Raw genomic sequence first — 57,671 nt, forward strand, 5'->3', positions numbered from 1 at the left:
TTTGTATAAGTATCAGCCTGAGCGATTGGACTGAGTAAACTGAAGCTGGCAATTAGGGCTATTGGCAATAAGCACATTGGTTTCATGACATATCCTTATGACTGGAAGTTAATGGTGAACGCATTGATTTATTTAGTAAGATTCTAATTTCTTCTAATTTTATTTGTCTGCAAAGTTGTACTTAATCGTTTTTTCATTAAGCTGTATTGATTGTTCAGTTTAACATCATTAAGAAGTCTATGTCCTTAAGCGAAGATTCAAGAAAAGCATTAAAAACGATAAACGCTTTGATTCTAGATAAGCGTTTTTCAAAGGCAGATGAGTTGCTTCAACCTTTGGTTGATTTAGCTATCGAAGAAGCGTTATTGATGAAGGCTGACTTGTTGTTACAGCAATCGCCACAAATAGGCTTAAAGTACCTTTTTGAACTGTGCAAAGGGAATATTGCTGGTGCTAATTTTAAAGCCGCTTTTATATTGTATTTTCACCCTGAGGTGGGAGTGGACTTCCGACCATATCTGTTTAGTGCCTTCAAACAAGGCGATCACGCGGCAATTATTGCTGCTGCAAATTTGTATTTACAACAGGGCGTTGTTGCTAAAGCTAGTCAGATTTTAACGAAGAATCGTCATATTTCAGAGGTGAATCAGTTAACTGAGTCACTTGGTTTAATTTCTGACAATGAAGAAGCGTTATTAGACTTTAATGATATCCGTAGGGCTGACCTTTCTAAGTTAACGTATGAATCGGTAGCGCCTGAGATTAACTTATTTTATGTTGATGATTTCTTAACTGACTTTGAGTGTTTGTGGCTAAAAAACTGCGCACTGTGCGAGCTTAAGCGCTCTATGGTTGTTGATGGCGAGAGTGGCTCAAATATTGTGAGTAATGTTAGAACAGGCTCTGTGGCTCAACTAGCGCCTATTGCTAATGATTGGGTGCTACTTAACATTGAGATGAAAATCGCTGCTTATTTCAACATCCCTATCGAAAACGGTGAGTTAAGTAATGTTCTTAAATATGAGGTTGGGGAAGAATATAAGCCACATTATGATTTTTTCACCCAAACGATAAAGGCAGCGAACAAGCTTTAAAAGATGGCGGTCAACGATTCAAAACCGTTTTAATTTACCTTAATGATGTTGAGCAAGGGGGAGATACGCACTTTCCAAGGTTATCGAAATCGGTGCGAGCAAAACAAAAACGGTTGGTTGTGTTTAATAATACCGACAATAGTTATGGGCCTTTACCCTTATCTTTACACCAAGGAATGCCTGTCATAAAAGGTGAGAAATGGCTTTACTCAAAATGGTTAAGAGTAAAGCCGACGTCCTACCTAAAATGTTTACAACAATTACATGTACGTTAGGTAAGCGTCTTATCCCTGCCAACGTTTAAAAATAAGCGAAGTATTAATCCCGCCAAAGGCGAAGTTATTACTCATGACATAGTCAGTGCTGATAGAGCGAATTTCGCCTTGAATGTAATCTAACGGTGCACACTCAGGGTCAACTTCATCAAGGTTTAAGCTGGGTGCAAACCAATTTGCATTCATCATTTCTATACTGACCCAAGCTTCGAGTGCGCCGCATGCACCTAAGGTGTGCCCTGTATAGCTTTTCAATGATGATATAGGGGTATGTGAACCAAATACTGCGTAAGTTGCTTGTGATTCTGCAATATCGCCTCGATCAGTTGCTGTGCCATGGGCATTGATATAACCCACTTGCTCTGGTGCGATTGCAGCATCCTTTATAGCCAATCGAATCGCCACTTCCATTGTTTCTGCATTGGGTTGAGTGATATGCAACCCGTCTGAATTAGTGCCAAACCCAACGAGCTCCGCGTAAATTTTAGCGCCACGGGCTACAGCGTGTTCAAGCTGCTCAAGCACTAAGGTGCAAGCGCCTTCTCCAATAACTAAACCGTCGCGCTGACGATCAAATGGTCTTGGTGTCGTTGTTGGTGAGTCATTTTTCGTGCTGGTGGCAAATAAAGTATCAAATACTACAGCTTCTGTTGGGCAAAGTTCTTCACCGCCACCTGCAAGCATCAGTTTTTGCTGTCCAAACTTAATGGCTTCATAGGCGTAGCCAATTGCTTGGCTTCCTGAAGTGCAAGCGCTGCTTGTGGTATGCACTCGGCCTTTTAGGCCGAAAAATACGCCGACATTGACTGCGGTAGTATGTGCCATCATACGAATATAACTGGTGGCATTGATGCCGGACATATCGCCATGTTTCAGCATGTCACCAAAACCAATAATGGGGTCTGTACTGCCAGTTGATGAGCCGTAAGCGATGCCCATATCTCCTGATGACACAATCGGATCGTCGAGTAAGCCTGCATCTTCTAATGCAATTTCACTGGCACGCGTTGCCATGATTGAGACACGTCCCATGGAACGGGTTTTTTTCCGAGAGTAATGCTTGGGTTGCTCGAAATCGGTTATTGGCGCGGCAAGACGAGTATTGAGATTAGGGTATTTATCCCACTCAGTCATCGTGACCACACAGTTGTATTTATCTTGTAGCCGTTTAGCGATAGTTGGCCAGTCTTGGCCCAATGCTGAAATACCGCCAATACCTGTGATAACAACTCTATGGCTCATATCATGCCTCCATTGACCGAAATCACTTGGCGAGTAATGTAGGCTGCATCTTCAGACATTAAGAAATTGGCGAGCCCGGCGATTTCATTCACTTTACCCATACGGCGCATCGGTACGATTTGATTAACCATGTCCTTAGGGAAGTCGCTAACCATGTCGGTTTCAATTAACCCTGGTGCGATACAGTTGACGGTAATTTTGCGTTTGGCAAGCTCCAAAGACAGTGCTTTTGTCGCTCCGATAAGTCCAGCTTTTGAGGCGCTGTAATTCACTTGACCTCGATTACCAGCGATGCCAGAAACAGATGCCATAGTGATGATTCTACCGCCTTTACGTGCTTGGATCATTGGCATAATGGTTGGCTGAATGACATTATAAAATCCATCCAGGTTGGTGTGAATAACACTGTCCCATTCATCTTCTGTCATTGCCGGGAAAGCTGTATCTTTGGTGATTCCTGCATTTAAAATCACGCCGTAATAAGCGCCATGTTGTTCAATATCAGCTTCAATTTGCAGCTTCGCAGCCTGTCGGTCTGCTACATCAAATTGAATTAAACTGGCTTCGACACCCAAGGCTTGGATTTCTGATTGAGTTTGCTGTGCCGCTGCAGTGTTACTGTGAAAATGGATGGCAATATTAAAGCCTTGCGCTGCAAGTTTGAGCGCGATGGCTTTACCTATACCACGACTTGAACCTGTCACTAGGACTCTATTTGTTGTTGTCATTGTTTCTCCGTAGGGACTGCAGGTTTACATTAATCGTTGTGTTCATAGTACGCTCGTCACTGATATCGAGCCTAAGTCGATAAGGTTTCATTGATATAAGCTTGGGTATCTTGAGGCTGAAATACATTAACATTGGCTGAGGCAATGATTTCATTATCAAGAGTAATTTGACAATCGAACACCGCAAGTCCTGACGCTTCTTGATATAAACGAGTCACATCAACTTGATATGTGTTATTGAGCAGATACGTTGGCTGCATCATGCTCAGTTTACGGGTGCCCAATAAAAAGCCGACTCGAATTTTATCTTCAATAAGGTGCGCTTCTACGCCTGCTAATGCGGCAATACTTTGCGCCATGTATTCGATACCAACATAGTTAGGGACGCCATTCAATTGTTGACTGAAATAAGCGCTTTGCTCAGTGATCTCAACTTCAGTGGTGAGGCTATCAGGTTGATGTTTAATAATGCGTGTCACTAATATCATCGGTGCTTTATGAGGCACAAAGGCTGATATATCTTGCGATAGCAATGTTTCAGGAGCGATTTGCTTGGTCTGTTGCTCAGTCATTTTAATGCTCCGCTTTTGCAAAAATAACACTGGCATTACTACCGCCAAAGGCAAACGAGTTACTCATGATGAATGTGAGCTCGGCTGATTGTCCTGGAGTAACGAATGGCAATATCGGGTTATTCATGTCTTGTTGCTGATCCCATACGTGCGGCGGTAATTGTTGCTGCTGATTAGCGTCACTGAGCAATAAGTAACAAAAAGCCGCCTCAATGGCGCCAGCAGCGCCCAAACAATGTCCAACTAAGGGTTTTGTCGAGCTACATAAAGGGATGCTTGCCGCTTCGTTGTTATTGCTTGAATTAAAAACTTGCTGCATGGCTAAGGATTCCATCGCATCATTTTTAGGCGTTGCTGTACCATGCAAGTTAACGTAAGAAATTTGTGCAGAAGTGATACTGGCATCGGCAAGTGCTGCCTGCATTGCGCTAATTGCACCTAAGCCTTGAGGGTGGGGCGCTGAAATATGGTGAGCGTCTGATGACTCGCCAATGCCCGCTAAATAGACCTGAGATTTCGAGCGTGATTGCGCATCCTCCTGAGCTTTTTTCAGCACAAATAAGGCGGCACCTTCACCTATATTAATTCCATCACGGTGTTGGCTAAAGGGATTACATAAGCCTTTAGACACTGACTCTAAGGCATTGAAGCCGTTTAACGTTAATTGACATAAACTATCCACACCGCCAACAATAACAACGTCACATAAGTCAGCTAAAAGTAATCTCTTAGCACTAGCGAATACTTTGGCACTCGATGAACATGCCGTAGAAACTGTGTAACAAGGGCCGCTTAATTGATATAGCTGACGCAAAAAGTCGCTCGTGCTGCCAAGCTCTTGTTGGGCATAATGATAGCTAGGTGGAAATTCACCATGTTGTTGATGATAGGCAAGGGCTGCCTCGCCTTTCGAGATGCCTGATGTGCTGGTGCCTAGCACCACTGCCACTCTATCTGCACCGTATTGCTTTTTAGCGTGCTCGATATCGGCTGTTATTGAGGCTGCGGCTGTGTAAAGCAATTGATTATTACGACAATCAAATTGCGTCAATTCAGCAGGAATGTCCAAAAGGTTAGTATTATTAATGGCGCCGACTCGTGTGCTTGCATTAAACAGCAAGTCATCACGCAGCACCATGGCGTCAGTGCTTGCTGATAGCAAGTTTTGCAGCACGTCTTCACTGCTATTGCCTAGTGGCGTACAAAGCCCGATTTGTGTAATTGCTATGGCACAGCTCATAGTTAATGTTTCATCTCAAATTCAGTGATGTTAGAAAAGCCAGATAGCACTTTGCTGGCTCAACATTTTTGCATTATAGCAATGGCGTAATCACTAGGGTGATATTCGCGGCTGGAAAATGTAAGCTCACATTGGATTTCCAAGGGTTATCATCGGAGTAATCAATTGTAATCGCGTGTTTTTCATTCACCATTAACGCACTGCATCGTGGTTGTTGGCAATCAAAGTCAATCATTTCACCTTGATTAAAATAGCCATTGACCTGCTCATGAGGCCAATATATCAGCTGCATAATTGCCATTAAATACTCAGCTTTAAAATCTTCACCCATTAACACGTTCTGTTGGCTTAACACTTCATCGCCGTTATAGGTGACCGTAAATAATGGTTGTCCAATTGGAGCAAGGCCGACTAAGGCCATTTCTGAGGCGTCTAATGCAAGTTCTGTGAGTAGTTCGTGATGCTTTTCACCATGGGTAAAGCTAATCTTCTGAGTTAACACTTGCTCGCTATTGGAACTACTTTGTAACAAAGGTGCCAAGCAATAATTCACTTCTGGCGTCAGCTTTACGCAAGTTTGTCGCTGTAGCTGGTGGCTACAGCCTGTGGTTAACATGACGAGTAGTATTCCTATGACTGGCATTAATTGACGCATGATTAACTCGCTATCGTTTGTTCACGGCACAAATCAACAATCATATTGAGTCGGCGCTCTGAATCTTTAACAAAAGGGTTGTTCGTATCCCAAGCGTAGCCTGCGAGGATGGAACAAATCATTTGTTTAATGGTTTGATTAGGATCGTCGTAAAAAATCACATCTTGGAAGCGTCCGTCATACCAAGCTTGAACATAAGTTCTAAAGGTATTTACGCCAAGCATTAAGGGCTTGGCATAATCTTGCTCCCAATCAACTTGTTCGCCATCGAGCTGTTTCACTAATGTCGTTGCAGCCATTTGTGCTGACTGCATGGCAATGGTGACACCGGATGAAAATACCGGATCTAAAAACTCACCAGCATTACCTAATAGTGCAAATTGAGGCGTGGCTAACGTTGACACATTGGCTGAATAACCTTTTAACGTCGCACATTCTTGCACGACCTTGGCTTGGTTTAATAACGCTTTTAAACCAGGCTCTTCGTTAATCAGTTGCCATAATTGCTGCTCTAAATCACCTTGGTGATGTTCAATTAAGTGAGGCTCTGCGACCACCCCAATTGAGCAGCGGCCATTACTGAACGGAATAAGCCAATACCAAATATCTTTTTGTGTTGGATGGACGCTGATGAGAATTTTTTCTCTGTCAAAATTTGCATCAGTAATATTATCGTCAATATGAGTGAATATTGCACTGCGTGAAGGCAGGCTAGATGCTTGCTCAAGATCTAATAACCTTGGAAGCACTCGACCAAAACCGCTGGCATCAAGTACATATTGTGCCGTAATTTGATAACTGTTTGCTTGCTCATCGGTCACCGTTAGCACTGGTGAGGCATGTTGGTTTTCGCCTAAGTCGATAGCATTAACACTATGGCCATAGCGAATCTCTACCCCTTGCGATACCGCTGTATCTGCCAATATCTTATCAAACTGGCCTCGTTGTACCTGAAAGGTGGTGCCAGGACCGGGAGTAAATTTTTCAGTAAAATTAAAAGTCGTGTACTGATTATTTCGGCGAAATGCTGCGCCATTTTTAAATTGAAATCCCGCCGCTTCAACCGCTGGCAACATGCCGGCTTGTTCAATAAATTGCATGCAGCAAGGTAATAAACTTTCTCCAATAGAGAATCGAGGGAAGTGCTGCTTTTCTACAACCAATACGCGTTTTCCTTGCTGGTGTAATAAGCTAGCCGCTACTGCGCCAGAAGGGCCTGCGCCTATAATCACTACATCGACGTGCAGATGTTGAGTGTTTTCATCCATGCTAGTGCCGAATGGGTTACTTTCCATATTGGGTAACTTCTCTTGTTATGAAACTGATAAGTGGTGCGAGTAAAAAGGTAAACCCGATCCCAAACAACAATGTTAAGCCAAAATAATGTATCGCATTGGTTTGACTTAGAGCTAACAATCCAAAAGCGAGCAATGTTGAGCAAGCCGACATAAAGACTGCCATCATCACTCCATTAGCCCCTGCCTTCTTATGCGGTTTTACCGAAGCAAAAAATAAACTGTAATCAATTCCAATACCGAGCACTAAAATTAATGCCAACGCGTGGAACAAACTTAATGGCGAACCGACAATTCCCAAACTGGCTAAGGTCAGTAGAATGGAACTGACTGGAACCAGCACAATCGCTGCCGCCAATTTAAGACCAAATCTTACACTAAAGATAACAATAGCGATGGCGCAAACCAGGGCCAGCAATTGCAATGTAATGAGCCGAAACTGGCTCATTAATTGAGAAATTTCACCGACTTTATCTACTACAGTAATAGATAATTGGCTGTCATTAACTCGTTGTGTTAACGCTGTTAAATCATTAATCCCGCCGAGTAAGATAATACTGCCATATTGCTGGCTTTGAGAGTGTTCTGATGGTGCTAACCATAATGCCGCTAAATCATCACCTGCAATGTTAAGCACTGCGTTTGGTTCGATGAATTGGCTGCTTGCTTGCTCAAGCTGCTTGAGCAGCGCTGGTTTAATGGATTCATCGATTCCAAGGCCTGCAGTAATGTCATCTAAGTGCTGCAGGTAGAGTGCCTGATATGCTTGATAGTTTTGCTGCTGTTGCAACTTGCTAGGTAAATAGGGACTTAGGCTAACAAAGCTTTGTATCTCGTTTGCCTCTAGTGCTTGGGATAATAGTGATTGAGTCTGTTCAAGCTGAGATAATAAACCTTGTTCGCTATCAGCGCTGGCGAGAATAAACTGATTGTCAGTGCCACCACTCAGTATTTGCCTCAGCTGGTTTTCGGCTTGGACAATGCGATCAGGGCTTTGCTGTAAGTTACGAATATCATCATCGCTACTGAGTTGGGTAAAACCTAAGCCGATAAATAGAGGCATGCCAACTATCATCACTATCGCTGTTTTGGATAGCTTGCGATCAGTGGGGCTGATGATGATTGTATTTAACCAATTTAGGTAACGACTTGCCCATGATAATGCCTTAGTTGCGTTAGGTAAGCGATGATTGGCTAATAAAGGATAGGCAAACACTAGGGTTAAATAAGCACCAAACAGACCTGCAGCGCAAAAGATTGCGACTTGCTGCATGCCGGGAAAAGGGGTTAAACCAATCGCGATAAATGCGATGCTGCTGGTCACTAATGCCAGTGTTAATGCTGGCAATATTCGTTGAATGACTTGAGTGGCCGATTGGTTTTTTAACGCCATTTTTTCACAGTAAAAATGGAAGCTATAGTCGATTGCCACACCAATTAAGCTAGTACCGAATACCAGCGTCAGTAAGTGCATTTCGCCAAATAGGGCGAGTGTGGCCACTGTGGCAAATAAAAAGCCGCTAGAAAGGGTCACAACGGCTAGTGATAGCGGCATAACACTTCTAAAAGCGAACCATACTAACAGCATCACGCCAATTAAGGAGATGCTGCCAATGGTCGAAATCTCAAATTTGGCGGTTTCAGTTGCTGCTTGGGCATGAAATAAGGTGCCAGCTTGGATCGTGTTTATCTGAGGATATTGACGGCTTATCTCCGCTAAGCTGTCGGTTAGCACTCGGCTTTGATCTGCTTGCCCTTGAGGACTAAAAGCGCTTTGTACTCCTTTGGCAATCACAATAGCAACGGGTTGAGATTGGCTAGAACCAAGCAGTATTCCTTGTTCAGTGGAAAGCGAGTTGATTGGCGCGAGTGCCAGTAAATTATCAGGAAAAAGCAGTAGTGGGTCTTGCGTTAACAATGCGCTACTGGCAAAACCAAAACCGCTATATAGCTGTTGCTGCGCGGCAGTGAGCAGTCCTTGCCATTGAGGAGGCAATGGCTTGGGTGTGCTCGACGTTAATAAGGGCGAGCCTTGTGCTGTGATGCCAACTGTCGATCGTTGTTTTTCTGTCAGTAACATAAACCGCTTTGAGAAGTAGTATTTGCTCAAGGCTTGCATGGTATGACTATCGCCACTACGAACATCAGTAAAGACGCTTGGCTCTTGTTTTAGCTGGTTAATCAGCAGGGTTGCCGCATTAACCGCTTCAGCTTTGTTATCGGCAATTAGGCCGATATAAACTTGATCGGCTAAGCGTTTTTCTACACGGTTTAATGCCGTTTGGGTCAGTGGCGCTTCTGATATTTTAGGCAGCATCGCCAAAATATTACTTTGAATCGTCGCACCGGCTTGCCATAAATTTATCCCATATCCACTGACGACTATGATGAGTAAACACCAAACGATAAAGCGTGATAATGCGTGTTGTGGTGAGTTAAACCAGCTGGAAAGGCGTGACATTATTGACCCTCTGCCACGGATGGAGTGGGTTTAAGGTCAAATTGTTGTAAATCCATTTTGCTAAGGGTTGGGCTGACATGCACAAACTCGATAACGGTTTTATCTCCGCTTAATTGGTCTTTTTCGGCGATGGTTGGCTTTTCAGATAGCATGATAAGACGATGTATTTGCTGCTGTCCTTCGAGCACCATAGCCCCGATGGCTTTAGCAATTAGCGGGTCTTTGGCCACTAACCCCAGCTGCCAATATGGGTTGTGTTGGTCAATATTGGGGGCCATGTATAGATGAAAATCTTTAGCTAACTCATCAACATCCCCTGTGAGAAGACCTTGCATTAATTGCGGTAGTTGCTCTGCCATGGCTGAACTGGTTTGGTTTGCTGTTGTTTGTTGAATATTGCCAAAGCTGTCTTGTTGAAACAGGGTATTTTGCTTCAATAACAAGGTGCTTTTAAAAGGGGTTTGCTGTTGCCATAGTAAGCCAATATCTTGGCTAAACATAAACTGACCAGCACTTTTTAGTGGACGTTTTAACACCGCTAAATGGCGAGTTTGTTGAAACTGCCCCTTGGCTTGCGTCCCGAGTTGTAGTTGGCTCGCAAGATGGGTTAACTGCTCGTTGGAGGCGGTCGTATTAAAGAGAGTGACAACTTGCGCTGCGCTGAGTGCTGTTGGCTGTATTTTTTTAGGTACTGTATTAGCGGGTAGGCTTGTCTGTGTGGTGTCGCCGTCACTTTGCTCACTTGTTTGAGCTTGCTTAAGCTCAAAGCCATTCGTCTTGTCTGCGCCATTGCCATATGCGTAAGTTTGACCTACTAGCAGGAAAAATACGAGTACACAGTAAAAACAGCCTAGGGACTTCATGACGCACTCACCTTCAGTGATGATAATCGCTCACGTTCTTGAATGAGCTCATCATTGAGGCTTGATTCGTCCAGTAATGGCAGGATTCTCGCGCGAAATATATCCGGAGTAACGAAGCACAACTCTTCAGTGTTAATCTCAACGGCAGCCTGAATGGTATAGCCTTTGGTGATGCGCTGCTGAGTGTCAGCATCTTTAATTTGATAATTAATCCGTAATCGATTTTCCCATTCAACAATTGCGGCATGGACAATGAGCTTTTGATCAAAGGTGCTACTTTTTACATATTTAAGCTGGGTATCAACAATCGGCCAAGCATAGCCTGAATTCATCATTTGACGATAGTTATAGCCAAGTTCGTCAAGTAACTTACAACGGGCAACCTCGAAATAGCGTAAGTAGTTACCATGCCAAGTGATGCCCATAGAGTCGACATCATGAAAAGGCACTATCATTTCTAATTCAGTGCTAAAAATGGCTTTCATTGTTAACAGACCTCCCACTCACCGAGCTGAATCTTGCTAACAGTTTGACGCAAAACGGCTTCAAGTGGGCGATCTTCGGTTAATAATTCAAAGTCTGCACTGACTTGCTGAACGGTTTTCGCCAAAGAAGGGGTTAATGATTCTTCTGCCAACTCTTGTTGAGCAATTCGCAGGTGAATACCTTGAGTCATTGCGAGCAGTGCAGCAGCTGCGACTTGTTCAGTCAACTGTAATACTCGCATACAGTCTCGAGCTGCAATGGTGCCCATACTGACTTTGTCTTGGTTGTGGCATTCAGTTGAGCGTGAAAAAACACTGGCTGGCATTGTATTTTTAAGTGCCTCAGCAGTCCAAGCGGATACGCCAATTTGTACCGCTTTAAAGCCATGGTTAATGGATTGTCGTGCGCCAGTTGCTGCAGATAAATTAGCAGGTAACCCATTGTTGAATTTAGGATCCATGACTAAGGCCATTTGACGGTCAATTAGATCAGCTAAGTTAGCCACAGTGTTTTTCATTGAATCCATGACAAAGGCGATGTGGCCACCATAGAAATGACCACCGTGAAGAATATGCTCACCTTCACCATCGACAATCGGGTTGTCATTAGCACTGTTTAATTCAGTTTCAATAAACTGACGCATAAAAGGTAATGCATCTTGCAGTACGCCAATAATATGTGGAGCACAGCGAATCGAGTAGCGATCTTGCAGTCTGTCAGAGTTTCTTGGATGGGTATGGTGATTTAAATCTTCACGAATCCAGGTGGCAATTTGGTTTTGGCCTGGGTGAGGCTTAGCATCAAATAAAATATCATCAAAGTGGTTCGAGTTTCCTTTGAGCGTTAATGATGCCATGGCAGTGATACGACTTGATAATCGTGCCAAGTACTGAGCTCGGTCATACGCTAAACAAGCTAAAGCCGTCATAACCGCAGTGCCATTCATTAAGGCTAAGCCTTCTTTTGGTCGGAGGGTTAATGGCACAATATTTAGCTCAGCGTATACGTCTTTTGTAGCGCGACGTTGACCTTGATATGTCACTTCTCGCTCACCGACTAAAACGGCTGCTAAATAAGATAATGGGGTTAAATCACCACTTGCGCCTACCGATCCTTCTTCTGGTATTACAGGGCAAATGTCTAAATTCAGTAGTAGCTCAATTCGCTGTAATAACTCGTAAGTGACACCTGATTTACCAACAGCCAAGGAATTGAGACGACAAGCCATAATGGCACGCGACTGCATTGGCGAGAATATATCCCCTAAACCACAGCCGTGAAAACGTGATAAATGCAGCGGTAGCTCGTGGACTAAATCTAATCCGACTGTCACGGTACATGAGTCGCCATAACCGGTTGTTACCCCGTAAACCACACCTTCTTCATGTAAGAGACTATCAATAAAGCGTGCGCCTTTTTGAATGTACTCTTGGTATTGCTGGCTATCATTTAGCTTTACTGGTGCGCCTTTTGCGACACTGACAACTTGCTCTAAGCTAATAGATTGCTGACCGAAAGTGACCGTTGCCAAAGTTGCAGCTGAAGAAGTGGTTGATTGGCTCATGGTATTACTGTTCCTGCTTGAAATTGGGATTGCTTGAATGTGAGGGCGACGACAGCTCAGTCGAAGGTGTCACTTCTGTGGGGCCAGAATCTCTTTGGGAGTCTTCATCTCGGCGCCAAAAATCGTAAAAATTAAACCATTGCAATGGTTGTTGTGTCGCAAAGTGCTCAAGTCGGCGGCTATATTTTGTCGCCGCGTCAGCTAATCGCTCTGTTCGTCCTTTACGAGGCCCTTTTAAACTGTCTGACAAGTGTTCGACATGGACACGATAATGACCATGCTCTTGTAAACAAAACATAGTGTAAACCGGACAATCAAGTAGCCCAGCTAGAATAAAGGGGCCTTGTGGGAATGCAGCTTGTTGATCAATAAAGTCGTTATAAAAAACGCGACCGGCAGTATCAGATGAGGTGCGGTCTGCTGCGATAACGACTAATTCTCCAGCGGCAATTTTGTCTTGTAATAGCATCGCCGTGCTTGGTCCCAATTCATTGACTTGAATCAGATTTAAACCACTATTTGGGTTTAATTGTTTTAGCACGTTATTAAAGTTTTCTGCATGACTGGTCAGCACCATCACATTGACTTTGACTTGTTGCTGGTGGATAGAGATCGCGCGGCAAAGTTCAAGGTTACCTAAGTGAGACACCAATAATACAGCACCTTGGCCAGATGCCACTTGGTCTGCTAAAACGTGTCTGTCAGGAAAGTCTACCTGTGCCAGTTTAATACGATCGCACCATGCATCGATTCTATCCAGTGCCGCATTTCCAAAAGCAAAAAAGTGCTTCAGGCTGTCTCGCCAAGTAACAGGATCAGATAATTGTTCATGCTGCGGATGTTTACGCTTAACTCGACGTAAAAAGTCCATGGAGGCGTTTCTTGCGGTTACGCCAGTAAGGAAGAAGTAGCAAATCACAGGGTACATGATTGCTCTACAAAGCCAATGACCGCCTAAACGATAGCTGTCAGCAATGAGCTTAATTCCCCAATAACTGCCACGCTCCCCCATAGCTGACCAGTGCTTATTAGCGTTTTTTTGACAGAATTTGCGGCAAACGTTTTAGCATCCCGAAAAATAAGCCGGTATGCATTGCTGAAATACGGACATTATCTTTAATACCTTGAAAGTGACTAATGCCATCTTCAGGGTAAATCACCTTGGTAGAAATATGCTTGATTGGTACACCTTGCCAGTGCAGCTTGACCATGATTTCAATATCAAAGTCCATGCGCTCGCCTAGCGCTTGCTGTTTAAATAGCTGCTCTGTAGCAGCAAGAGGGTAAACCCTAAAACCGCACATTGAGTCTTGAATATCAAAACTCAGGGTTTCAACCCACACCCAAAAATGGGTGATATAACGGCCATATAAACGTCCTTTAGGAACTGACTCATCGTATTCGGGTTTGCCTGAAATCAACGCAAGAGGCTGTTCTGATGCAGCTTCAATCATGGCTGGAATATCATCTAAACAGTGCTGACCGTCGGCATCAATTTGCAAAGCATGGCTATAGCCATCTGCATAAGCTGCCCGCAGACCGGTGGTGACTGCTGCGCCTTTACCTCGATTAAAGGGATGCGTTAGTAAGGTTACCCAATCATACTTATCTGCTAATGATTGTAATAAATAACGCGTTTCATCATTACTACCATCGTTAACTAAATAACAAGGCAAACCTAAAGGTGCTAAAGCGATTAATGTGTCAGCAATGGCTTGTTGATGATTATAATTGGGAATAATCAGAGCCAGTTTCATGATTGGCTATCCTTATTGCATGTTGCAGAGGCCAAAGCTAATGCGATGCGGCCTGAAGCAAACCGTTTGTCACCATCACGATAACTAAAGGTTAATTTTGACTTGGCGGCATTATGGCTAATGAATAGCTCAACTTCAGTATCAGGTAACATTAATTGTTGAAACTTAAGCACTTCTAGCGTGGCAATGGTAGGCTCGTAACCAAATGCTTGGCAGCCAAGCTGAATTGCCCAATCAAGTTGGGTGACGCCAGGTAATACGGCTTGTTCTTCAAAGTGGCCTTTAAAATAATCTAACTCGGCAGACACAAAGATCCGCCAACAAATCTCATCTTCATTGCTGTGTTGCGCTAATATTTGGGGTAACGCTGATTTAATCATCATTGAATACTGCTAATAGATCGGTTTGTACACGCTTACCCTGTGCGTTAAGCGGTAATGTATCAGGATAGCGCCAGCGGCGTGGTAACGTGACTCGTTCGAACTGACTTAATAGATGCTTTTTAAGGTGATTATTGACACTTAATTTACCGGCATCATCAAGCTGCTCTAATCCTTCTTCAGATAAGCAAATTGCCGCACCTAGCATGATTCTTGGCTCGGTTAGCTGAACCACAGCAGCTTCTTTCACAAACGGATGAGTGCAGAGTAAGCTTTCCATTTGCGCTAGAGATAAACGTTTTTCTTCCACCTTTACGATGCGGTCGAGTCGGTGTAACAAGGTAAAACGGCCATCTTCAGCTAATTCAATCTTGTCATCACACTTCATCCATCCATTACTGGCAGGTAAATAGGGTGACTTGAGCATCAATGCGCCATCTTCATCATTCTCACATATCTCAACGCAGCTGAAAGGAAGCCAAGTTCTGTTTGGCTCCATTTGACGTCGATAGGCAATACCGCCAGTTTCTGTGCTGCCAAAGACCTCTATAGGGAACTGACCATAGCAGGTATGAATGTGCTGAGAGGCATCGTATGACAAAGGGCCACCTGAACTGAAAATCAGACTTGGTGCTAACTGTTGTTGTTCAAACTCTAAAGCTTCTGGCAAGCGTGATAATTGGGCAGGACTACTTATCAAGCATAAGTTCGGCATTAAGGCGATGTAGTAACTTAAGGTTTCAGGGTATTCAACGAGATCACTTAAAAACGGACGACTTGCAGCTAAAGGCCACAATATTTTGAACAACAAACCATAAATATGTTGATGTGAAACGGTAGAAATAACGCTGCACTGTGGCAGTCGAGATGCAAAGGTTTGTTCTAAAATGCTGACTTCAGCATCCAGTTGTTCAATTGACTTTGCAATGGCTTTAGGTTCGCCACTACTCCCTGATGTGAATAAAACTAACTCGCCAATTTTGCAGGTTTCAGGCCAAGATTTATTGGCAAGGCCGAGTTCTTTTTTAAGCAAGATAAATTGCTTAACTTCACTAAGAGGCTGATCTGAAATTACCCCATCAAAGGCATGGTTTAGCTCAGTTAGCGTGCCACCTTGGATATTAGCGGGCAAAACCACTTGCTTACCTGCAAGCAAGGCTGCACACATGCCTGCAGCAAATAAATCACTGGTTTCAGCTGCGAGTAACCAACGTTTGATTGGGCTGGCATTAAGTTGTTCAAATAGATGGGCAACATGGGCTGTAAACAGTGAACCCGTCACAATGTCATGATGATTGAAACTAATTAATTGTTGCGTTTTAGGGCCATTATGTAGCCAGTTTATCAGCAAGTTATTCATGTTTTTTCAACCAAAATTTGCGATATAACCATTCTCCACCGAGTAATAAACCCATGAGGATATAGGCAATGAATCCATTATAAAGCGTCCACCATTCAAGCGAGGCAAACTGTGCAGTGTAGAGCGCGAAACTGCCATTGATGATAAATAATCCACACCATAGACGGGTGACATTATTTAAATAACCAATGGCCGAATCAGGTAAATCTGGTTCTTTTAATCTGGCCAAACGTTCAATCATACTTGGGCCTTGTTTTAGTGAGTAACTAAATAGCCCTAGCATGGTGAGGTTTATCACCACTGGGTAGAACAGTAACCAATCATTGCGTTTAGCAATAAAGCTCGCAGCTGTGAGTCCAATGCCCACCAGTAGCGGCAGCGCCATAGACTTAAGTTGTTGCTTACTCAGCGCAAGTCGCGCAATTAATACAGCACAAAGCATTAATGCTATTGTGCCTGGTGGTAAGAACTGCAAACCTAAATACACCGCTATCGGGTAGCAAATAAGTGCGATGGCGGTGATAATTTGCAGTACTAGCACCATTAATCTTTCATTAAACCTTCAATCGCATTAACGACATCTTCAACTGTACGCACTGTTTTAAATTGTTCTGGTTGAATCTTTTTTCCGGTCATTTGTTGAAGCTTTATCACTAAATCCACAGCATCAATACTGTCTAAATCAAGTGTTTCATAAAGTGAAGCATCTAAGGTGATATCTTCTGCTTCAATTTCAAAATCATCGACTAAAATTTGCGTCAACATGTCTAGGATTTGATCACGATTTTCCATGATGACTCCTAAGAACGCTGTGATTCAATAAAGCTAGCTAAGCTTGCTACGCTGTAAAAGTGTGCTTTAGTTGCTTCTGAATTAGCTTCTATTTTGATATCGAATTGCTTTTTAATTGCTAAACCTAGCTCAAGCGCATCGATTGAGTCTAATCCTAAGCCTTCACCAAATAGTGGTGCGTCAGTTTCAATATCGTCGATACTGACATCTTCTAAGTCGAGGCAGTCAATAATGAGCTGCTTAATTTCGTTGTGTAAATTCATATTAATATTCTAATTGTGATTGGTGTAATTAATGTTTGCTCATGTTGCGTAATGGCGGTAATGCTGTGAGTTGCTCAGCGTAATACTGCTGCAACTCTCTTGTCAGAACTCTGGCCATTTTAGCTTCATTGTTTTGACTAGCATCATACCTTAGGTACTCAAAAGGTGCGCCCATTTCTACAGACATATTGATTGTTTGCCTTGGTAGTTCGTACCAAGGTTGCTGCTTTGTCAGTCCGGCCACATCAATACGAAGTATGACAGGCATGATATCAGTTTGTGTACGTAATGCGATATTTGCAGCGCCACGTGCAAATGGATTTGTTTTAGCCCCCACAAGGGTACGAGTGCCTTCTGGGAAAATAATTAAGTTTGTATCTGTTGCTAACACTTGCTGACAGTCTTTTAGTAACAAGTCTGCACCACGATTAGGAATATACCCTGCTGATGCTAATACACCGCGTATAAAGGGGTTGCGCCATAATCCTTGTTTAACAATACAACCGGCATTGGGCATTAAACTGATTAACACCACCACATCAACCAAGGTTGGGTGATTAGCCACCACTATCACTCCTTTTGCCTCGCTTAAGCTAGGGAGCGTTTTGGTACTGACTTTAATGACTCCGGTTGCACTGAGCATCCACACAAAACCTTTAAACATAATGTGGACCGCTTTTTGTACTCTGGCAATTCGTTGCTGTTTTGTACCCGGCCACAAACGTAATACAGGTAAAACAGTGAGCGAGCTTAATAGTCCACCTAAACCAAAAACAACATAACATAAGGTGCCACCTATCCAACGAGGTACATATGCTAGCCCCGTTAAGTAAGGGGCGGGTTCAGGGAACTCTACTGCGCTGTTTTTATTCGTCATACTCTGCAACTTATAATATCAACGACTTTCATGTCGCTAGGTCGTGTGATCATGATCTAATTGTGGCGTCAATTGCCACTGCCAATGAGCCAATTGACCTGTTAGCGAAGTTTGCGAAGCAATAGCATGAATAAATTGCGCATAACTGATTGGCTGGGACTCGTTTGTATTGCCGTTTGATAGCGTCAATTGACCAAGAACAGTGTGCTGATGCTCAGTGCTGTTGGCTGGGGCAAGATATAAGCCCATTGCCAAAGGTAATTCATATTCTTGGGTGTATTGATTGTAAATAGGCGGGACAGGATCGTCACCAAAGACAAGCAGAACCGGTTCAGGGTTTTCAGCTAGCTGCGCAAATGCTTCAATCATGGCTTGGGATAGGCTTTCTTCACCTGCTGCAACAGAAGTTGAAGCTGCGGTATTGCCACTCACTATACCGTAAATGCCACTGGCTGTGTTGTGTACTGATTGGCTGAAAGCTAATGGAGAAAGCGCTTCTTTATCAACAATATCTTGTAATAAACCCAGTGTGCGAGTGAGTTCGCCATGACGAGAAGCAAACACGCTGCGGCAATGTTTTGCGGGTTGGCAGTCATGGGCTGCAGTCAGCATCATTTTAGTTAAGCGGCTAAAACGGCGACGTTGCATGGCTGGCACGTGAGCTAAAGTGGGAGAGATTTTATTTTCTGTAGTCGGGGTGACAGCATTATCCCATTGGCGCCAGCTTTCTTTATCTTGAAAGTCTAGAGACCATGCGCCCCATGAAAGAATATCAAATACTAATTGCACTACATTGCCTCTGGTACGACTCAGGTATCCCTTGCTGAGATGGCCACATCGATAGGGTTTGGACGCTATGAATGTGGCAGCTTGTTGTTAATTTAATAACGTCAGCAATTGTACCGTAATATTTAGCATCACAAAAACAAAAAATAGCGACATAAGGTCGCTATTTTGTGGGTGCTTGAACTGTAAACCTAATCGAGTAACTTGCTCTTATTCGATTAGGGTTTGGCAGCGATAGGTTGGCTAGTACTAAAAATACCTACAAAAGCTAGTTGTTTAGCTGTTGTTTAAGCTTTCTTACAGCACCTTTGATTTTCTTGGTATTTTCAGGCCCCATGCGCACCATTAATTTTTGAATGTTAGGTAGCGACTCAAGTGTAGGGTCAACAAATAAATAGTTAACACTGATTGATGACAGCTCAATTGGATCTTCGATAATGGGGGCTGCCAAAATCACATCAAATGCTTCTACCATGCGTTCATTGAAGCTCATGTCACTATAACCAAGTTCTTCAAATGCTTCGTCAAATAAAGGCGATAATTCTTCAAAAGTACTGACTAGCTGTTCATCATTCATGCCCGCTATCATGTCTGCATAGAGATCATAACGGTGGTAGCTGTCTGGGTTTAAGTAGATTTTGTCGGTAATTTCACTGACGCTAAAGCTGTCTTTAGGACCTTTTAAAGGGCTGGCTTTGTGAATGACTTCACCTTGTGCCATGTTGTCGACAAATACCACAAACTGGCGAGCAATGTCTTTTTTAAGGATGATGGATTCGATTTTCATTCCATCAGCCATTTCAATGGTTTTTTGCTCTACAAAATCATCACTTTCGGTCAGTGCTGGTAACGGTTCAACGACCACTTCAGGTTCTGTTGGAATGATTTCGGTCGGCTCAACCACTTCTGGTTCAACAATCACTTCTTCAATTGGCTCTTGCTCGATGGGCTGTTCAGGCACCGGCTCTGGCAATTGTACTGGTGTTGGGGCTATCACCTCAGGTTCAGACGGCTCTGACGTGAAATAGAAATAACCTGCACCAGCCAAAATAACGGCAATGGTTACGCCGATAACGCCTGCATTGCTGCCACCTGCGCGGCTCGATTGTGGTGTTGCTCTGTCTTCTTGATTGACTTGCATTTCTATTCCTTAGCTTTAAACATCAAAAGTGGAACTGAACACGAGATAAATAATGTTTAGCCTCAAGCTCATCACTCATTCTGCAATATTATTAACGCTTGTCTAGTGATAATAGACTAAGTTAACAATAATTTATGCTTGTACGTATTGCTGGCGATCACCTAACCAACGGTGAATGATGCCATCAACATTTTCAGGTACTTGTCGCATGACATGTGCGGCAAGTTTTTGGGTGTTTTCAATTAAATACTGGTCTCTGACCAAATCTGCTATTTTCATTTCTGCCAGCCCAGTTTGACGAGTGCCGAGCACTTCACCTGGGCCGCGGATCTCTAAATCTTTTTGGGCAATAACAAAACCGTCATTACTCGACCTTAATACACCAAGCCGTTTTGTTGCTGTTTGCGACAATGGCGCTTTGTAAAGCAGTAGGCAATGACTCACGACTGAGCCTCGACCGACACGACCACGTAATTGGTGTAATTGCGCTAAGCCCAGCCTTTCAGGGTTTTCAATAATCATCAAACTGGCATTTGGTACATCAACACCAACTTCAATCACAGTGGTTGCCACTAGTAAATGTAGCTCACCCGCTTTAAATTGAGCCATTATTTGCTGCTTTTCTGCGCTTTTCATTCGTCCATGCACCAGACCAATGTTGAGCTCTGGTAATAAACGACTGAGTTCTTCTGCTGTATCTTCAGCAGCTTGGCATTCCAGCACTTCAGATTCTTCAATTAAGGTACAGACCCAATAAATTTGTCGATTGTCGTTTAAGGCTGCTTGCTTGACCCGCTCAATGACTTCATCACGGCGATTATCACTCACAGCAACTGTACTGACAGGCGTTCTGCCAGGTGGTAGCTCATTAATGATAGAGGTTTCTAAGTCGGCATAAGCTGTCATTGCTAACGTGCGAGGTATCGGAGTGGCTGTCATGATCAATTGATGAGGATGAAAACCTTGGCTAATGCCTTTTTCACGTAGGCCCAACCGTTGATGCACTCCAAAGCGATGCTGCTCATCGATAATTATCAGTGCTAATTTGTCAAAATTGACTTGCTCTTGGAAGATGGCGTGGGTGCCAATGACCATATTAGCGCTACCATCAGCGATATCCGCGAGTGATTGAGCCCTTGCCTTGCCTTTTAGTTTACCTGCAAGCCAGCCGACTTTTAGTCCGAGCGGCTCAAACCACGCTGCAAAATTAATAGCATGTTGTTCAGCCAACAATTCGGTGGGTGCCATCATCGCCACTTGGTAGCCATTTTCAATGGCTTGTAGCGCTGCCAGTGCAGCAACTAAGGTTTTTCCTGAACCGACATCACCTTGCACTAAACGCATCATTGGTGTTGGTTTCTCAATATCTTGGCTTATGTCTGCGACCACTCGCTGTTGAGCCCCTGTGGGTTTGAAGGGCAGGGATTTTAAAAACGGGTTTAGTAGTTGGCCTGTTGCCGAAAGCGTGACAGCTTTATCAAGGTTGTTACGTTGACGCAGTTTTAACATACTTAAATTGTGTGCCAATAACTCTTCTTGTACTAACCGCTGCTGAGCAGGATGCATCCCCATCTCCAAGTCAGCTTGTTCGATGTCATTGGGAGGCCTATGTATTAACTGTAAAGCATGGCTAATACTCATATTATTTGGTTGCAACTCGGCGGGTAGTAACTCGGTTAGCCCGCCGTGAGTTAGGTGAGTCAGTGCTTGTTCGGTTAGTTTAATCCAACTGGCTTGTTTAAGACCTTCTGTTGAAGGGTAAATGGGGGTCAGTGAATCACTTAATGCTGGATTCTCGCCTTCTTTGATTATCTTGTATTCGGGGTGAATAATCTCAAAGTGTCTTTTACCGCGCTTAATTTCACCATAAGCGCGAATAATCGCGCCGTTTTGCATGCCATTACGTTGGGCAACTGAAAAGTTAAAGAAACGTAGGGTTAGCATTCCTGTGTCGTCTGCAATAGTGCAGGTCAGCATGCGTTTGCGGCCAGGGACAATTTGGGTAGAAATGATTTCTGCTTCGACAGTGCCATACATGGCAGGATATAAACTCGCAATGGGATAGATTTGGGTGCGATCTTCGTAGCGCATAGGCAGATGAAACAGCACATCTTGTACTGTTTTAATACCCAGCTTATCGAGTTTTTCAGCGACTTTTTTGGCTACGCCTTTTAAGTCGGTAATAGGAACCTGATCCAATGGTTGCAAATCCACAATGCCTTCATATTGTCGAGTGTTGGCGCTATCATGCTAGCAAGGGTTAACAGAGTTATCCAATAAGTTATACAGTTCACTATCGAGTGAGAATGCTTGCTAGAGACAATAGTACTGTAAATATATACAGATATTTATGCCTATCTTAGCAGAGTTTGAATACAAGGCAATAATATTCCCCTTTTTGGCAGCTAAGTAACGCTATAACCAGCCTTTTTGTTTAGCGATACGGGCAGCATCAATACGATTACTGGCATTAAGCTTACTGATCGCTTCAGACAAGTAATTCCTGACTGTCCCTTCGGCAATGAACAGCTTCGCGGCAATATCACTGGTAGATAATCCTTCGCTGGCAAATCGTAACGCTTTTCGTTCCTTATCATTTAGCGGATCAATATCCCCGATGGCACTGATTGCAAGCTCAGGATCGATCACCTTTTTGCCAGCCATGACCTGCTTGATTGCCGATAATAAACTTTCTGTGGGGGCATCTTTTAATAAAAAGCCATCGACGCCACAGGCAAGCGCTCGCTTGATATAACCGGCTCGACCAAAGGTGGTTAAGATAATGACTTTGGTTTGCAGTGCTGCACCTTGCTGTTCTTTAAGCCATTGTGCTAATTCAAGGCCTGTATGCCCTGGCATTTCGATGTCACTGAGCAGTAAATCAAACGAGTGTTGTTTGAGTAACGCAATAGCCTGAGTGCCGTCTTCGGCTTCTGTGACTTCAACTGGGCCAATGGTTTCATCATTGCTAAGAGTGAGCAGTGCTGAAAGCGCTCCTCTCACCATAGCTTGATCCTCTGCCAGTAAAATTTTCATGAATCAGCTGTCCTTATCGGTAGAAAGAGGCAATGAAATCGTGAACTGATAACCATCGGTAATTTGATAGTTAAATGCGCCTTTGAGCAATTGAGCCCGTTCTGCGATGCCTTTTAGTCCGTTTCCTTCCACTATCGCTTGTGTTGATGAATTATCAGATAAACGTACGTTTAGGGTGTTGTTTTGATGGCTAAACTGCCACCAACATTCAGTTGCGGTACCGTGCTTGAGCATGTTATTGACTAGTTCAGTAAACATTAACCCTAGTTGTGATTCATATAATTCGGGCATCTCGGGCAGTTGGCCGTTGACGTTCACTTCTATGCTTTGTTCTCGAAGGGATGCGGTTAATTGCTGTAAGGTGTCAGCCAAGCCTTTATGTTTATAATCCGATACTGTTTGTCTGATTTGACTAAGGCTGTCTCTGGCTATTTCTGCTAATTGACTCAAATGTTCTTTTGCTAAAGGCAGGTTTCCTGCTTCAACGAGCTTTTCCGCTAACTGCGCTTTAAGGGCGATAGACGATAAGTTGTGACCCATAATATCGTGAAGATCTCGAGCAATTCTTTCTCGTTCAAGGGCTGTCGCTAAACTGGCAATTTCATCATTTGATTGACGTTGCTGACGTCTAATTCGCTCATTGTTATGTTCTACTACACCAAATAATCCCACCACAAACACGATTAACATGCCGTATAGCGGGAAATAAAATGCGGGATACCCTACAAGGTAGTTTAGTGTCCATAACCCAATACTGATGGCGATAAAACTGATAATGCTGGTGCGTAATGAGTAAAAAAACCAATAAAAAAGCCCGCAAAACTAAAAATGAAATTCCGCCGCTAGTAAATAAACTGGCGATAACCGCAGTCGAAATCATTAAGGATATAGGGTATATGGCTTTTGCTTGGCTACTTTTATAAGCCCAAAAATAACCGTATAAGAATGGAATTAATAGCAATAGACTAATGCTTACACGCATAACATCATCACGCATAAACCAAATAGGTATGAAATAAAAAATGAGGTTTAACAAATAGACCCAAGCCGTTTTTTGCTTGTAGGCTTTTTCTGGGTGGTTGTTTTCGTTAGTGGTCATATCCGTGTGAACCATTCCTTGAGCAGACTGATTGGCAGTATCTTGAGTATTCATAACCTTTCCTTAGCAAGTTAGCATACTGCAACCCATCGGCAATGGGTAGCAGTAGCTAACAGGTCCCGTGGCATTATTGACTAGCATTCACTGTAGAGGTTGGGTTTAGCAGGAAGTTAGCCCAACCATAGTCTGGATTAATAGTTAACGCTTGTTGCCAGTCCTGCTTTGCGGCATCTTGTTGACCGAGCTCTTGTTTGGCAAGACCTCGCCAAGTGTAAGCTTCAGCATGTCCCCAACAGATCTCATCACAAGGGTTTTGATAGCGTGCAATGGCTAATGAGGCCAACTCACTGGCTTTGTCGTAACCTCCACCATATTGCGCAGGCGTGTAAAATGCACTCATAGCTTTAACTAATGCAATTCTAGGGTTGTCGGGACTTAATTGCTCAGCCTGCTGTAATAAAGCGCCTGCTTTAGATGATAATTGTTGGGCTTTAGCGCCGTCATAAGCGATTTGCATGCCATAGATTTGCGCTAATAATGTCATCGATTCAGCATGTTCTTCACGACTGATAACTGCTTCAAGTGTGGCTTGTGCATCAGTAAGCGCACGTTTTGCGACACCACGTTGTCCTAAAATATTGGCAGTAATTGCAATACGGTATTGGGCATAGGCATGTTCATAATCAACACTTTGCTGGCTGATTTGATTGAGCGCTTCAAGGTTCATGGTATTGGCTGCAGCATCAATACTACTGATATCTGCGACACTGGTTTGACTGACTAAAGATAAGGTAGCGGCAATAAATAATGTTTTCATGATTAACTCCGTTTATTCAAGTGTGTGTTGAGTGCAGAGTTAGTATTCAATATTGGCGTGAATGTGTGCAGGCACAAACGTCATCAGTTTATGATGACAAATGTCATTAATAAAAAAAGCCAGCATACTGAATTAGCATGCTGGCTTATGGTTTAGTCCTGATGTTATCGTCTTAGGCTTTTTGTTTGACCCTATCGCATAGACTGAACCGTTTTTATACTTACGCTTGGATCACTAAGTAACTGATATAGCCTAAATAGCTGGCGACTAAAACAGCAGCTTCTCGGCGACCAATCCGCAGGCCTGTGTAAGCAAAGGGCAGTAGTACTGCTGCTAATGCGATCATGACCACCCAGTCTATTTGGCTTATCTCATTACTGATAATAGGGTGGATAAGGGCCGTTACCCCTAAAATCCCTAAAATGTTAAATAGGTTTGAGCCAACAACATTACCAATCGCTATATCACTTTCGCCTTTCAGTGCTGCCACAATAGAGGTGACAAGCTCCGGCATACTGGTGCCTATCGCGACGATGGTGAGGCCAATAACCACCTCACTAATACCTATCGACTTTGCCATGGCAACTGCGCCATCGACAAACAAAATGCCGCCACCGACCAGCATGGAAATACCGACAATAATCATTATTACTGAAAGGAGGTTGCTTTGATTTGTTGCACTTTCAGAGTCGTCATTTTGTTGTTTGTCTGCTGTGAAATAGCTAAATAATAAGTAACTGATAAGCAATGTAGTGAGAATTACGCCATCAAAAAAGCTTAAACCACCATCTAGTAATAACCCCCAAAACAATAATGAGGCCGCAATCATAATAGGGATATCTCGGCGCACCATTTGTGATTCGATTTTTATTGGACGGATAAGCGCGGTTATTCCTAAGATTAAACCGATATTGGCAATGTTTGAGCCGATAACGTTGCCCAACGCTATTCCGCTATTACCTGCAATAGCTGATTTAACACTCACTGCAAGTTCAGGGGCGCTGGTACCAAAGGCCACGATTGTTAAACCGATAATAAGCGGCGTAAGTCCCAACTTGAGCGCGATTTGACTTGCTCCTCGCACGAGTGCTTCTGCACCTAGGGTTAAAATCAAAAACCGCCGATAATCGACAACATAATTAGCATGATTCACTCTCAAAAATGGCTGAAACCGAAATGGACGGCAAGCATAGTGATTTTTTAGTTTTGCGCAATTTAAATTATCGAGCCGGAGGTTAAATTTTGTTCATATAGCTTAGGTATAGCATAGGGTTATTTCGCAAATACCAGGGACAAAAAAGCACACCAATAAGGTGTGCTTTAATCAGTCTAACCAAACAGCGGGTTAAATTTCATCTTCCCAGCAAATTTTCGCACCACGAATACCATCAACTTTGGCACTAAACTGCTTTTCTAGCACGTGGCGTTTAATTTTAAGCGTTGGAGTCATTGCATCATTTTCAATGGTCCAAGGCTCTGTTACCACAACCATAGCGTCAACATGCTCGTGTGATTCTAAGTTAGGGTTAATGCTGTCTAAGGTCGCCTTGAGTGATGAGCGTACTTCTTCACGAGGTTGCAACGCAGCACCTTCTGATAATTGAACCAATGCCACAGGGTGCGGTAAACCCGAACCAATGACACACAATAATTCAATATGTGAATCTTGAGCTAACTTACGCTCAATTGGGACTGGCGCAACATACTTACCTTTTGATGTTTTGAAGTTGTCTTTAACGCGACCCGTAATTGAGATAAAGCCTTCATCATCAATTTCACATAAATCGCCAGTATGGAAAAAACCATCTTCATCAAAACAAGCTTTGGTGACTTCTTCTTGTTTGTAATAGCCTTGCATTAAGCCAGGGCTTTTAACCATCAGCTCACCTTCGTCACTACGGCGCACTTGGCAACCTTCGACTGGGCGCCCCACTGTACCAATTTTAGTGGCATCGAATGGGAAGTTAATTATCGAGTAAGCACAGTTTTCAGTCATGCCCCAAGCTTCAGAAATGTTCATGCCGATTTTGTGGTACCACTCAAGCTGGCTTGGTGGAATAGGTGCTGAACCTGAACCCAGCAAACGACAATGTTCCAGCCCTAGGCCTTTTTGGATCTTACGTTTAACTAAGCTGCTAATGATGGGGACTTTAAGCAGGAAGTCCAATTTAGCTTCACCGGCTTTTTCAATAATATTGAGCTGGAATAGTGTCCATAAACGTGGCACCGAGAAAAACACCGTAGGACGACAGCGCTGCACATCTGCAACAAACGAGTCTAGGCTTTCAACAAAGGCGACCGAAGAACCTGAGTAGAATGATGATCCTTGAATTGCGACACGCTCAGTAATGTGGGCTAATGGCAGGTAAGATAATAATCTGTCAGTGGTATTGGTTTTTAAATCACGCACGACGGCTTCACAAGTCCAACCGTAGCTACCAAATGTTTGAATTGCGCCTTTAGGTTTACCGGTAGAGCCAGAGGTATAAATCAGCGTCATGACTTGCTCTGCGGTAGGCGTCGGCGCATCAACTAATGGTGTGCCAAGTTCAAGAATTTTATCCCAGTGATACTGAGAAGGCATGGTGTCATATGGCATTGCAAGACGTAAGATTTCACCACCTACACCCGCTTCTTGATCTGCCCAGAAATCTAATTTACCTGTAAAAATGGCTTTAGCTTCGCTGTGCTCAAGGACATAGCGAATAGTCTCAGCATTTGCTGTTGGGTAAATCGGCACACTGATATAACCGCCATGCATTAATGCTAAATCAATGATAAACCATTCAGCACAGTTTTTAGAAAGTACTGCGACTTTATCGCCTGGTACTAAGCCTAAATGACGCAGTGCACCGGCAACTTGCTGAACTTTTTGTTGTACTTCACGCCAAGTAAAGTCAACGTACTGACCATTGATAGGTTGGCGTAAATAGACTTCATTACCCTGGGTTTCTACCCAGTGCGACAACATTTCTACTGGCGTTTTCATTAGATTTTCCATTGACGATTCCATGTTCTTTTTTGTTTTAATGTAGGTCGTGTTTATTTCAATGTCTTTAACGTAATAATCTATTGTAATCGCATTGAATATTTAATCAGTTCAGACCAGTTATGTAGGCCTAAAACGTTATATATATGCATAAAGTACGACTAGTACTCACATATGTAACATCTTCAGGTGTTACACTAACTGGCCCCCATTGAACGAGTAAATAATGAACACGATGATTATCAGTATGGCGATTTAACGCATTCTTCGCAAACGTTAAGCTGTTAATTTTTAATAAATACAACTAATAAACTAGCATATTCAGCTGAGATGTGAACCGTTATCGAGTAATAGCTCTAATAAAAAGGGCGCCTATTGGCGCCCTGTAGAGGAAAAGTCGGTTTGTGACTTAGATCTCCATTATTCCATCCATTTCGACTAAAGAGCCTTTTGGAAGCTGCTTTACACCAATTGCAGCACGTGCAGGGTAAGGTTGGCTGAAGTATTTAGCCATGATGTCATTTACAGTTGCAAAGTGAGAAAGGTCAGTTAAGAAGATATTGAGCTTCACAATGTCTGACATGTTGCCGCCAGCGGCTTCACATACTGCAGTTAAGTTTTCGAATACTTGCACAACTTGCGCAGAAAAGTCATCGCTGACCATTTCCATCGTGCTTGGAACTAATGGAATTTGGCCTGATAGGTAAACAGTGCTACCCACTTTTACAGCTTGAGAATATGTGCCAATTGCTTGTGGAGCTTTATCGGTTGCGATAATGATTTTTTCTGCCATGACGCCCTCTGCGAAAGTAAAAACTTCAAAATTGAAAATAAAATGCAAGCAAACCTAAGCTGCCTCATAGAGTTAGAGTCATTCAGCTTAGGAAAGTTAGATTAGCAATCTTACTAGCGATTACGTGAGGTACGCAAGACTTCTGGCAATACGCGAATACGGCGCATGACATTGGCGAGGTGAACACGATCATCAACCGAGATACGTAGGTTAATGAGGTAAACACGGCCATCGCGTTCTTCAGTGCTCAAGTTATGAATGTTTGAGCCTGCCGCAGCGATAATATTGGTGATCTTAGCTAGAGCGCCTTGATGGTTAACAATTTCAACCCGCAAGTTAGCTTGGTAAGTTTCGCCTTCAACGTTATCCCAATGTACTGGAATATATTTATCAGGCTCACCTTGATAACCACGAATATTGGCGCAGTTTTCCATGTGAACCACTAAGCCTTTACCAGGACTCACGTGGGCAACGACGGCATCACCAGGAATAGGGCGGCAACAGTTTGCGAAGGTAACAAGCATACCTTCAGCACCACGAATCGGCATTAAATGCTCTTCGTGATCGTCGTCATCTTCGTTCTTAGTCGTGAGGTTCTTACCCAGTAATCGCTGAGCAATCACAATGCTCATGGCATTACCTAAGCCGATATCCGCCAAGAGTGACTCTAAATCGTCATGTTTGGTTTCAGAGATGACCTTATCCAGTTGCTCAGCATCAATACTATCAAGCTTGGTTTCACCCAAGGCATGATTCAATAGGCGTTTACCTAGTGCTACAGCATCGTCACTGGTTAAGCTCTTTAAGACTTGGCGTATTTTGCCACGTGCTTTACCGGTTACCACAAAGTTTAGCCACGCCGCATTCGGGCGAGCGCCTTTAGCGGTAATAATCTCAACGGTTTGACCGGAGATTAATGGCTGGCTTAACGGGTAAGCTTGACGGTTTACACGTGCGCCAACGCAAGTATTACCCACATCGGTATGAACTTCGTAAGCAAAATCGACAGCAGTCGAGTTGACAGGTAATTCTAAAATACGGCCTTCAGGGGTGAAGACGTAAATTTCCTCAGGGAATAGTTCGGTTTTAACGTTTTCCACAAATTCAAATGAACTACTGGCACTTTGTTGCAGCTCCAGCAAGCTTTGCATCCACTTATGGGCACGAATTTGAGTGGTACTTTGTTGCGAACTATTGGTGCCGCTCTTATACATCCAGTGAGCAGCAACCCCTTTATCCGCCATGAGATCCATTTCTTCAGTACGAATTTGTACTTCAACAGGAACCGCATGAGGGCCAAATAATGAGGTATGCAATGATTGATAACCATTGGCTTTTGGTATGGCAATATAGTCTTTAAAGCGGCCAGGATGTGGCTTATAAAGACCATGCATGGCACCTAATACGCGGTAACAGGTATCAATGGTATCGACCATGACTCTGAACGCATAAATGTCCATGACTTCTTGAAACTGCAGTTCTTTATTGCTCATCTTACGATAGATGGAATAAAGGTTTTTCTCACGACCTTTGACAGTGCCTTTAATACCGGCATCTTCAAGACGAGTCGTAATCGCACCTTCAATACTGTTAATCAGTTCTTTTCTATTACCACGGGCTGCTTTAACGACTTCTTTAAGCACACGGTAACGCATTGGATAATAGGCTTGGAAACCTAAATCCTCTAACTCGCTTTTGATATTATGAATACCAAGACGGTTGGCGATCGGTGCGTAAATTTCTAAGGTTTCGCGAGCAATACGACGACGCTTGTCAGGACGTAATGCACCCAAAGTACGCATATTATGCGTTCTGTCAGCAAGCTTGATTAGAATAACGCGGATATCCTGCGTCATTGCCATCATCATCTTGCGGAAGTTTTCGGCTTGGGCTTCTTTTTTATCGCGAAACTTAATTTTGTCGAGTTTTGATACACCCTCAACGAGTTCAGCCACGGTTACGCCAAATAACTCAGTGAGCTCTTCTTTGGTAACTGGGGTATCTTCGATGGTGTCATGAAGCAGGGCTGCCATTAATGTCTCGTGATCAAGACGCATGTCAGCCACAATGCGGGCTACCGCAACGGGATGGGTAATATAGGGTTCGCCACTTGTGCGCATTTGCCCTTCATGGGCATCACGCGCAACAATGTACGCCTGCTTGAGTAACTCTACTTGCGCGGGTTCTAAATAACCTGACGCAGACTCCTTAAGACCTTCAAACAGATACAAGTGGCGCTACTCCTTAAAGCGTACGGCCTTCAGCAATTGCTGCAACAGCAGCAATTTCAGCGGCTTCACGCTCACGAACAGTTTGACGTTCGTCAGCATCTAAAGTGTTAGAGGTGACTAAGCCTAATTCGATTTCGCGTAGAGCGATAACCGTTGGCTTATCATTCATCTCTTCAACCATAGGGTCTTTACCTTGCACAGCGATTTGGCGTGCACGACGCGCTGCAACCAGGATCATGTCAAAACGGTTGCCGATTTGTTCTACGGCGTCTTCTACAGTTACGCGAGCCATGTGGTGAAACTCCAGTGTTATCTATGGGAAAAAAATGACGCAAAATTGTACACTATGACAATTAATCTGCCAACAGATCGTTAATCATACCACTGTGAGTATGGATCTGACTAGCACAGGTTGATCTTTGACTGCGAATGATCGCGCAAAGATCGCCTAAAGCCACATCAAAATCATCATTTACAATAATATAATCTGCATCTTTATAGTGTGACATTTCTGATACAGCTTCAGCCATACGTCCGTCAATGACGTCTTGGCTGTCTTGACCACGGCCAGTTAAACGGCGTTCAAGTTCAGCTTTTGAAGGAGGTAAAATAAATACCCCAATGGCTTCTGGCATAAGTTTTTTGACTTGTTCAGCGCCTTGCCAATCAATATCTAAAAATACATCAATACCATTTGCTAATGTTTGTTCAATAACGGTGCGGGATGTGCCGTAATAGTTACCAAACACTTCAGCCCATTCAAAGAAGGATTCTTCAGCAATAAGCGCTTTGAACTCTTCAACCGAGACAAAGTGATAATGTTGACCATTCACTTCACCTGGACGTGGCTGACGGGTGGTATGAGACACAGACACTTGCATGTCGCTTGGCTTATCTTTTAGTAAAGCAGAGATAAGTGAAGATTTACCGGCGCCACTTGGGGCAGACACAATAAATAGATTTCCTCGAGCGCTCATAGTGCAATTTCCAACCAGATTATTTATCAGGCCGAGTATTATACTCAAAGCCATACAATTTGCGAGATTTGTGATAGAGAAAAATGCAAAAATCTGCACTAAAAATAGCAAAGAATTCTGCGTTGAATTTAGCACTCAATCCCCGACTGATATAGATGCAGCACCTAACTAGCCTGAATTTAACCTTAATCGAAAAAGACAATGGATAAGTTTCCTCTTCGATTTAGTACCAAATAGTGCTTTTTAGCATTTTTTTGTGCCATTTTACGTGGGTTTCACTGACTTTAGCGTTGAAATTGTTTAGTCTGCCAACAGTTCATTTATTTAGATATTGGGATTGCTTGTGTCATTCGCCTCCTTATTTTGTCGCCAAGGTCGAGATAACGGCCTAAGAGCCTTAGCCATTCAATTAAGCTGCTTAGTCTTTGTGTTATTGATTGCGCTACTTTTTTCAAACTCGATTGTGACATTAATTGCAGCAGTCTTAGCGTTACCTATTTGCGCGTTAAGCACTTTACGTCGCTTAAAAGATGCGGCGAAACCCAATACGTTGCTTGCGATCCCTGTACTGTTGTTGCTGCTGTTTAGCATGTCGCTCAGTTTTAGCTTCCCCGTGGCTGTGTCTAGTATTGTTTTTATTCTTGCAGCGCTGACAGCGGGTGGCTTTGCTTGGCTTGCTGCGCCTAAAACAAATCAGCGTAAACCTGCTTATGTTATGGGCTACTTTGGGCCTCACGCTAAAGCATCGGTAAAGCTTGGCGATGTACGCCGAAGACAAGAGCCAGTTATGGGCGGCGAGCATGCGTTTTCATCAATGACTGAAGAAAATGAGCAATCTGTTTATGATGCCGATGATGTCAGTTATGAGCCTGGTTATCAGCATGAAACCGTTTATAAAGATGATATTAAAGCCCAACAACATAATATTGATGAGCAAGCCGATTATGAAAGCGATGATAAACCGACCTACCGAGTTGACCGTGGTGCATTAGAGTCTGGCTCGTTATCTGAACTGCTAAAGTCATGGCTTGTTTGGGGACAAAACAATCAAAAAACGCTAATGATGCTAGCTAAAGGGCTGGGTGTTGTTAGTGTCATTGCGGTAATTATTTACCTTATAAGCTTACTATTTAGTAACAGCGATGTTGAACAAGAGCCAGTAGAAATAGCGCCTATCGAGCAGCCTGCAATCATTAGCGAGACAGCAAGAGTTAAGCTCCCAGATGGGTTTTGGCTGATTTTACAACAAGACATTTTAATCATTCGCTGGTTAGGTGATGAAGGCAATGCGCAATCTATTTGGCGTTTAGATAACGCAGAAGGCGATAAACGCTGTGCTGAATTAGTGTTTAACGACGGCAGCAAATTCCGCCCTATGCAGGTAGATTTAATGGCAGACAGCGGTACTGAAGCGCGTTTTTCTCCTCTAGATAACGCTAAGATCATCAACAATATAGCCATGCGAGGTAGTTTTAAAATGTGCGGATTTAATTTTAGTTTGAAGGGCAGCCAAGCAACATTGTCTAGTCAACCTGATTTTGCGCACTACTTAAAAAGCCTTTAACCTCGTGAGATAGCGTGAATAGTGTCGTTTTTGTTGAGTTTTAAGGCATTACTAGTGCATAGCTAGTCTTGTGCTCAGGGATGGATTAGACTATCGGGCTCGCGATAAAAAATATGGAGTGTTGGGTGGTGGAGTTTATTAGGCAAACAATTTTGCCTTTGTATGGAATAACTGATGAAAATGCCAGTATTGCCCCGTTAGGCAATGGCCATATTAACCAAACCTTTTTGGTGAGATGGTCTACAGGGCAACTTGTGCTACAGCAAATTAATACTACTGTGTTTACCGAGCCAGACGTATTAATCGATAATGCGGCAAAAGTCAGTCATCACCTAATACAGAAGTCCACTCTTGGTGAGTATCTGCTTGATGTCATTTCGCCTGTCGTATTAAAAGATGGTCGCTTATCTGTCGACCTTGGTGATAGAGGTTACTGGCGCGCCATCAGCTACTTAGCTAACAGCCATACGATTGAAGTCGTCACCAATACTGAGCAAGCTGAAATGGCGGCCAGTGCTTTTGGTCACTTCGCTTTTGCATTAAGTGACTTAGATGCCAACAGCCTAATCGATGTTATTCCCAACTTTTTAAACTTACCGCAACGTATCGAGCAGCTTAAACAAGCCATTGCCGAAGATAACGCAGGCAGGCTTGAGCATTGTAAGCCTTGGGCTGACTTTGTGCTTTCTCAGCAGGCACTTTTTGCAGAGCTTGAACAAATAGAAAGCCAATTACCGCTGCGTATTTGTCACAACGACACCAAAATAAACAATATGTTGTTTGATAAGCGTGACATGTCGAGCATGGCAGTGATTGATATCGACACCTGCATGAAAGGTTACTTAATGTATGACTTTGGTGACATGGTGCGTGCATTTTGTTCGCCAGAGGAAGAAGACTCAACAGCACTTGATAAAGTTATCGCGCGCCCTGAAATCATTGCTGCAGCCACCCAAGCGTATACCGACCAATTAGCTGCAATTTTAACCCCGCTAGAAAAACGTAGTTTGTGGTTAGGCATAAAGGTAATGGCGTTAATGCTTGGGTCGCGCTTTTTAACCGATCACCTAAATGGTGATGTGTATTTCGGTATTCATCGCGAAGGCCATAACCTCGACAGAGCTGCCAACCAGTTAACCGTATACAAAAGCTTAGTCGCACAAGAAGCGCAACTGATGGCGCTATTTGAATAATTCAGTTAACTGTATATATCAGTAAGGGTAAATCATGAAGTACCAATGGATTTTGTTTGATGCCGACGAAACCCTATTTGATTTTGATATTTTTGCTGGTTTACAGCTGATGTTCTCTCGCTTTGATATCGAATTTGATGCCAGTGATTTCGCTTTTTATCAAACCGTAAATAAGCAGTTATGGGTTGATTACCAGCAAGGATTAATCGATGCAGCGGAGCTGCAACACACACGCTTTTTACACTGGTCGACCAAATTAGGCTTAACGACCAAGCAGCTTAATAGCGACTTTTTAGCTGCAATGGCTGATATTTGTCAGCCGTTACCAGGTGCTAAAAAACTCATTAACAGTTTAGAAGGTAAAGCCAGTTTAGGGATCATCACTAACGGCTTAACAGAATTACAAAATGTGCGATTAGAACGCACTGGATTTAAACCTGCTTTTGAACACGTAGTGATTTCTGAACAGTTTGGCAAAGCTAAGCCCGATGTGAGCATTTTTGAGCACACCTTCGATTTAATGGGTAACCCAGACAAAAACACCGTATTGATGGTGGGTGATAACCTGCATTCGGATATTCTTGGTGGCGTTAATGCAGGTATTGATACCTGTTGGCTTAATCACCATGGAAAGGATGTAGTGGATGGGATTACACCCACCTTTGAAGTCAAAGACTTGCATCAACTGCACGATAAATTGCACTCAAGTCGCCGCTAAACCTCTTTTTTAGACAGCATAACGTCAATGCCATCATTAATAAAAAGCCACTCAATTGAGTGGCTTTTTCGTTCAGTTTGTAAGAGTTATTCGCTTGCCGCAGACTTTGGAAATGCTTTATGAAAAGCAATCATAAAGTCTTCTCTAATATGTTGCTCTAAATGGGTCGCACGTTCAGTCGGGCAAAAAATCATAATATTCACTAATTGCTCGCCAGCAGGCCCACTATGGATATGAATATGAGGCTCTGGCCCTGGCAAATCGACTCCTGCATGCTTTTCTATCACATTGTTGTAGCGGGTGGCGACTTCTAAAAAGTCTTCGCAATGAGCTTCAATTTTTTCAACTAAATCAGGGAACAGCGGATACAAGTTTACAAACTCAACCACTGTAATCGTAAAGCTGTGGTACACATAGCGTTTCATAAAGTTAAGGTTTTTCACCGCATAACTAAAGAACATACTATTAGGGAAGGTCACCGTTTTCCCTGTGTAATGGTATTGGCCGTGGTGTAAATCAATTTCTTGGATCACCGTCGCCATTAAGTTGTGCTCAATCACTTCACCGCACAATTTCCCCACCTCAATCCAGTCGCCAATCACGAATGAACGTGAACTCGCGCGCTGAATCGAGCCGGTAAAACACAAAATAATTTCTTTTGAAGCTACCACAAAAGCAATCGCAATCGCGGTGACCGACAGGGCAAATTTGTTGATCTCGGTTTGCCACAGTAAAAACAACACCATGACGATTAAAATAAAGGTGCCGTTTTTAGTACGAGATATCCATTTACGTTGACCTTCACTCACAAAAGCCACATCACCACGGATCTTAGACACCACAAAGCGTTTAAGTATCGACAGCAGTAGGATAATTAGTACAGTAATAAACAGCTTATAGGTTGCTAAAAAATCAATGATGATAGTAACTTGTTCCACAAAACCTTCTTAAATAACGATAACTTGGTGATGAATTCAGCTATAAGGTTCACTGTAACATAGCCATAGATTAAGTCAGCTTTGACCAGTGATTTTAATGGAAAAATCTTTCGCTGTAAGAAGGACAAATTAGCCGTGGTAATAGCGATAAAATGCAGAAAGTAAATGAAAGCGAAGCTGCCATAATACCGTTTTTATAAAAATCCAGCTTCGCTAACATGCAATTGCACTAGAAGTGATAAAGCGGATTAATGCTTCAAGAATATATAGCCAGCCTTTTCTGCGCCCCACACTTGCTTATCCTCGCTGTCATAGCCGCGATCCCAACTAAGAATACTGTCTTTGGTTACGGTCACTTCAGATGTGGCATAGGTTGCCCCGCGCAGCTGACTTAAACAGGTTTTCTCATCGGTAGAGCCTGCAAATTGCTGCTCTGCCTCAGACCAAGTTAAAAAGACCGTACAACCTACCTTTTCTGTTAAGTCACTTGGTGTGAGCTCGCTAAGCGGCGCCGCATTTTTGTAAGCACCCGCAAAGCGCTTATCATTGTCAAAGGTATAAACCTTGCTGGCAAATTTAGTATCAGACAAGGCGGTAACTTCATACACGCGTTGACGATATGGCTTATCTAAATGCGTTACTGCAGCTTGCTCTACATAAAGCCACGTAGAGTTTTCTTTAGGCCAAATCTGCACCATATTAAGGTGAATATTATAAAAATCTTTATCGTCGATTGATTGTTGCTGACTATCGAAATGTCCCTGCATCCACTCAAGTAACAAAGCCTGTTTGTCATGTTCAGTCGCTTGAGAGGTGATTGGCATTAGAGCTAAGGTAGAGAGTACCGTGGTTAGAGCAATATGAGTTAATGATGTATTCACAGGAATTCCTTTCCGTTAAATGACGAGTTTGTTGTTTTAGTTAGTCGCCAGCTAAGTTACCCCATCACAGTAAAAGTGTAAAACCTTGCTACGTTTGTAGGGTTTGATCCTTCAAACAAGATTAGCTGAAATTCATCTTTGTCAATAAAATCTCTTCCCATCAGCAGCGAGTAGCGAGTAGCGAGTAGCGAGTAGCGAGTCAAGTTTGCTTTGTCTGTTAATCATTTCGCCTTGTTGGCTTTATTAAACGAAGCTCAGCAGCGCAAATAAAACTACCTTGGAGGGTCATTAAATATGAAAGTTGTGCAATTGCTAACAGTGGTTTTAATAACCCTAACATTAGGTTTAAGCGTCAGCGCTGAATCAACCAAGGGCACCTCAAATTACCTTGATTGGAATGCATTAGTAATAACCCCAGTGGTTGAAGTAGCAAACCCATTTGAAGATATGTCATATGAAAACATCAACTTAATGCGTGAATATGCCGCGTTAAATGACAAGTTTTATCATGACTTAATGGATAAGAACACCGAGAAAAATGTGCTGCAAAAGCTGGCTTTAATTGAGGATAAATTAAGGCTGCAAGACATAGACGCCAAAGCACTTTATAAATTAAGGCATATACTTATTGAGCAAAATAAACGCAATAACCAAACGCCGAATTTAGCAGTGGTGAATAAGCATTGGCATATTCAAGGCTATATGGTGCCAATTGAATTTACTGAAGAGTTAGTCACCAGCTTCTTTTTAGTGCCAGTGGCAGACTCGTGCTCACATTCAGATATGCCAGCACCAAACCAAATTATCAGAGTTGAATATGAGCAAGGTATTCCGCTCACCACACTAGGCGAGTTGATTGTGGTCGATGGCAACTTAAACGCCGAAATGGCAGTGGCCACAGCTAAATATCATGATGGTCAAAGAGAGCTGGCCAGCTTATACAAAATCAATGCAGAGCGTATTGAATCAATTAACGTAAATTTGATTAAGAACAGAGGTTAATATGTTTAAAGCCAATAAAATTGTGACAACGTTATTTATATCTATGCTGTCACTCCCTGCTTTTGCAGCTGACAGTGTGTTAATCAAAAATGTAAATATTTTTGATGGTGAAAGTAAGAACCTGATCCCTAACATGGATGTATTGGTCGAAGGCAACTCAATTAAAACCATTGGTAAAGACATTGCGCCATTAAGCGACAGCAAAGTCATTAAAGGTGAAGGCAGAACCTTATCACCGGGCTTTATTGATGCCCATGTGCATTTATCGCTGCAACTAGGCTTTGGCGAAATGATGGTTGCAGATGAATATCGCTTTGCCATTGGTCAAGTGGAAGAGTCTGAAGCCATGTTAATGCGCGGCTTTACATCAGCACGTGATATGGGCGGCAATACCTTCTCACTTAAAAAAGCCATTGACCAAGACATGATCCATGGCCCGAGAATATATCCATCTGGTGGGGTATTAACTCAAACAGGCGGACACGGCGATTACCGTTTACCTAATAGCCTGCCAAAACTACATTCAAATGATCCTGATTCATTCGTACGCAGTGGTCACACAGAAATTGTAGACGGTCAGCCGGAAGTATTAACCGGAGCACGTGAGCAACTGCGTAAAGGTGCTTCACAAGTCAAAATGTTAATTGGTGGCGGCGCAGCATCTCCAACGGATCCATTAGATGTTACCCAGTTTTTGCCAGAAGAAATTGAAATGGCGGTGAAAGCGGCGAAAAACTGGAACACTTACGTAGCTGCCCATGTATACAATAATACTGGCATTCGCATGGCACTTGAAAATGGCATTCAGTCTATTGAGCATGCCAACTTTATTGATGAAGAAAACTTAGACTTATTGATCAAAAAAGATGCTTGGTTAAGTGTGCAAACCTTGGTGTATATCAACACCCCAAGTGGTGTGAATGAAGCACAAAAGAGAAGTTTAAGCAGGCATTTGATGGCCTAGATAACACCTTTAGCTTGATCAAGAAAAAGGGTTACAAAAAAGTCGCTTTTGGTACTGATGTAATTGGCGACCATGCGCTAATGGCAAGACAAAATGAAGAGTTCACTAACCGTACTAAGTGGTTCTCTAATCATGAAATCTTAAGGCAAGCCACATCAGGTAATGCGCAGCTATTAGCAATGTCTGGCCCAAGAAACCCATACCCTGGCAAATTGGGTGTGATTCAAGAAGGCGCATATGCAGACTTAATCTTAATTGATGGTAACCCACTAGAAGATTTGAATGTGCTGACTAACCCAGAAGATAACTTCCGCGTCATCATGAAAGACGGCAAGGTATACAAAAATACCACAGAGCATTAATGTTTTAGGCGTTAAAGTTGAAATGGTATTGAGTTAGCTCAATGAACAATAAACCCAGCGAAAGCTGGGTTTATTTGTTTTGGGGATAAAGAAAAAAGTAAATTTATTTCTGGTTTGATCATGGTTGGTAAATTATAGAATCATAAATGTCTTTAAATTTGTAAAACACTGTTTAGTATGTTTAATCGTTATCTTATTGTTTTTGTTTAATTAGTAATTCTTAATTTTAGTTTTAAGGCCATGCTATGAATCAAGCTGGAATCTACGAGCAACTCATTACTCAGTTGGTCAACAACAACCTTAATCGGGATACATTTTATGTAGGAGAAAGAAAGCTTGATGAAGGTGAGGCTAGTCACTGGTTATCACGCTTTTTGACCCGTATTATCGAAATAGCGATGGACTCTGTTCCTCGTGGAGACAGTCGAATTCAAGATCAAATTCACCTTGCAAATACTATTGTACTTTGGATCAGTGAACACATCGGTGATGAGTTAATCATTGATGATAACTTGTTGGATACGCAGGGGAAAATACTAACTGCCTTATTTGATAAATCTAACCCGATTGCAGCCGATTTACCTAAATATGTTGAATCAATCATGCCGTTGACGGGTTTAACCCAAAGTGAGTTATTTTGCGGCAGTAATGTAGGCTTATCTTTAGAGACTGAGATAAAACGTGAAATCCAATCTTCGGACAAAATTTATTGGCTAGTTTCATTTATAAAATGGGCTGGCATTCGGATATTTAAAAAAGAGTTAGAGGAATTTACTCGTCTCGGAAAGCAGCTCAAAGTGATAACCACTTCTTACATGGGAGCTACAGATGCTAAAGCGGTCGAGTTTTTAGCATCACTACCTCACACAGAAGTAAAACTGAGTTACAACACCAATCGTGAACGGCTTCATGCTAAATCGTATTTATTCATGCGAAATACTGGCTATCACACTGGATATATCGGCTCTTCAAACCTGTCACATTCAGCACTTACTAGTGGTTTGGAATGGAATTTAAAAATAACGTCTCAAGAAATACCGCATATTATCAATAAATCTTTAAGCACATTTGAAACCTATTGGGAGTCACCTGATTTTGAACCATTTGATGGAGCAATCGAGAGCCGAGAAAAGCTCACTAAAGCGCTTGATGATGCTAAAGGAAATTTCAGTTCTACTCCCAGTTTTTATTTTGATATACAACCTCATTCACATCAGCAAATTATCCTAGATAAATTAAATGCAGAACGGAATATTCACCATCGATTTCGTAACCTTGTTGTGGCTGCAACAGGTACCGGAAAAACACTTATTTCGGCATTTGATTTCGCAAATTTTTACAGCAAGCAGCCTGAAGCAAAGTTTCTTTTTATTGCTCATAGAGAAGAAATACTAAAGCAAGCGCAGAGTGCATTCCGCGGCGTGTTAAAAAACAGCCAATTTGGGGAACTGTGGGTCGGAAACTATAAACCTAATAAATATCAGCACTTATTTGCTTCCGTTCAAAGTTTAAATAATAGCCTAGAGGCTTTGACGTTAAGTGAAGATTATTTTGATTATATTGTAATCGATGAGGTTCACCATATTGCTGCCAGTAGTTATCGGTCTGTACTGAAACATTTTAGCCCTAAAATATTGTTAGGCTTAACTGCGACTCCAGTGCGTCATGACGGCACAGATATACTGTGTGATTTCTGCCATGTTATTGCAGCTGAAATGCGATTACCTGAAGCGATTAACCAACGTCACTTATCGCCATTTCAATATTTTGCTATTGATGATGAAACTGATTTATCGAAAGTCACATGGTCAAAAGGCCGTTATGATATTTCAGAGTTAACCCAGTTATACACGCAAGATGATCAACGGGTTAAGCGTATTATTCTAAATCTCAATGAGGTGATTACTGACATATCGGAAATGCGTGCTTTAGCATTTTGCGTAAGTAAGGAACATGCAAGGTTTATGGCGCAGCAATTTGCACTAAGCAATATTGCATGTGATGTGCTCATCAGTGATAACCGCGATGACAGGGCGTTAATGCAACAGCGATTAAAGTCTAAGCAAATTAATGTATTGTTTGTTGTCGACATATTCAATGAAGGTGTTGATATACCAGAGTTAGATACCTTGTTGTTTTTGCGGCCAACAGAAAGCTTAACTATCTTCTTGCAGCAACTTGGCCGAGGGTTACGATTAACCAACGACAAAGAGTGTTGCACTGTGCTGGATTTTGTTGGGAATTCTAGACCTGAATATGACTTTTCAAATAAATTCCGTGCCTTGGTTGGTAAAACGAATCAATCAATAACAAAGGAAATTAAACAAGGGTTCCCTCACTTACCTGCTGGTTGTCGAATTGAGTTACAAGAGAAAACTCAAACGATGATCCTACAAAACATCAGTAGAGCCACATTAAATAGAAATAGATTACTTAACCTAGTGAGACATTTTACTAGTGTTACAGATTTGCCATTAACACTGACCAATTTTCTTTATATCAACCCCAATATATCCTTAGAAGACATTTATAAGGTGAAGTGGGGTAATGTAGGTGGCTGGCAGATGCTGATAAAGCAAAGTAAGGACGAGGAAGTTAACTCGAGTGATAAACCTGTTTTTTCAGCCTTTTACCGTGCTATTAATAATCGTTTGTTGATTTGTTCTTCATTGTCCTACCTAAAGTTTTTAAAGCTGTTATGCCAAAATCAATTTGACCAACCTGAATTAGCAGGTGATGAAAAAGCCCAAACCCAAGCTTCACTATTCACCTTAATGTGTCATTACGATTTTTGGGATAAAGCAGGAGAACAGGCTGGTTTTAGCAACCTAGCTAAGAGCTTATTGTCGCTGAACCATGTTGAGCTTAGAAATGAGTTATCAGAAGTCCTTGGCATTCTTATTGGGCGATTAGCCACAAGTGAGTTTGATATGCCTAAGTTAGGTAAATCAATGATTGATAACTCCCCGCTGAAAATGCACGTGCGTTATCCAAAAGAACATATTCTTGTGGCTTTTGGGGAAAGTACATTTATTAAAAAATCATCGAGTCGTGAAGGAGTGTTAAAAATAGCTCCTGCTAATATTGAGTTGCTATTTGTGACATTGGATAAATGTGAAAAGCAGTTTTCAGCAACGACTATGTACCATGATTATGCAATTAGCCCGAGCTTATTCCACTGGCAGACACAAAATAGCGCGAGACCCGAGTCTGGCAAAGGATTAGATTATACCCAGCAGCAAAAGAACGACACTAGTTATATATTGTTTGTACGCGAAAAGTCGAAAGATGAAAATGGTAGGACTATGGGGTTTGTGAATTTTGGCCCTGTGGATTTTGTCAAATATGAAGGAAGCCAGCCGATGAATATTACATGGAAACTTCACCATCCAATGCCTGCATATTTATGGACAGAGACAGCTAAGTTGGCTATTGGATAAAAGGTAGTACGGTTGCTTTAATGTTTTGTATACGATTTATCAAGATAAAGGTGTAACAAGCTACACTATTGAGGTGGCTGAAAGTTATTTCTGTTAAAGGGTGTAGCATTGTACACCTTTAGTAAAAATGTACCTTAATGTGCTTTAAAAGGGTAACAAAGTACACTTTTTAGTGGGGGAGTCAGTCACTACTTTACTGTTAGTGGTTAAGCTTGAGTGCTAATCGCTCGAGTTTCATTTCCTTTTGTGCTGTGCTTTGAATGAGATTGCAGCATATAAAAAGCCCAGTATTCGCTGGGCTTATCGTTTGAGCGTAAATAGAGACTCATTACTCAACGTTTTGGATCTTTGGTTATATTGGGGCCAAAATTTTTAAATTTTGTAATTAGTTGTTTAGGTTTTATATTCACGAAATCACCACGTTAACCACCTGTTAGCTAACTTTAGCGACATAATCACCTCACTTACTCAACAATAGTTTAGCGAACGAAACTAGAAATGCCAGCCTTTTTATTACTTGAATCATTATTTATCGACAGCCTTCTTCTTGCTTAGGTTTGCAATTGTAGAAATGACCTCAGCAGCATCTGATACATCATGACTTATCATCCCATTATCTGCATATGAATAGGCTACTGCACCATCTTTTGTAACTACTGCAAAAGCAAGGGCTTCACTGAGCATATCTTGAAAAATTTTATTAGCTTCTTGTTCTGATATATCCATTATTAAACCATCTAGTCCTGTTATTAACTTTATGCGCGCCCAATTTAAATGATAGCAACGGGTATTACTTTTAGTACTAAAATCTGCATTGAAAAATTGTTTTTTAACTAGCCAGACTAATGCTTCACTATCAAACTTTAGCATGTCTGATTTGAGCAACATTTATATTCGAGGAGAGATAAAGAGATAGTATTTCAAATTAGAGATGTAGAAGTTTACTTTTATTTTTATTTGTCTCTACATATCTAATTTTGCGCATTTAGCGCCAGTACCAATTAGGCAGCTATTGGTAAAGCTGAGGCAGGAGGTGGCTCGTTACCTGTTGTAGGTTCGATAAGGTTTAATAAATTAGTCTTTGGTAAAATAAAATCAGCTAACGCTTGATACATTCTTTTCCTTTCGGTCGGACGCTTAGAATGGTGGTATGGTTTTTCACCTTTTTTGGGCGAATGATTAAGGCCAAGCTCAATAACCCACTTATGTATTTCAAGATCTCCAGCAAGAGTAGAAAATGTACGTCTTAAATCATGAACATGAAACTTGGGCACTCCCTTATTTCCTAGTGGGTCATTAAAACATACACTCTTAGTCTGATGCGTTTTAAAAAACTTACTAATCATTGCATTTAACGTGCTTTCACTCATATGACCACACATTGCGCCACCAGTAGACGGAAATATGTATGGCGAATCGTCTGCATTCTCTTTCAAGAATCGGAATATAGTCATTACAGAACAGGGAATACCAACTGTCAGTTCATCACACCCTGTTTTAGTAGGGTGGACAGTTAGCTCTTGTTCATATTCATCAAAATCTTCCCACTTTGCTTTTAACAGCTCTGACTTCCTAAAACCAAATATCATAAATAATGCAATAGCACATTGGTTAACAAGTGATGCCTGCTGAGGATATTGCTGAAAGACCTGAAATACGTTTTCGATATCTTTCTTTTTCAAAGTTACTTTCCTAGCTTTCTCTACAAATCCGGCATGACTAACTTTTGTTAAGTGTGACGCTGGGTTTTTTAATATCAGACTATGAGTTTTCGCATAATCAAAAATGTTTCTAAAAAATCCTACCACTAGTGCAGCAATCGAGTTTCGTCCGCTATCAACGATTTCTTTAACAATCTCCTCAAGTTGGAAACTTGTGACCTTAACGACTAATTCACCCCCTAGTTTTTTCTGTATATCTTCAGCGTAAACCTGCTGCTCTTTCGTATACTGATGCGTAGTACTATCTAAAAATGCTTTAACCAAATCGTCAATTGTTCGGATAAATAAATGGCTAACCTCTAGCGGGTTTTGCTTTAATCGAAGGTGCTTTTGAATATCGATAGATTTTATTACTGCCTGACTATAGTCCATAACGTACGGGCTGTTTTCACCAAATGGAGCTAGCACTCGCTCTATCGCTTTACCATTTAATCGAAAGCGGGTTTTCCAATTTACTGCACCACTTGGGGTTATACTCAAGTAAACATTAGGTGCCACGTAGTAAGTACCCACCTCCATTGCTTCGACCTTTTTAGCTAAGTCGCTTTCTTTATACATAGTTCTTTGTTTTGTCATATTTCACCTCATTTGTTTAACGACGTGAATATGAAAACATGGATTAAAAATGAAAAAAAATAGGTGGAATAAATATCAGAAAAATATCTTTATTTTTCAATGAAAGATAGTCCGATAAAACTAGAGCGATAATGGAGAGATTAACTAAATAAAAAGCAATAGCATAAATAGTTGCTATTGCTTTTCATTAACTCAACACATTATGCATACGCCGTTTTAATCAGTTGCATCCTCTTCCAACTGCTTTCCTCGACAAACCGAGTGTTCGATCTGCCGCACTTCGTCATACGGATAAAATCCATAAGTTTTACTTTGTTCACCAGAAAACATGAGGTTATGTTCGATAGTGAAAATATATTCGCCGTTGAAATGCACAATCTCTGCCTGATAAAAAACCTCGTGCGAGCTATTGAGAAAGAATATTTCGAAGTCACAGCCCATGCTATCTTCTGCATCAAGGCCACGAGCTTCATTGATATATTTGTGCAACTGATAGTAGGCACAGCCGGGTAAGTCATGTTTATTCATATGATAGAACCTTATCTATTTGCTGCTGGTTCCATCACATTTTTACAGCAAGGATTTATGTTAATAAGCTCCTTGAGTGCTTAAATGTTTAACTACTCTTTTTATATTAAGGAATGAGATCTCTAAATCAACAACAAAATTACCGTTATTTTTGGTGCTATTCAGAATGCAGTATTAAGCTGTTGTTATTTAGAAAATAATAACTAGACACTTTTTTATATCAGTGCTCTTTGGCAACTTGAAGAGCAAAGATAGACTCACTCCTCGCCCCCTAAAAGAAAAATATGCCACTTAACTAGTTAATAAATAATGACTTTGTTCAATAGAGCAAATCTAACTTATATAAGTCAAGACCCTTGAGATCTTAAACTAGACTTCAAGCTAAAATAAAAAGGTGAATATTACTATGTCAAATGACTTACTAGTAGAGAGAGAACATGACGAAAAAATAGAAGCAATGATGCTAAAGTCGATCCGACGTGAAACGACCGTCAAAGACTATGAATGGGCGTGTAAATCTTTAGTAGATTTTGCATTATCACATCATGGCAGTAGCGGGCGTATTTGCGCCCAACTTCTTCTTAGCGCGCACAACAGCATTCATTTCCAATTCCCTATTGCAGATTTATATGCGCTAGATACTAGGTATCTAGCATTAGCAATACACGTCATAAGAGGAAGAGCGATTTATTGCGAACCTCACGAGTTTTTTGACGAATGCAATAGCAGTAAATTCGATGAGTTATACGAGCAATGGAAGCACCTAAAAGGATAACAATCGGACATATAACCTGCCCAAGCCCAATTATCTTATATTGAAAAATAAGCATTTATTTCGATATTTACGCTAGCTAATTGTGACGATAATGAATGATATGTTCTCATGTAAAACAGATTAGAGAGGTAATTTAATGAGAACGATACAATCAAAATTGACTTATTACTTAAGAAGAAACGTCAGCCAACTAGCTGGCCGGACGTTATCTTCAAAAACAACATGTGATTACAGCATCAAAACCATAACTGAGGATCCACTCTGTGTTGAACTCAAAATATTCACTATTGAAGATAATCCCCAAACTAGCCAAATGACTATAAAGGTCGTAAAGCAATCAGGGTACACATATCACTGTGAAGTTTCTGAAACAGACACCAAAGGCATTGAGGCGAAAAAAAGCGTTGATATATCATTGCCTCGTACCTTTGCCGAGATGTCTTTTGAATACAAAAGCATTTGTAACAGGATGCTAAAAGAAAGAGAAAACTGGTTAAAACCCAATATCCCGGACCGAGAACGAAGGGAGTCAGACAAATTATATAATCGACTAAGAGATGAGCGCTTAGACTTGGCAGAAGATATGAGAAAAACTTACGGTGAAACCGAAGTAGTCAAAGCAGCTACCCCTCATTATGACAATGATTTACAAGCATGGCTGTAAACCTAATTTGTTTATAAGCTAATAGCTCTGAAAAGTCGCAGGGAGGCGAGCAATTAATTTTGAGTTGCAAAGTTAATTGCTCGGCAGAGTATAAATAAAACGACCATTTATTTTACGCACCAATCAATTACCAAATTAAACATAAAACAACTTGCATTAGTGTAAATAAACTCGTAAAGTTTTCTACGTAAATAAAAGGTACCTTTATTTTATGAAGATAGGTTATGCACGGGTAAGTACTGACGATCAATCTCAAGATTCACAGCTAGATGCATTAGCAGAGGCAGGTTGTGAAAGAGTTTATCGCGAAAGTTATAGTGGTAAATCAAAGAACCGTCCTGAACTTGAGCGTATGATAGATGCATTGAGAGAAGGTGATATTGTCATCGTTCAGCGACTAGATCGCTTAGGTAGAAGTTTAAAAGATCTCATAGAACTATTGGATGGTTTCAAGCAGCAAGGAGTGCAGTTTATTTCACTCAACGAGAATATCGATACTACCACCGCTATAGGTGAGTTAGCTTTTCATATGATCGGCTCCATTGCACAGTTTGAAAGACGGCTTATTTCGGAAAGAACCAAGGCTGGACTTGATGCCGCGCGAGCGCGGAGGAGAAAAGGCGGTCGAAAAGCAAAATTATCAGCAGCCGATATAAAGAAAGCCAAGGCAATGCTTAGTGACCCTGAAATGACAAAAGCAGAAGTTGCAGATCACTTTAATGTAAGTCGCCCAACATTGAACAAATGGCTAGATGAAGAATAAAACAATAAGGATATTGTGTGATACCCAATTACCAACAATTTATGCGTCCATTCTTACAAATTGCTAACGATGCAAATGGCAATGAAGTAAAGCTACGTGATGTTATTAATCAACTAGCTGATCAATTTGACTTAACTGATGATGAAAGGTCTGAAACCTTGCCGAGTGGTCGTCAAAGCATTCTAGATAACCGAGTTGGTTGGGCACGTACTTATTTAACAAAGGCGGGTTTATTAGAAGCGACTCGCAGAGCACACTTTGTTATTACCCCTCGTGGTAAAGAAGCATTGTCCGAAAATGTAGATATCAACAACGAGTACCTGAAAAAATTTGATGAATTCATCGCTTTTAAACAAAAAAGCAATGATGAAGCTGGTAACGAAGTTGAATCAGGGAGCACTGAGCAAGAAGAGGTTTCAACACCAGATGAAATATTGAGATCCGCATATAAAAAAGTTAATGGAGCACTCGCTCAAGAAATCCTAGAACGTACCCGTAAAGTAACCCCCGACTTTTTTGAAGACTTACTCATCGAACTACTAATTGCGATGGGTTATGGAGGCGCTGGTGAAGGTGCAGCTCATGCGCTAGGTAAATCAGGAGACAATGGTGTTGATGGCGTTATTGACCAAGATCCATTAGGTGTCGATCAAATATATATTCAAGCTAAGCGTTATGCCGAAGGCAATAACGTTGGTGCTGCCGATATCAGAGACTTTTTTGGAGCACTAAACCTTAAACGTGCGCAAAAAGGTATTTTTATCACAACCTCAGATTTCACATCATCAGCGCAAGATACAGCAAACAACCTAGGCACTCGTATCGTCTTAATTAATGGCAAAGAGCTAGCCAAACTCATGCTGCGCTACAACATTGGTAGTCGAGATGAAGATGTATTGCATATCAAAAAGTTAGATGAAGACTTTTTTGAAATTTAAATAAGCAACAAAGAATTTAAAAGAGTGGTGGTATTCCAGCACAGCTCAATCAAAGAGAATTATTGAAAACATGAAACATAAACTGACATTAACAAGATTAGAAAGCCTGCTTTTTAAAGCGTGTGACATATTACGCGGCAAAATGGATGCCTCGGAATATAAAGAATACATCTTTGGTATGTTGTTCTTAAAACGTATGTCTGATCAATTTGAAGCTGATAAAGCCGCTATTCGTGCTCGCTTAGAAGAAGAAGGAAAATCAGAAGCTGCAATAGAAAAGATTATTTCACTACCCGCTCGGTTTGATTACTTTGTGCCACAAGCAGCATCATGGTCAACCATTAAACACGTTAAGAAAAATGTAGGTAATGAGCTAAATAAAGCGCTTGCAGCACTTGAAGATGCCAATATTAAAAAAGGTCTAGAAGACGTACTAAAGCATATCAACTTCAACAAAAAAGTTGGTAAGAAACCGATGGAAGATAAGGTGCTGGTTGATTTTATTCAGCACTTTGACCAAAAAGATTTCACTTTAACCAATGAATGCTTTGAGTTTCCTGATTTACTAGGCGCGGCTTACGAATACTTAATCAAGTTCTTTGCCGACAGCGCTGGTAAAAAAGGCGGTGAGTTCTACACGCCTTCTGAAGTGGTTCGCTTGTTGGTTGAACTACTTCAACCCGGTGAAGGGATGGAAATATACGACCCTACAGTTGGAAGTGGCGGTATGCTCATCCAAAGTAAAAAATACGTTGAAGAAACGGGTGGTGACGTAAACAAAATAGACTTATTCGGTCAGGAAGACAGTGGTACTACATGGTCTATTTGTAAAATGAATATGATTTTGCACGGTGTTGGCGGTGCGAATATTCAAAATGAAGACACCCTTGCTAAACCCCAGCATATTGACGCTAATGGCGAAATCCGCACTTATTCAAGGGTGATCGCGAATCCACCGTTTTCGCAAAGTTACAGTCGCGATGGCATGACACACCAAAGCCGCTTCCATACATGGCTTCCTGAAGGCGGTAAAAAAGCTGATTTTATGTTTGTTCAACACATGTTGGCTTCACTTAAGCAAGACGGCAAGATGGCAGTGGTAATGCCACATGGTGTGTTGTTCCGTGGTGGTGAAGAAAAACATGTCGCCAAAAATTTATCGAAGAAGGGATCTTAGAAGCGGTTATTGGTTTACCACAAGGCTTATTCTATGGAACAGGCATTCCTGCTTGCGTATTAGTGTTTAATAAAGCGAATGCAGCACAACGTAAACATGTTGTATTTATCAATGCGGATCGCGAATACAAAGAAGGTAAAAACCAAAATAGCCTTCGCCCAGAAGACATTGAAAAAATCACTCATGTATATGAATCTCTCACATCAGATATTGATAACGATGTAGAAAAATACGCACGAGCAGTACCTGTTAGTGAGCTTGAGCAAGAAAAATTCAATTTAAACATTAGACGTTATGTTGATAACAGCCCAGCACCAGAGCCTCATGATGTAAAAGCACATTTAAACGGTGGTGTACCTGCTGATGAAGTTAACAGCCTTGAATCTCACTGGCAAAATTATGCCAAATTAAAAGAAGCATTATTTACTTCAGGCCACCCTAAACAAAAAGATGGCGACTCGCTCTCTTCAAAATATTGGTCTTTTGCTCCGGCTATTGAAAGCAAAGCCGACATAAAAACAACTATAGAACACCACCCTCAACTTATTGCTAAGCATGATGCTTTTTATGCACGGTTAGATAACTGGTGGAGTGCGCACTTTGTTCCGCAGTTCCATAAACTCGGTGATGAAACCTTAAGCTCTAAAGGTGTTTTCGCGTTAAGGCGTGATGCTCTAAACAGCATTGTAGGTGCCTTATTACCTGAAAATTTGCTTTCCATTTATCAAGTACGTGGTGCAATGGCGAATAATTTTAAACAACATGAAGCGGATCTTAAATCTATTGCCAACTCAGGTTGGAATGCTGAGCTAATTCCAGATGAAGAAATTCTTGAATCTCAGTTTCCAGAGGTACTAGCAAACCTGAAAAGAGACGCTGCCAGAATTACAGAGTTGGAAGCGTTGTTTGCTGCGGTAAATGAGTCTACTGAAGATGAAGCAGAGGAAGAGTCTGAATCAGGCGTATTACCAAAAGTTCAGGTAAAAGCATTTAAAGATGCCAAAAAAGAAAACAACGGGCAGCTTCGCGATTTAAAGAAAGAGCTAAAGTTTGCCAAAAAAGAAGACCCTACACGCGCATTGCAGCTCGAATCGAGCATTGAGAAGCTAACTTCAGCAAATACCGAGATAGACGCAAAGTTAGAGCAACACACCGCACTTGAAAAAGAGCTAAAAGAGCTAAAAGCAGGCATTAAAGAAGCGGAAAAGAAAAAAGAAGATCTTGTTGAAGCTGCGCGTGAAAAAATCACGCCAGAAGAAGCTAAGGCACTTATCGAAGCACGCTTTAAACAGCAGATGGTTGATAGCTATGCACACTACCTGCGCCAACTTGTTACACAGCTAATCAAGGCTGTTGAGAATCTCCATAACAAGTATTCAATTACGGTTAAAGATATTCTGAATGAACGTGAACAGCAGGCTAACTTATTAAATAAGTTCTTGGTGGAGTTAGGTTATGAGTAGTGTTACTTACCCTGAAAATTGGAAAGGTGTAACTATCGAAAACATTTCTTCATTCGTAGGAAGAGGTATCGGACCGAACTACTCAGATATAGAAACTGACGTTATAGCGATCAACCAAAAATGTATACGAAATGGAAAAGTTAATATTGATCTTGGCCGCTACCATGATAACGCTTCTCTCGTTAGGCATAGTGCGATATTAAACACAAATGATATTTGCATAAATAGTACTGGTGATGGGACTATTGGCCGAGTTGGGCTATGGGATAAACCAAATAGTAAATCATCATTTTTTGTTGATTCACACGTTACAATTGTAAGACCTATTTGTGAAGAGAGTGACTCCAAATATTTAAGTGAGCTTTTATCCTCGGAATGGATACAAAATGATATCGCTAGATATTGCTTTACAGGAAGTACTAATCAAGTTGAGCTAAGTCGAACTGAGCTTTTGCAACTAACACTTTATTTTCCAGAGCTAAAGCAACAGCAGAAGATAGCAGAAATACTATCTACAGTTGATAACCTCATTGACCAGACTCAAAACCTGATCGACAAATATACTGCCGTCAAACAAGGCATGATGGCTGATTTATTCTCTCGTGGTATCAATTTGTCTGGCACGCCAGAAACCAACAAAAGCTATGGTCAATTGCGCCCAAGCTATGAAGACGCACCTGAGCTTTATCAGGAAACAAAGTTAGGTTGGATTCCGAAAGATTGGAATATTGAAAAGTTAGAGAATTTAACTACCAAGATCATAGATGGTACTCATCATACTCCTACATATACAGAAAGTGGAGTGCCATTCTTGCGAGTAACAGATGTTCAATCTAAAGAAATTAATTTAGAAAAGATTAAGTTCGTATCAGAAGAAGAACATAATCAGCTTATAAAACGGTGTAATCCTGAACATGGCGATATTTTATATTCGAAAAATGGCACCATTGGAATTCCTAAAATAGTAGATTGGAGTTGGGATTTTTCGGTATTTGTTAGTCTCTGTCTGATTAAGCCAGATCATAGTCAGATATTTAACAAATATTTAGAGCTGGTTTTAACTACCGAAGTCATATGGACTCAAATTAGAGTCAGGGCTAAACAAGGCACTGTTACAAACTTACATTTAGAAGAAATTAGAGAATTTGAAATACCGTTGCCTAACTCTAATGAGCAAAAAGAAATCGTTATTCGAGCGAGTGCTTTGCAAAATAAAATCGATAATGAACAAGATTCATTAAATAAATATAAATTAATTAAAAAGGGCCTGATGCAAGACTTGCTAACAGGGAAAGTAACAGTTTAATAAGCGAAGTTTTACATGACGGCAGTACCGAAGAAAGACCCGTACAGGGAAAAAATAGTTGCACCACCATTTTCTACAGGTGGTGGCGGTATTAATTTTGAGAATAAAGTTCAAACATCATTTGTTGTACTTATGTTAACAAATGGATTTGCACCGGGTTTACCTAGTTGGCCAATTACTAAAGTGCAAGTACAAGGAAAACATCATGGCTACAATGTCGATGACTTTATTGTAACAGCATCAAATGGTACGAGAGCTGCAAAGTTATTAGGCCAAGTGAAGCATGATATTGCAATCACGAATAACAAGACGTTTATTGAAGTTATTGCTGCTGCTTGGAGGGACTTTAATAACCCAGAAGTCTTTGATCAGTCATTAGACAAGATTGCGTTAGTTACAGGGCCTTTAAAGGGCACAGATCTTGAAGTGAGGGAAGTCCTAGATTGGGCTAGAAATAATAGCGAAGTCGATTTCTTTAAACAAATTCAGTTAGCCCGTTTTAGCAGTAATAATAAACGTGAAAAGTTGAAAATAATAAGAACTCAGGTTGATAAATGCGCAGGTACAACCGTTTCTGACAAAAAGTTATGGTTGTTTTTGAAAAGTTTCTACCTATTAAGCTTCGACTTGGACTTTAAAGATGGTGTAAATATCTGTTTATTGAGAACATTAATTCACCAATATGCGCCAGAGAAAGCAAATGGTATCTGGGCACAGTTGTTGTTAGAAGTTCAAGAAAAAATCAAAGTGCAGGAGAAATTACACTGGATGGCTTACCCGATGAAATCGTTGAGTCATTTAAAACATTAGAAGTAAAAAGTGTTCCTTCAGAAATAAAAAATGAGTTTAAAACTGTACCAACAAATCATTGGAAAACTACCGAAAATGTTTTGGCGTTTTGCCAAGCTATATTAGTTGGTAAATGGAATGAGTCCAATGCAGAGGATATAGCATTTATTGAACTGATATCTCAAGAAAGCTATAAGGTTTGGATCAAAAAGGTTCATGGAGTTCTTTTAGAAGATAAAGATAGGATCTCATTAAAGAACAAAATTTGGAAAGTAAACAATCGCAATGAACAAATGCTAGAGTTTGCGTCAGTATACTTAGATGAACACATCAGCCTTTTTATTGATAATTTAACAAATGTTTTATCAGAGGTAGACCCTCAGTATGAGCTAGAAAAGGAGCTACGTTATGCCGCAGGAGTATGGGATAAAAAATTAACTCATTCTAATCACATTAGAGAAGCTCTTTCTGAAAGTCTCGCTATCTTGGCTAACAATACTGATGCATTTGAACATTGCAGTGTTGGTCATATTAATACGAAAGTTGTTCTTTGTATCAGACAGCTTTTTGCGGAACAAAATTGGCAAAAATGGGCCAGCCTTAACTCTCTCCTCCCAAATCTTTCAGAGGCTGCACCAAATGAATTTATGAGTGCCATTGAAGTTTTAGCGAATTGCGATACGTTGACAGAGCTGTTTGAACAAGAAGGAAGTGGTGCATTCGGTAGTAATCAGTTAACAGGTGTTTACTGGGCGTTAGAAGGTCTAGCTTGGGATGATGAACTCTTAGTTAGAGTCGTACACTTGTTTGGTCAACTTGATAGTAAAGACCCCGGTGGACAATGGTCTAATAGACCATTGAATTCACTGGTTGATATTTTTCTTCCTTGGTTACCTCACAACCTATCAAGCTTAGAACGTCAACTTATCTCCATTAAAGCATTGGTAAGAAATAACCCTGAAACAGCGTTTAAGCTATTAATAAAACTTTTACCTGATCAAGTTTCCAATACTACAGGTACATATAAACCCGCTTGGAGAAATATTATTCCTGATACTTGGGAAAAAGGTATTTCGAGAGATTCGTTCCATCAAGCTACGAATACTTTTTCCATGTTATTGATTGAGGCTTATGGCAACGACATTAGTACGCTCAAGGAAATTGTTAAGCATTTGGATAAGTTACCTCCTGATGTATTGGAAGCTTTGGTTGCAAATATGAGCAACTTTTTACCTACTCAGCCTGATGAGATAAAGCGTCCAATTTGGGAAGAGCTAATGTTTCTAATAAATCGGCATAGAAAATTTTCTGATTCAGCATGGTCTCTTCCGGAAGAAAGAATATTAGTTATAGAGGGTATTGCTAACAGTATCGAACCTGAAAACTTATTTGAAAAAGGGAAAAGACTATTTGGTAATCGAGATTATGACTTATATGAAAACGTTGGCGATTGGGATGTCCAGCAGAAACGCTTGCAAGAAGAACGAGAGAAGTTACTAGCCGCTATTTATGCCGATGGAGGTCTTGATAACCTGATGTTATTTTGCGAACAAGTTGAACACGCTGATAAAGTAGGTTTGGTGTTTTCTGAATTGGCATCTGATGATGATTTAGCTGCTATATTTCCAGCATTTATCGAATTAGAAGGTAGTGTGCAGTTTTTTGTAAGTAGATTAGCTGTAAACCTTTATTTGAAGTTCTCTGAACGCGCTTTAAGTCAAGTTGACGCTTCATCTTGGAGTGATAAGCAAGTTGCAAAATATTTTAAATATCTACCGTTTGTTGAGCCTGTTTGGTCGAAAGCGGATGAGTTACTTGGTGAAAATTCTTCGATGTATTGGGATGAAGTTAGTGTGATGCCATTATATGAAGAAAATATTGTCAATGCCGCTCGTGTATTAATGAAAAACAATAGGCCATTAGCAGCATTAGATATGTTGTACATGGTTCGAAATAAGGATGAAAATTTACCCTCTGATATTGTTATTCAAGCATTGAAAGAATCTACAACCTCGAAAGAGATACCTGTTTCAATATCTTCATATCAGATCATGGACTTCTTGGAATTCTTGTACAAACAAGATGATTTGGATATGAATGCATTGTTCTCTATTGAGTGGGCTTATTTAGAACTTTTTTCAAAAGGCGATAAAAACTCACCTAGGGCTATCCAACTAAAAATGGAGTCAGAACCTAGTTTTCTCTGTGAACTCATATCATTGGTGTACAAGAGAAAAACCCCTTCCGAAGAAGATCAAGAACAAGAGGTCTCTCCTGATGTAGCCAAGCGTGTATGGCAGTTGTTATACAATTGGAGAGTTATGCCAGAATTTGGTGGTAAAGATTACAAAGAAGGTAGCTTTAATAGCTGGATTTCAGAAACCTTAAGAATAGCAGAAGAGGTTGATAGATATGATGTAACACTATCGGTAATTGGCGAAGCTTTATCAACTTCCCCATGTGATGAAAGTGGCCTGTGGATTAATACTGCGATAGCTGAAATGCTTGATATTCAAGATAGAGAAGTTATGCGCAGAGGGTTTGCTACAGGTATTCGTAACTCTAGAGGTGTATATACAGTTGACCCCTCAGGTGATACAGAAAGAAAAATTGCTGAAGGTTATAGAGAAAAAGCTAAGGCGCTTGAAGAATATGGCTTTGTAAACTTAGCGAGCACTATAAGAGGTGTCGCTGAAAGTTACGAATATGATGCTGAGCATGCCAATAGCCATTACCCAATGGACAGTTGATAAATATATGTCTACAGAGCAAAGTATTATCCTTCGTAATTACTTTAGAAAATATGTGATTAAGCGTGAATTTATAACGGCTGATTATGTTTAACTTAGCCAGTTAAGGAGTTGTTTTGTTAAAACGGATTTCCACAATAAAAAATATTGGCACCTATAAAGACTGCAATGGTCGCCAAAGCCAGTTTGAAAAGCTTACGCTCGTGTATGGTAGAAATACATACGGGAAAAGCACTTTGGGCGATATTTTTTCATCTCTCAAATCTGTTGAATCTGCTACCCTGAGCGCCCGTAAGAGCATTCCTGATGATGGGTTAGCACAAAAGATAGAACTGAATTTTTTAGATGCTGATGGCAAAAAAGAAGTAAAAGCAATTTTTAACAATGATGACTGGAAAAATAAGTTGCCCGGTCACTTAAGACTTGCTGTTTATGATGATGCTTTTTATCACCAAAATGTTTTCTTGGGTCGCACACTAACGCGCAATACCAAAGAGAGTTTTAGCGACTTTATTTTGGGTTCACAAGGGGTTGTTAAAGCAGAAAACATAGCAGCGAAAAATAAAGAATTAAAAGAGAAGAAGTCAGATCTCAAAAAGTTAGTTCAAAGCGAGTTTTCAAAAGTTGATGACTTAAAATCCTTTATAGCTGAACCAGTAATTGCGGATATAGACGCTACCAAAGAAGAGCTAGATAAAAAACGTGAAGAATATGCTTTGCTTAACTCACAAAAGAAAGCAAGTAAGGCGATTAGGGAAAGAAAGAATCTATTTCCGCTTAAAGTGGCTACAGATTTTAGTGAAGCGGTAACGGCAATTAACACTGTACTAAAAACCGGGCTAGACAACCCACATGAGGCAGCCAAAGCAGAATTAAATCGTCATATTGAAAAACACTTTGTTAAGCCTGAAGGTGCTGAACAATGGATTAAACAAGGCTTAAGTTTACTTGATGGTGATAACTGCCATTTTTGTGGGCAGGCTATTACACCACAAGCAAATGAGTTACTGGATCTGTATCGACAATGTTTTGATGATCAATTTGCTAGGCACGAAGGGTATGTTAAGTCTACTGTCGCGCAACATCACCCTTTATTGACGAAATACTGGATTGAACAGTTAATATCTTCAATCCAAAAGGCAGGTTTAGTCATTGATAGTTACCCAGAGCTTAGTAGTGTTGATGAAATTCCTGAAGTAATTTCGAATATCGAAAAGTCACATGACTCAATTCAAAAGAAGCTTGATGAGCTAAACCTATTAGCTGTTCAAATTATTGGGGAGTTTAATGTCAGGATTGAAACTAAGCTAGCCGACCCTAAAAAATCATTTGAAGTTGTAGATACAGCTCAGTTTGAACTTCTTATTAAAAATATATCTAGTGATG

50 protein-coding genes and 4 pseudogenes (2 of these 54 running past the window's edge) are annotated in these 57,671 nt (G+C 41.3%); 18 read left to right on the top strand and 36 right to left on the bottom strand.

Going from position 1 to position 57,671, the window contains the following annotated elements:
- Window positions 1-86, bottom strand: the 5' portion of a protein-coding gene (locus ACGEDC_RS10025; RefSeq protein WP_394497979.1) for a hypothetical protein. The gene continues 667 nt to the left of window position 1, outside the view; only the first 86 of its 753 coding nucleotides appear in the window; its start codon is at window positions 84-86; its stop codon lies beyond the left edge, outside the window.
- Window positions 87-239: 153 nt separating this feature from the next.
- Between ACGEDC_RS10025 and ACGEDC_RS10030 the strand changes: the two genes are divergently transcribed.
- Window positions 240-1,094, top strand: coding sequence for a hypothetical protein (locus ACGEDC_RS10030; RefSeq protein WP_394497981.1), 855 nt, complete (start codon window positions 240-242; stop codon window positions 1,092-1,094).
- Between the two features lie 11 nt (window positions 1,095-1,105).
- Window positions 1,106-1,369, top strand: a pseudogene (locus tag ACGEDC_RS10035) (2OG-Fe(II) oxygenase); the annotation flags it as partial.
- A gap of 9 nt (window positions 1,370-1,378) precedes the next feature.
- Here the strand turns inward: ACGEDC_RS10035 and ACGEDC_RS10040 are convergent.
- From ACGEDC_RS10040 to gmk, 30 genes and pseudogenes are all read right to left on the bottom strand, one after another.
- Complete coding sequence (locus ACGEDC_RS10040; protein ID WP_394497983.1) at window positions 1,379-2,611, bottom strand: beta-ketoacyl-ACP synthase; 1,233 nt, start codon at window positions 2,609-2,611, stop codon at window positions 1,379-1,381.
- The gene (locus tag ACGEDC_RS10045; RefSeq protein WP_055025271.1) at window positions 2,608-3,339 is read right to left on the bottom strand and encodes a 3-ketoacyl-ACP reductase FabG2; all 732 of its coding nucleotides are present in this window, start codon (window positions 3,337-3,339) and stop codon (window positions 2,608-2,610) included. Before ACGEDC_RS10045 ends, ACGEDC_RS10040 begins: the two co-directional genes overlap by 4 nt.
- Before the next feature lie 71 nt (window positions 3,340-3,410).
- Window positions 3,411-3,911 carry a thioester dehydrase gene (locus ACGEDC_RS10050; RefSeq protein WP_080914673.1) on the bottom strand — a complete coding sequence of 167 codons (501 nt, stop codon included), beginning with the start codon at window positions 3,909-3,911 and terminating at the stop codon, window positions 3,411-3,413.
- A 1-nt stretch (window position 3,912) separates the two neighbouring features.
- The gene (locus ACGEDC_RS10055) at window positions 3,913-5,151 is read right to left on the bottom strand and encodes a beta-ketoacyl-[acyl-carrier-protein] synthase family protein (RefSeq protein WP_394497986.1); all 1,239 of its coding nucleotides are present in this window, start codon (window positions 5,149-5,151) and stop codon (window positions 3,913-3,915) included.
- Between the two features lie 73 nt (window positions 5,152-5,224).
- Complete coding sequence (locus tag ACGEDC_RS10060) at window positions 5,225-5,806, bottom strand: DUF3261 domain-containing protein (RefSeq protein ID WP_394497988.1); 582 nt, start codon at window positions 5,804-5,806, stop codon at window positions 5,225-5,227.
- Between the two features lie 2 nt (window positions 5,807-5,808).
- Window positions 5,809-7,101: an NAD(P)/FAD-dependent oxidoreductase gene (locus ACGEDC_RS10065; RefSeq protein WP_394497990.1), complete on the bottom strand. Its 1,293-nt coding sequence runs from the start codon at window positions 7,099-7,101 to the stop codon at window positions 5,809-5,811.
- Complete coding sequence (locus tag ACGEDC_RS10070; RefSeq protein WP_394497992.1) at window positions 7,091-9,562, bottom strand: MMPL family transporter; 2,472 nt, start codon at window positions 9,560-9,562, stop codon at window positions 7,091-7,093. The genes ACGEDC_RS10065 and ACGEDC_RS10070 overlap by 11 nt, the downstream gene beginning before the upstream one ends.
- Window positions 9,562-10,425: an outer membrane lipoprotein carrier protein LolA gene (locus ACGEDC_RS10075; RefSeq protein WP_394497994.1), complete on the bottom strand. Its 864-nt coding sequence runs from the start codon at window positions 10,423-10,425 to the stop codon at window positions 9,562-9,564. The genes ACGEDC_RS10070 and ACGEDC_RS10075 overlap by 1 nt, the downstream gene beginning before the upstream one ends.
- Window positions 10,422-10,910: an acyl-CoA thioesterase gene (locus tag ACGEDC_RS10080; RefSeq protein WP_394497996.1), complete on the bottom strand. Its 489-nt coding sequence runs from the start codon at window positions 10,908-10,910 to the stop codon at window positions 10,422-10,424. Before ACGEDC_RS10080 ends, ACGEDC_RS10075 begins: the two co-directional genes overlap by 4 nt.
- 2 nt (window positions 10,911-10,912) lie before the next feature.
- On the bottom strand, window positions 10,913-12,475 hold the full coding sequence (locus ACGEDC_RS10085; protein ID WP_192021926.1) for an HAL/PAL/TAL family ammonia-lyase: 1,563 nt from the start codon (window positions 12,473-12,475) through the stop codon (window positions 10,913-10,915).
- A gap of 4 nt (window positions 12,476-12,479) precedes the next feature.
- A pseudogene (locus ACGEDC_RS10090) lies at window positions 12,480-14,232 on the bottom strand (glycosyltransferase family 2 protein).
- The gene (locus ACGEDC_RS10095; protein WP_394498306.1) at window positions 14,229-14,612 is read right to left on the bottom strand and encodes a thioester dehydrase; all 384 of its coding nucleotides are present in this window, start codon (window positions 14,610-14,612) and stop codon (window positions 14,229-14,231) included. The pseudogene ACGEDC_RS10090 and the gene ACGEDC_RS10095 overlap by 4 nt, the downstream one beginning before the upstream one ends.
- Complete coding sequence (locus tag ACGEDC_RS10100; RefSeq protein WP_394497998.1) at window positions 14,605-15,972, bottom strand: AMP-binding protein; 1,368 nt, start codon at window positions 15,970-15,972, stop codon at window positions 14,605-14,607. The genes ACGEDC_RS10095 and ACGEDC_RS10100 overlap by 8 nt, the downstream gene beginning before the upstream one ends.
- Window positions 15,965-16,516: a hypothetical protein gene (locus tag ACGEDC_RS10105; protein ID WP_394498000.1), complete on the bottom strand. Its 552-nt coding sequence runs from the start codon at window positions 16,514-16,516 to the stop codon at window positions 15,965-15,967. Before ACGEDC_RS10105 ends, ACGEDC_RS10100 begins: the two co-directional genes overlap by 8 nt.
- Window positions 16,516-16,764 (bottom strand): acyl carrier protein, encoded by a 249-nt coding sequence (locus tag ACGEDC_RS10110; RefSeq protein WP_394498002.1) that lies wholly within the window; start codon window positions 16,762-16,764, stop codon window positions 16,516-16,518. The genes ACGEDC_RS10105 and ACGEDC_RS10110 overlap by 1 nt, the downstream gene beginning before the upstream one ends.
- An 8-nt stretch (window positions 16,765-16,772) precedes the next feature.
- The gene (locus ACGEDC_RS10115) at window positions 16,773-17,027 is read right to left on the bottom strand and encodes a phosphopantetheine-binding protein (protein WP_055025258.1); all 255 of its coding nucleotides are present in this window, start codon (window positions 17,025-17,027) and stop codon (window positions 16,773-16,775) included.
- A 28-nt stretch (window positions 17,028-17,055) separates the two neighbouring features.
- Window positions 17,056-17,904: a lysophospholipid acyltransferase family protein gene (locus ACGEDC_RS10120; protein WP_055025257.1), complete on the bottom strand. Its 849-nt coding sequence runs from the start codon at window positions 17,902-17,904 to the stop codon at window positions 17,056-17,058.
- Window positions 17,905-17,940: 36 nt separating this feature from the next.
- Complete coding sequence (locus ACGEDC_RS10125) at window positions 17,941-18,693, bottom strand: beta-ketoacyl synthase chain length factor (protein ID WP_394498005.1); 753 nt, start codon at window positions 18,691-18,693, stop codon at window positions 17,941-17,943.
- 265 nt (window positions 18,694-18,958) lie between these two features.
- Window positions 18,959-19,831 (bottom strand): DUF3014 domain-containing protein, encoded by an 873-nt coding sequence (locus ACGEDC_RS10130; RefSeq protein ID WP_394498007.1) that lies wholly within the window; start codon window positions 19,829-19,831, stop codon window positions 18,959-18,961.
- A 132-nt stretch (window positions 19,832-19,963) separates the two neighbouring features.
- Complete coding sequence (gene recG, locus ACGEDC_RS10135) at window positions 19,964-22,039, bottom strand: ATP-dependent DNA helicase RecG (RefSeq protein WP_394498308.1); 2,076 nt, start codon at window positions 22,037-22,039, stop codon at window positions 19,964-19,966.
- Between the two features lie 207 nt (window positions 22,040-22,246).
- Entirely contained in the window at window positions 22,247-22,867 is a 621-nt protein-coding gene (locus tag ACGEDC_RS10140) for a response regulator transcription factor (protein WP_394498009.1), read from the bottom strand.
- Between the two features lie 3 nt (window positions 22,868-22,870).
- The gene (locus ACGEDC_RS10145) at window positions 22,871-23,557 is read right to left on the bottom strand and encodes a sensor histidine kinase (protein WP_394498011.1); all 687 of its coding nucleotides are present in this window, start codon (window positions 23,555-23,557) and stop codon (window positions 22,871-22,873) included.
- Window positions 23,511-24,020, bottom strand: a complete 510-nt coding sequence (locus tag ACGEDC_RS10150; RefSeq protein WP_394498013.1) for a hypothetical protein — start codon at window positions 24,018-24,020, stop codon at window positions 23,511-23,513. The genes ACGEDC_RS10145 and ACGEDC_RS10150 overlap by 47 nt, the downstream gene beginning before the upstream one ends.
- Window positions 24,021-24,093: 73 nt before the next feature.
- On the bottom strand, window positions 24,094-24,783 hold the full coding sequence (locus ACGEDC_RS10155; protein ID WP_394498015.1) for a hypothetical protein: 690 nt from the start codon (window positions 24,781-24,783) through the stop codon (window positions 24,094-24,096).
- A gap of 220 nt (window positions 24,784-25,003) precedes the next feature.
- Window positions 25,004-25,929: pseudogene (locus ACGEDC_RS10160) on the bottom strand (calcium/sodium antiporter).
- Between the two features lie 199 nt (window positions 25,930-26,128).
- Window positions 26,129-27,784, bottom strand: a complete 1,656-nt coding sequence (locus tag ACGEDC_RS10165; protein ID WP_394498017.1) for an AMP-binding protein — start codon at window positions 27,782-27,784, stop codon at window positions 26,129-26,131.
- Window positions 27,785-28,181: 397 nt separating this feature from the next.
- Entirely contained in the window at window positions 28,182-28,565 is a 384-nt protein-coding gene (locus ACGEDC_RS10170) for a RidA family protein (protein WP_055025250.1), read from the bottom strand.
- Window positions 28,566-28,678: 113 nt separating this feature from the next.
- On the bottom strand, window positions 28,679-30,796 hold the full coding sequence (gene spoT / locus ACGEDC_RS10175) for a bifunctional GTP diphosphokinase/guanosine-3',5'-bis pyrophosphate 3'-pyrophosphohydrolase (protein ID WP_394498020.1): 2,118 nt from the start codon (window positions 30,794-30,796) through the stop codon (window positions 28,679-28,681).
- A 13-nt stretch (window positions 30,797-30,809) separates the two neighbouring features.
- Window positions 30,810-31,088, bottom strand: coding sequence for a DNA-directed RNA polymerase subunit omega (rpoZ, locus tag ACGEDC_RS10180; RefSeq protein WP_055025248.1), 279 nt, complete (start codon window positions 31,086-31,088; stop codon window positions 30,810-30,812).
- 61 nt (window positions 31,089-31,149) lie between these two features.
- On the bottom strand, window positions 31,150-31,773 hold the full coding sequence (gene gmk / locus ACGEDC_RS10185) for a guanylate kinase (RefSeq protein ID WP_394498022.1): 624 nt from the start codon (window positions 31,771-31,773) through the stop codon (window positions 31,150-31,152).
- A gap of 343 nt (window positions 31,774-32,116) precedes the next feature.
- Here gmk and ACGEDC_RS10190 point away from each other — a divergent pair, with 343 nt between their 5' ends.
- The 3 genes from ACGEDC_RS10190 (at window position 32,117) to yjjG (ending at window position 35,248) form a co-directional block, all read left to right on the top strand.
- Window positions 32,117-33,337, top strand: coding sequence for a hypothetical protein (locus tag ACGEDC_RS10190; RefSeq protein WP_394498024.1), 1,221 nt, complete (start codon window positions 32,117-32,119; stop codon window positions 33,335-33,337).
- A 125-nt stretch (window positions 33,338-33,462) separates the two neighbouring features.
- Window positions 33,463-34,530 (top strand): phosphotransferase enzyme family protein, encoded by a 1,068-nt coding sequence (locus tag ACGEDC_RS10195; protein WP_394498026.1) that lies wholly within the window; start codon window positions 33,463-33,465, stop codon window positions 34,528-34,530.
- A gap of 34 nt (window positions 34,531-34,564) precedes the next feature.
- Window positions 34,565-35,248 carry a pyrimidine 5'-nucleotidase gene (gene yjjG / locus ACGEDC_RS10200; RefSeq protein ID WP_394498028.1) on the top strand — a complete coding sequence of 228 codons (684 nt, stop codon included), beginning with the start codon at window positions 34,565-34,567 and terminating at the stop codon, window positions 35,246-35,248.
- 86 nt (window positions 35,249-35,334) lie between these two features.
- Here the strand turns inward: yjjG and ACGEDC_RS10205 are convergent, their stop codons facing one another.
- Both ACGEDC_RS10205 and ACGEDC_RS10210 read right to left on the bottom strand, forming a co-directional pair.
- Complete coding sequence (locus ACGEDC_RS10205) at window positions 35,335-36,186, bottom strand: mechanosensitive ion channel family protein (protein WP_394498030.1); 852 nt, start codon at window positions 36,184-36,186, stop codon at window positions 35,335-35,337.
- 248 nt (window positions 36,187-36,434) lie between these two features.
- Window positions 36,435-37,067 carry a chromophore lyase CpcT/CpeT gene (locus ACGEDC_RS10210; protein WP_394498032.1) on the bottom strand — a complete coding sequence of 211 codons (633 nt, stop codon included), beginning with the start codon at window positions 37,065-37,067 and terminating at the stop codon, window positions 36,435-36,437.
- A gap of 294 nt (window positions 37,068-37,361) precedes the next feature.
- Here ACGEDC_RS10210 and ACGEDC_RS10215 point away from each other — a divergent pair, with 294 nt between their 5' ends.
- The 4 genes from ACGEDC_RS10215 (at window position 37,362) to ACGEDC_RS10230 (ending at window position 42,835) form a co-directional block, all read left to right on the top strand.
- Window positions 37,362-38,069 carry a DUF3299 domain-containing protein gene (locus ACGEDC_RS10215; RefSeq protein WP_394498034.1) on the top strand — a complete coding sequence of 236 codons (708 nt, stop codon included), beginning with the start codon at window positions 37,362-37,364 and terminating at the stop codon, window positions 38,067-38,069.
- Window position 38,070: 1 nt separating this feature from the next.
- Window positions 38,071-39,033 carry an amidohydrolase family protein gene (locus ACGEDC_RS10220; RefSeq protein WP_394498036.1) on the top strand — a complete coding sequence of 321 codons (963 nt, stop codon included), beginning with the start codon at window positions 38,071-38,073 and terminating at the stop codon, window positions 39,031-39,033.
- 14 nt (window positions 39,034-39,047) lie between these two features.
- Window positions 39,048-39,395 carry an amidohydrolase family protein gene (locus ACGEDC_RS10225; RefSeq protein ID WP_394498038.1) on the top strand — a complete coding sequence of 116 codons (348 nt, stop codon included), beginning with the start codon at window positions 39,048-39,050 and terminating at the stop codon, window positions 39,393-39,395.
- Between the two features lie 245 nt (window positions 39,396-39,640).
- The gene (locus tag ACGEDC_RS10230; protein ID WP_394498040.1) at window positions 39,641-42,835 is read left to right on the top strand and encodes a DUF3427 domain-containing protein; all 3,195 of its coding nucleotides are present in this window, start codon (window positions 39,641-39,643) and stop codon (window positions 42,833-42,835) included.
- Window positions 42,836-43,360: 525 nt separating this feature from the next.
- On the opposite strand, the gene ACGEDC_RS10235 is transcribed toward ACGEDC_RS10230, so the two are convergent.
- The 3 genes from ACGEDC_RS10235 to ACGEDC_RS10245 all read right to left on the bottom strand — a co-directional run bounded on the left by ACGEDC_RS10235 (window position 43,361) and on the right by ACGEDC_RS10245 (window position 45,660).
- Window positions 43,361-43,723, bottom strand: a complete 363-nt coding sequence (locus ACGEDC_RS10235; RefSeq protein WP_394498042.1) for a hypothetical protein — start codon at window positions 43,721-43,723, stop codon at window positions 43,361-43,363.
- A gap of 113 nt (window positions 43,724-43,836) precedes the next feature.
- Window positions 43,837-45,132, bottom strand: a complete 1,296-nt coding sequence (locus ACGEDC_RS10240) for a tyrosine-type recombinase/integrase (RefSeq protein WP_394498044.1) — start codon at window positions 45,130-45,132, stop codon at window positions 43,837-43,839.
- A 216-nt stretch (window positions 45,133-45,348) separates the two neighbouring features.
- The gene (locus tag ACGEDC_RS10245) at window positions 45,349-45,660 is read right to left on the bottom strand and encodes a hypothetical protein (RefSeq protein ID WP_394498046.1); all 312 of its coding nucleotides are present in this window, start codon (window positions 45,658-45,660) and stop codon (window positions 45,349-45,351) included.
- Window positions 45,661-46,117: 457 nt separating this feature from the next.
- On the opposite strand from ACGEDC_RS10245, the gene ACGEDC_RS10250 reads away from it, so the two are divergent.
- The 9 genes and pseudogenes from ACGEDC_RS10250 to ACGEDC_RS10290 form a co-directional block, all read left to right on the top strand.
- Window positions 46,118-46,435 carry a DUF7673 family protein gene (locus ACGEDC_RS10250; protein ID WP_394498048.1) on the top strand — a complete coding sequence of 106 codons (318 nt, stop codon included), beginning with the start codon at window positions 46,118-46,120 and terminating at the stop codon, window positions 46,433-46,435.
- Window positions 46,436-46,571: 136 nt separating this feature from the next.
- Entirely contained in the window at window positions 46,572-47,099 is a 528-nt protein-coding gene (locus tag ACGEDC_RS10255) for a hypothetical protein (protein WP_394498050.1), read from the top strand.
- A gap of 211 nt (window positions 47,100-47,310) precedes the next feature.
- Window positions 47,311-47,862 carry a recombinase family protein gene (locus ACGEDC_RS10260; protein ID WP_394498052.1) on the top strand — a complete coding sequence of 184 codons (552 nt, stop codon included), beginning with the start codon at window positions 47,311-47,313 and terminating at the stop codon, window positions 47,860-47,862.
- Window positions 47,863-47,879: 17 nt separating this feature from the next.
- Window positions 47,880-48,800 (top strand): restriction endonuclease, encoded by a 921-nt coding sequence (locus ACGEDC_RS10265; RefSeq protein ID WP_394498054.1) that lies wholly within the window; start codon window positions 47,880-47,882, stop codon window positions 48,798-48,800.
- Between the two features lie 142 nt (window positions 48,801-48,942).
- Window positions 48,943-51,440: pseudogene (locus ACGEDC_RS10270) on the top strand (N-6 DNA methylase).
- On the top strand, window positions 51,433-52,746 hold the full coding sequence (locus ACGEDC_RS10275) for a restriction endonuclease subunit S (protein ID WP_394498056.1): 1,314 nt from the start codon (window positions 51,433-51,435) through the stop codon (window positions 52,744-52,746). Before ACGEDC_RS10270 ends, ACGEDC_RS10275 begins: the two are co-directional and overlap by 8 nt.
- Window positions 52,747-52,761: 15 nt before the next feature.
- Window positions 52,762-53,556, top strand: a complete 795-nt coding sequence (locus ACGEDC_RS10280; protein WP_394498058.1) for a hypothetical protein — start codon at window positions 52,762-52,764, stop codon at window positions 53,554-53,556.
- Between the two features lie 80 nt (window positions 53,557-53,636).
- Window positions 53,637-56,285, top strand: coding sequence for a hypothetical protein (locus ACGEDC_RS10285; RefSeq protein WP_394498060.1), 2,649 nt, complete (start codon window positions 53,637-53,639; stop codon window positions 56,283-56,285).
- Between the two features lie 116 nt (window positions 56,286-56,401).
- Window positions 56,402-57,671: the 5' portion of an AAA family ATPase gene (locus ACGEDC_RS10290; RefSeq protein WP_394498062.1), read on the top strand. The gene runs 1,100 nt beyond the window's last position; only the first 1,270 of its 2,370 coding nucleotides appear in the window; the start codon lies at window positions 56,402-56,404; its stop codon lies beyond the right edge, outside the window.

The organism is Shewanella sp. ENK2, assembly GCF_043568515.1.
GTDB classification, from domain to species: Bacteria; Pseudomonadota; Gammaproteobacteria; order Enterobacterales; family Shewanellaceae; genus Shewanella; species Shewanella japonica.

Coding starts and splice junctions, on each gene's coding strand:
- ACGEDC_RS10030 (WP_394497981.1), top strand. CDS start 240: ATGTCCTTAAGCGAAGATTCAAGAAAAGCATTAAAAACGATAAACGCT.
- ACGEDC_RS10040 (WP_394497983.1), bottom strand. CDS start 2,611: ATGAGCCATAGAGTTGTTATCACAGGTATTGGCGGTATTTCAGCATTG.
- ACGEDC_RS10045 (WP_055025271.1), bottom strand. CDS start 3,339: ATGACAACAACAAATAGAGTCCTAGTGACAGGTTCAAGTCGTGGTATA.
- ACGEDC_RS10050 (WP_080914673.1), bottom strand. CDS start 3,911: ATGACTGAGCAACAGACCAAGCAAATCGCTCCTGAAACATTGCTATCG.
- ACGEDC_RS10055 (WP_394497986.1), bottom strand. CDS start 5,151: ATGAGCTGTGCCATAGCAATTACACAAATCGGGCTTTGTACGCCACTA.
- ACGEDC_RS10060 (WP_394497988.1), bottom strand. CDS start 5,806: ATGCGTCAATTAATGCCAGTCATAGGAATACTACTCGTCATGTTAACC.
- ACGEDC_RS10065 (WP_394497990.1), bottom strand. CDS start 7,101: ATGGAAAGTAACCCATTCGGCACTAGCATGGATGAAAACACTCAACAT.
- ACGEDC_RS10070 (WP_394497992.1), bottom strand. CDS start 9,562: ATGTCACGCCTTTCCAGCTGGTTTAACTCACCACAACACGCATTATCA.
- ACGEDC_RS10075 (WP_394497994.1), bottom strand. CDS start 10,425: ATGAAGTCCCTAGGCTGTTTTTACTGTGTACTCGTATTTTTCCTGCTA.
- ACGEDC_RS10080 (WP_394497996.1), bottom strand. CDS start 10,910: ATGAAAGCCATTTTTAGCACTGAATTAGAAATGATAGTGCCTTTTCAT.
- ACGEDC_RS10085 (WP_192021926.1), bottom strand. CDS start 12,475: ATGAGCCAATCAACCACTTCTTCAGCTGCAACTTTGGCAACGGTCACT.
- ACGEDC_RS10095 (WP_394498306.1), bottom strand. CDS start 14,612: ATGATTAAATCAGCGTTACCCCAAATATTAGCGCAACACAGCAATGAA.
- ACGEDC_RS10100 (WP_394497998.1), bottom strand. CDS start 15,972: ATGAATAACTTGCTGATAAACTGGCTACATAATGGCCCTAAAACGCAA.
- ACGEDC_RS10105 (WP_394498000.1), bottom strand. CDS start 16,516: ATGGTGCTAGTACTGCAAATTATCACCGCCATCGCACTTATTTGCTAC.
- ACGEDC_RS10110 (WP_394498002.1), bottom strand. CDS start 16,764: ATGGAAAATCGTGATCAAATCCTAGACATGTTGACGCAAATTTTAGTC.
- ACGEDC_RS10115 (WP_055025258.1), bottom strand. CDS start 17,027: ATGAATTTACACAACGAAATTAAGCAGCTCATTATTGACTGCCTCGAC.
- ACGEDC_RS10120 (WP_055025257.1), bottom strand. CDS start 17,904: ATGACGAATAAAAACAGCGCAGTAGAGTTCCCTGAACCCGCCCCTTAC.
- ACGEDC_RS10130 (WP_394498007.1), bottom strand. CDS start 19,831: ATGCAAGTCAATCAAGAAGACAGAGCAACACCACAATCGAGCCGCGCA.
- ACGEDC_RS10140 (WP_394498009.1), bottom strand. CDS start 22,867: ATGAAAATTTTACTGGCAGAGGATCAAGCTATGGTGAGAGGAGCGCTT.
- ACGEDC_RS10145 (WP_394498011.1), bottom strand. CDS start 23,557: ATGTTAATCGTGTTTGTGGTGGGATTATTTGGTGTAGTAGAACATAAC.
- ACGEDC_RS10150 (WP_394498013.1), bottom strand. CDS start 24,020: ATGAATACTCAAGATACTGCCAATCAGTCTGCTCAAGGAATGGTTCAC.
- ACGEDC_RS10155 (WP_394498015.1), bottom strand. CDS start 24,783: ATGAAAACATTATTTATTGCCGCTACCTTATCTTTAGTCAGTCAAACC.
- ACGEDC_RS10165 (WP_394498017.1), bottom strand. CDS start 27,784: ATGGAAAATCTAATGAAAACGCCAGTAGAAATGTTGTCGCACTGGGTA.
- ACGEDC_RS10170 (WP_055025250.1), bottom strand. CDS start 28,565: ATGGCAGAAAAAATCATTATCGCAACCGATAAAGCTCCACAAGCAATT.
- rpoZ (WP_055025248.1), bottom strand. CDS start 31,088: ATGGCTCGCGTAACTGTAGAAGACGCCGTAGAACAAATCGGCAACCGT.
- gmk (WP_394498022.1), bottom strand. CDS start 31,773: ATGAGCGCTCGAGGAAATCTATTTATTGTGTCTGCCCCAAGTGGCGCC.
- yjjG (WP_394498028.1), top strand. CDS start 34,565: ATGAAGTACCAATGGATTTTGTTTGATGCCGACGAAACCCTATTTGAT.
- ACGEDC_RS10215 (WP_394498034.1), top strand. CDS start 37,362: ATGAAAGTTGTGCAATTGCTAACAGTGGTTTTAATAACCCTAACATTA.
- ACGEDC_RS10220 (WP_394498036.1), top strand. CDS start 38,071: ATGTTTAAAGCCAATAAAATTGTGACAACGTTATTTATATCTATGCTG.
- ACGEDC_RS10230 (WP_394498040.1), top strand. CDS start 39,641: ATGAATCAAGCTGGAATCTACGAGCAACTCATTACTCAGTTGGTCAAC.
- ACGEDC_RS10235 (WP_394498042.1), bottom strand. CDS start 43,723: ATGTTGCTCAAATCAGACATGCTAAAGTTTGATAGTGAAGCATTAGTC.
- ACGEDC_RS10240 (WP_394498044.1), bottom strand. CDS start 45,132: ATGACAAAACAAAGAACTATGTATAAAGAAAGCGACTTAGCTAAAAAG.
- ACGEDC_RS10245 (WP_394498046.1), bottom strand. CDS start 45,660: ATGAATAAACATGACTTACCCGGCTGTGCCTACTATCAGTTGCACAAA.
- ACGEDC_RS10250 (WP_394498048.1), top strand. CDS start 46,118: ATGATGCTAAAGTCGATCCGACGTGAAACGACCGTCAAAGACTATGAA.
- ACGEDC_RS10255 (WP_394498050.1), top strand. CDS start 46,572: ATGAGAACGATACAATCAAAATTGACTTATTACTTAAGAAGAAACGTC.
- ACGEDC_RS10260 (WP_394498052.1), top strand. CDS start 47,311: ATGAAGATAGGTTATGCACGGGTAAGTACTGACGATCAATCTCAAGAT.
- ACGEDC_RS10275 (WP_394498056.1), top strand. CDS start 51,433: ATGAGTAGTGTTACTTACCCTGAAAATTGGAAAGGTGTAACTATCGAA.
- ACGEDC_RS10280 (WP_394498058.1), top strand. CDS start 52,762: ATGACGGCAGTACCGAAGAAAGACCCGTACAGGGAAAAAATAGTTGCA.